48 protein-coding genes are annotated in these 47,786 nt (G+C 42.5%); 30 read left to right on the top strand and 18 right to left on the bottom strand.

Annotated elements, in window-relative coordinates; all coding sequences use genetic code 11:
• The first annotated feature begins 439 nt into the window (after window positions 1–439).
• The 15 genes from DFP77_RS16430 (at window position 440) to DFP77_RS16360 (ending at window position 12,826) form a co-directional block, all read left to right on the top strand.
• On the top strand, window positions 440–823 hold the full coding sequence (locus DFP77_RS16430; RefSeq protein ID WP_114413308.1) for a hypothetical protein: 384 nt from the start codon (window positions 440–442) through the stop codon (window positions 821–823).
• 125 nt (window positions 824–948) lie between these two features.
• Window positions 949–1,179: a hypothetical protein gene (locus DFP77_RS16425; protein WP_114413307.1), complete on the top strand. Its 231-nt coding sequence runs from the start codon at window positions 949–951 to the stop codon at window positions 1,177–1,179.
• A gap of 19 nt (window positions 1,180–1,198) precedes the next feature.
• Window positions 1,199–1,456 (top strand): hypothetical protein, encoded by a 258-nt coding sequence (locus tag DFP77_RS16420; RefSeq protein WP_239544172.1) that lies wholly within the window; start codon window positions 1,199–1,201, stop codon window positions 1,454–1,456.
• A 127-nt stretch (window positions 1,457–1,583) separates the two neighbouring features.
• The gene (locus DFP77_RS16415; protein ID WP_147270566.1) at window positions 1,584–2,375 is read left to right on the top strand and encodes a hypothetical protein; all 792 of its coding nucleotides are present in this window, start codon (window positions 1,584–1,586) and stop codon (window positions 2,373–2,375) included.
• A gap of 35 nt (window positions 2,376–2,410) precedes the next feature.
• Entirely contained in the window at window positions 2,411–2,779 is a 369-nt protein-coding gene (locus DFP77_RS16410) for an HNH endonuclease (protein ID WP_181858583.1), read from the top strand.
• 112 nt (window positions 2,780–2,891) lie between these two features.
• The gene (locus DFP77_RS16405; RefSeq protein ID WP_114413304.1) at window positions 2,892–3,881 is read left to right on the top strand and encodes a hypothetical protein; all 990 of its coding nucleotides are present in this window, start codon (window positions 2,892–2,894) and stop codon (window positions 3,879–3,881) included.
• Window positions 3,882–4,057: 176 nt separating this feature from the next.
• Complete coding sequence (locus DFP77_RS16400) at window positions 4,058–4,393, top strand: hypothetical protein (protein WP_114413303.1); 336 nt, start codon at window positions 4,058–4,060, stop codon at window positions 4,391–4,393.
• A gap of 250 nt (window positions 4,394–4,643) precedes the next feature.
• On the top strand, window positions 4,644–5,213 hold the full coding sequence (locus DFP77_RS16395) for a DJ-1/PfpI family protein (RefSeq protein ID WP_114413302.1): 570 nt from the start codon (window positions 4,644–4,646) through the stop codon (window positions 5,211–5,213).
• A 160-nt stretch (window positions 5,214–5,373) separates the two neighbouring features.
• On the top strand, window positions 5,374–5,733 hold the full coding sequence (locus tag DFP77_RS16390; RefSeq protein ID WP_114413301.1) for a ribbon-helix-helix domain-containing protein: 360 nt from the start codon (window positions 5,374–5,376) through the stop codon (window positions 5,731–5,733).
• Between the two features lie 232 nt (window positions 5,734–5,965).
• Window positions 5,966–7,021: a 23S rRNA pseudouridine(2604) synthase RluF gene (gene rluF / locus DFP77_RS16385; protein WP_114413300.1), complete on the top strand. Its 1,056-nt coding sequence runs from the start codon at window positions 5,966–5,968 to the stop codon at window positions 7,019–7,021.
• Window positions 7,022–7,577: 556 nt separating this feature from the next.
• Complete coding sequence (locus DFP77_RS16380) at window positions 7,578–8,579, top strand: hypothetical protein (RefSeq protein WP_114413299.1); 1,002 nt, start codon at window positions 7,578–7,580, stop codon at window positions 8,577–8,579.
• 2 nt (window positions 8,580–8,581) lie between these two features.
• On the top strand, window positions 8,582–9,064 hold the full coding sequence (locus DFP77_RS16375; protein WP_114413298.1) for an LEA/WHy family protein: 483 nt from the start codon (window positions 8,582–8,584) through the stop codon (window positions 9,062–9,064).
• 220 nt (window positions 9,065–9,284) lie between these two features.
• Window positions 9,285–10,562, top strand: coding sequence for a paraquat-inducible protein A (locus DFP77_RS16370; protein ID WP_114413297.1), 1,278 nt, complete (start codon window positions 9,285–9,287; stop codon window positions 10,560–10,562).
• Complete coding sequence (gene pqiB, locus DFP77_RS16365; RefSeq protein WP_114413296.1) at window positions 10,559–12,205, top strand: intermembrane transport protein PqiB; 1,647 nt, start codon at window positions 10,559–10,561, stop codon at window positions 12,203–12,205. Before DFP77_RS16370 ends, pqiB begins: the two co-directional genes overlap by 4 nt.
• 15 nt (window positions 12,206–12,220) lie before the next feature.
• Window positions 12,221–12,826 carry a PqiC family protein gene (locus DFP77_RS16360; protein ID WP_114413295.1) on the top strand — a complete coding sequence of 202 codons (606 nt, stop codon included), beginning with the start codon at window positions 12,221–12,223 and terminating at the stop codon, window positions 12,824–12,826.
• Here DFP77_RS16360 and DFP77_RS16355 read toward each other — a convergent pair.
• Together DFP77_RS16355 and DFP77_RS16350 are read right to left on the bottom strand one after the other, a co-directional pair.
• The gene (locus DFP77_RS16355) at window positions 12,802–13,665 is read right to left on the bottom strand and encodes an alpha/beta fold hydrolase (RefSeq protein WP_114413294.1); all 864 of its coding nucleotides are present in this window, start codon (window positions 13,663–13,665) and stop codon (window positions 12,802–12,804) included. The two genes, DFP77_RS16360 and DFP77_RS16355, sit on opposite strands and share 25 nt — an antisense overlap.
• 192 nt (window positions 13,666–13,857) lie before the next feature.
• Window positions 13,858–15,144, bottom strand: a complete 1,287-nt coding sequence (locus DFP77_RS16350; RefSeq protein WP_114413293.1) for a cation:proton antiporter — start codon at window positions 15,142–15,144, stop codon at window positions 13,858–13,860.
• A 344-nt stretch (window positions 15,145–15,488) separates the two neighbouring features.
• Between DFP77_RS16350 and DFP77_RS16345 the strand changes: the two genes are divergently transcribed.
• The 3 genes from DFP77_RS16345 (at window position 15,489) to DFP77_RS16335 (ending at window position 17,468) form a co-directional block, all read left to right on the top strand.
• On the top strand, window positions 15,489–15,794 hold the full coding sequence (locus DFP77_RS16345) for a hypothetical protein (RefSeq protein WP_114413292.1): 306 nt from the start codon (window positions 15,489–15,491) through the stop codon (window positions 15,792–15,794).
• A 333-nt stretch (window positions 15,795–16,127) separates the two neighbouring features.
• A complete protein-coding gene (locus DFP77_RS16340) occupies window positions 16,128–16,991 on the top strand; it encodes an oxaloacetate decarboxylase (RefSeq protein ID WP_114413291.1) in 864 nt (287 codons plus the stop codon).
• Between the two features lie 48 nt (window positions 16,992–17,039).
• Complete coding sequence (locus DFP77_RS16335) at window positions 17,040–17,468, top strand: GNAT family N-acetyltransferase (RefSeq protein WP_258861198.1); 429 nt, start codon at window positions 17,040–17,042, stop codon at window positions 17,466–17,468.
• A gap of 92 nt (window positions 17,469–17,560) precedes the next feature.
• Here the strand turns inward: DFP77_RS16335 and DFP77_RS16330 are convergent, their stop codons facing one another.
• Entirely contained in the window at window positions 17,561–18,244 is a 684-nt protein-coding gene (locus tag DFP77_RS16330; RefSeq protein WP_114413289.1) for a P-loop NTPase family protein, read from the bottom strand.
• Between the two features lie 235 nt (window positions 18,245–18,479).
• Here DFP77_RS16330 and DFP77_RS16325 point away from each other — a divergent pair, with 235 nt between their 5' ends.
• Entirely contained in the window at window positions 18,480–18,719 is a 240-nt protein-coding gene (locus DFP77_RS16325; RefSeq protein WP_114413288.1) for a GlsB/YeaQ/YmgE family stress response membrane protein, read from the top strand.
• Window positions 18,720–18,795: 76 nt separating this feature from the next.
• Here DFP77_RS16325 and dapA read toward each other — a convergent pair whose 3' ends face one another.
• The 7 genes from dapA to leuS all read right to left on the bottom strand — a co-directional run bounded on the left by dapA (window position 18,796) and on the right by leuS (window position 28,177).
• Complete coding sequence (gene dapA, locus DFP77_RS16320; RefSeq protein WP_114413287.1) at window positions 18,796–19,668, bottom strand: 4-hydroxy-tetrahydrodipicolinate synthase; 873 nt, start codon at window positions 19,666–19,668, stop codon at window positions 18,796–18,798.
• Between the two features lie 393 nt (window positions 19,669–20,061).
• Window positions 20,062–22,677 carry a cyclic nucleotide-binding domain-containing protein gene (locus DFP77_RS16315; RefSeq protein ID WP_114413286.1) on the bottom strand — a complete coding sequence of 872 codons (2,616 nt, stop codon included), beginning with the start codon at window positions 22,675–22,677 and terminating at the stop codon, window positions 20,062–20,064.
• 27 nt (window positions 22,678–22,704) lie between these two features.
• Window positions 22,705–23,313 carry a flavin reductase family protein gene (locus DFP77_RS16310; protein ID WP_114413285.1) on the bottom strand — a complete coding sequence of 203 codons (609 nt, stop codon included), beginning with the start codon at window positions 23,311–23,313 and terminating at the stop codon, window positions 22,705–22,707.
• A gap of 93 nt (window positions 23,314–23,406) precedes the next feature.
• Window positions 23,407–24,063, bottom strand: a complete 657-nt coding sequence (locus DFP77_RS16305; RefSeq protein ID WP_114413284.1) for a putative 2OG-Fe(II) oxygenase — start codon at window positions 24,061–24,063, stop codon at window positions 23,407–23,409.
• A 45-nt stretch (window positions 24,064–24,108) separates the two neighbouring features.
• Window positions 24,109–25,140, bottom strand: coding sequence for a DNA polymerase III subunit delta (holA, locus tag DFP77_RS16300; protein WP_114413283.1), 1,032 nt, complete (start codon window positions 25,138–25,140; stop codon window positions 24,109–24,111).
• Between the two features lie 8 nt (window positions 25,141–25,148).
• The gene (locus DFP77_RS16295) at window positions 25,149–25,664 is read right to left on the bottom strand and encodes an LPS-assembly lipoprotein LptE (RefSeq protein WP_114413282.1); all 516 of its coding nucleotides are present in this window, start codon (window positions 25,662–25,664) and stop codon (window positions 25,149–25,151) included.
• Between the two features lie 65 nt (window positions 25,665–25,729).
• Window positions 25,730–28,177, bottom strand: a complete 2,448-nt coding sequence (gene leuS / locus DFP77_RS16290) for a leucine--tRNA ligase (protein ID WP_114413281.1) — start codon at window positions 28,175–28,177, stop codon at window positions 25,730–25,732.
• Window positions 28,178–28,353: 176 nt separating this feature from the next.
• Here leuS and DFP77_RS16285 point away from each other — a divergent pair, with 176 nt between their 5' ends.
• Window positions 28,354–28,800, top strand: a complete 447-nt coding sequence (locus DFP77_RS16285) for a hypothetical protein (protein ID WP_114413280.1) — start codon at window positions 28,354–28,356, stop codon at window positions 28,798–28,800.
• A gap of 116 nt (window positions 28,801–28,916) precedes the next feature.
• Here the strand turns inward: DFP77_RS16285 and lnt are convergent, their stop codons facing one another.
• From lnt to miaB, 5 genes are read right to left on the bottom strand one after another with little or no spacing between them, the layout of a single operon-like run.
• Window positions 28,917–30,431, bottom strand: coding sequence for an apolipoprotein N-acyltransferase (gene lnt / locus DFP77_RS16280; RefSeq protein WP_258861197.1), 1,515 nt, complete (start codon window positions 30,429–30,431; stop codon window positions 28,917–28,919).
• Between the two features lie 58 nt (window positions 30,432–30,489).
• Window positions 30,490–31,356, bottom strand: a complete 867-nt coding sequence (locus DFP77_RS16275; RefSeq protein WP_114413278.1) for a CorC family transporter — start codon at window positions 31,354–31,356, stop codon at window positions 30,490–30,492.
• Between the two features lie 12 nt (window positions 31,357–31,368).
• The gene (gene ybeY, locus DFP77_RS16270) at window positions 31,369–31,833 is read right to left on the bottom strand and encodes an rRNA maturation RNase YbeY (RefSeq protein ID WP_114413312.1); all 465 of its coding nucleotides are present in this window, start codon (window positions 31,831–31,833) and stop codon (window positions 31,369–31,371) included.
• Window positions 31,833–32,879 carry a PhoH family protein gene (locus DFP77_RS16265; protein WP_114413277.1) on the bottom strand — a complete coding sequence of 349 codons (1,047 nt, stop codon included), beginning with the start codon at window positions 32,877–32,879 and terminating at the stop codon, window positions 31,833–31,835. Before DFP77_RS16265 ends, ybeY begins: the two co-directional genes overlap by 1 nt.
• Window positions 32,880–32,892: 13 nt before the next feature.
• Window positions 32,893–34,248, bottom strand: a complete 1,356-nt coding sequence (gene miaB / locus DFP77_RS16260; protein WP_114413276.1) for a tRNA (N6-isopentenyl adenosine(37)-C2)-methylthiotransferase MiaB — start codon at window positions 34,246–34,248, stop codon at window positions 32,893–32,895.
• A gap of 220 nt (window positions 34,249–34,468) precedes the next feature.
• On the opposite strand from miaB, the gene DFP77_RS16255 reads away from it, so the two are divergent.
• Window positions 34,469–35,131 carry a hypothetical protein gene (locus tag DFP77_RS16255; RefSeq protein ID WP_239544161.1) on the top strand — a complete coding sequence of 221 codons (663 nt, stop codon included), beginning with the start codon at window positions 34,469–34,471 and terminating at the stop codon, window positions 35,129–35,131.
• A gap of 19 nt (window positions 35,132–35,150) precedes the next feature.
• Here the strand turns inward: DFP77_RS16255 and DFP77_RS16250 are convergent, their stop codons facing one another.
• Both DFP77_RS16250 and DFP77_RS16245 read right to left on the bottom strand, forming a co-directional pair.
• Entirely contained in the window at window positions 35,151–36,158 is a 1,008-nt protein-coding gene (locus DFP77_RS16250) for an OmpA family protein (RefSeq protein WP_114413275.1), read from the bottom strand.
• A 97-nt stretch (window positions 36,159–36,255) separates the two neighbouring features.
• Entirely contained in the window at window positions 36,256–36,714 is a 459-nt protein-coding gene (locus DFP77_RS16245; protein ID WP_114413310.1) for an EVE domain-containing protein, read from the bottom strand.
• A gap of 150 nt (window positions 36,715–36,864) precedes the next feature.
• On the opposite strand from DFP77_RS16245, the gene DFP77_RS16240 reads away from it, so the two are divergent.
• The 8 genes from DFP77_RS16240 to DFP77_RS16205 all read left to right on the top strand — a co-directional run bounded on the left by DFP77_RS16240 (window position 36,865) and on the right by DFP77_RS16205 (window position 46,423).
• Window positions 36,865–37,962, top strand: a complete 1,098-nt coding sequence (locus DFP77_RS16240) for an HD domain-containing phosphohydrolase (protein ID WP_114413274.1) — start codon at window positions 36,865–36,867, stop codon at window positions 37,960–37,962.
• Window positions 37,963–38,021: 59 nt separating this feature from the next.
• A complete protein-coding gene (locus tag DFP77_RS16235) occupies window positions 38,022–38,936 on the top strand; it encodes a histone deacetylase family protein (protein ID WP_258861196.1) in 915 nt (304 codons plus the stop codon).
• Window positions 38,937–39,183: 247 nt separating this feature from the next.
• Complete coding sequence (locus DFP77_RS16230) at window positions 39,184–40,437, top strand: sarcosine oxidase subunit beta family protein (RefSeq protein ID WP_114413272.1); 1,254 nt, start codon at window positions 39,184–39,186, stop codon at window positions 40,435–40,437.
• 15 nt (window positions 40,438–40,452) lie between these two features.
• Window positions 40,453–40,737 (top strand): sarcosine oxidase subunit delta, encoded by a 285-nt coding sequence (locus DFP77_RS16225; RefSeq protein WP_114413271.1) that lies wholly within the window; start codon window positions 40,453–40,455, stop codon window positions 40,735–40,737.
• 11 nt (window positions 40,738–40,748) lie between these two features.
• Window positions 40,749–43,772, top strand: a complete 3,024-nt coding sequence (locus DFP77_RS16220) for a sarcosine oxidase subunit alpha (protein WP_114413270.1) — start codon at window positions 40,749–40,751, stop codon at window positions 43,770–43,772.
• Window positions 43,765–44,418: a sarcosine oxidase subunit gamma gene (locus DFP77_RS16215; protein WP_114413269.1), complete on the top strand. Its 654-nt coding sequence runs from the start codon at window positions 43,765–43,767 to the stop codon at window positions 44,416–44,418. The genes DFP77_RS16220 and DFP77_RS16215 overlap by 8 nt, the downstream gene beginning before the upstream one ends.
• Window positions 44,419–44,518: 100 nt before the next feature.
• On the top strand, window positions 44,519–45,385 hold the full coding sequence (purU, locus tag DFP77_RS16210) for a formyltetrahydrofolate deformylase (protein ID WP_114413268.1): 867 nt from the start codon (window positions 44,519–44,521) through the stop codon (window positions 45,383–45,385).
• 159 nt (window positions 45,386–45,544) lie between these two features.
• Complete coding sequence (locus DFP77_RS16205) at window positions 45,545–46,423, top strand: alpha/beta hydrolase (RefSeq protein ID WP_258861195.1); 879 nt, start codon at window positions 45,545–45,547, stop codon at window positions 46,421–46,423.
• On the opposite strand, the gene DFP77_RS16200 is transcribed toward DFP77_RS16205, so the two are convergent.
• Window positions 46,420–47,166 carry a helix-turn-helix transcriptional regulator gene (locus DFP77_RS16200; protein ID WP_114413267.1) on the bottom strand — a complete coding sequence of 249 codons (747 nt, stop codon included), beginning with the start codon at window positions 47,164–47,166 and terminating at the stop codon, window positions 46,420–46,422. The genes DFP77_RS16205 and DFP77_RS16200 overlap by 4 nt on opposite strands.
• A gap of 79 nt (window positions 47,167–47,245) precedes the next feature.
• Between DFP77_RS16200 and DFP77_RS16195 the strand changes: the two genes are divergently transcribed.
• Window positions 47,246–47,710: a GyrI-like domain-containing protein gene (locus DFP77_RS16195; protein ID WP_181858581.1), complete on the top strand. Its 465-nt coding sequence runs from the start codon at window positions 47,246–47,248 to the stop codon at window positions 47,708–47,710.
• Window positions 47,711–47,786: the final 76 nt, after the last annotated feature.

The following is a 47,786-nucleotide window of genomic DNA, read 5'->3' as shown; positions in this document are numbered from 1 at the left end:
AACAGCATCTTTGTGCTCAGGTCGCGCACGAGCTCACCGATTTCCCGATGCGATAAGTGCTAGCTAAACACCCATCAAGAAGAGATACAAGGTCGCGCCTTTAGGCCGACAATCAGCTGATTATGACTGTATATACAGTCTATTTTTGAAATAAAAGCATCTTTGCGCGTTTAGCCATTTTAAATAAATCAATAGTGCGCGCTTTGTACTAGCAGGAATAAAGAAAGTCTCCTAATATCAATGAATAAGGATTCACAGAGCAGAAATAACGCGCTGTGGATAAATGGAATAACGCGCATGCTCGTTTTTCCTCTTTTGATTTTTGTGGATACCAATTAAAAAGTATTATTCTTCAGAAAGTTAAAAGGATTTTTGAGTGAAATTAAAAAGGTGTAAACGCGCATGCGCACTATTAAAATGTTAACATTCAGGAGATATCATGGAACTGGTCGAAGAAATATTGAAGTGGCCTGTAATTATTCAGGGGGCTCTAGGCTCTTTTCTATTCTGGTTTATATTGTGGGCTGGGCAAAAGAGTGTCAATTTCGCATCAACTAAAGTAAGCGAAGAGAAAGAAACTGCAATTTATTTTGCAAAAACATTTGCCGAGTCCGAGATTGGTAGCGATATTCAAGATAGGAGCTTTCAAAATAGTATGTATGGCGCGCTACACTATTTTGTGAAATCAATTTTGGTAATAGTTATGTCGATGTTGTTAGGTTACTTATTGCCAGTTTTTAAACTGGTTGGTTTTTTGATTGCTGCATATTTCCTATTTCGCTCGCTTTCTTATGTTCCGCATTTTGATAGCTTTGAAAAATAGCAGTGCTTTCGCACAAACAGAATGTTAACAAGGCGCTCAAGCGAGGACCCAGCAAGCTGCGCCGCTTAGCTTGGCGTTAAGCAGAGTTTGGAGTCAGATGAAAAATAGCAAAAAAAGAGTATCTCATGAACATTCAAGATGAATTTAAATTTCTTGTTTCAGAGTTGTTGGCTGTTCCAGATGAGGTAAGAGAAACGGAAATTTTGGAAAGACTTGATTATCTATCTCCTGACCCAGAATACACCGACTACATATATCATTCAGATGAATTTGTTAATGAGGATGGTAACTTTGATTTGGAGCGATATACCATCAAAGTTTTCAGTTACAAACCAACAGAATTTGGGGGCAGATGAAAATGGCACTTAATCTTTATTGATCCCAAAAAACTACGCCAACCCAACCACCGCCCAACAAGCCTGCCAAGACGACCTCATCAAAAGCCAACGCCAAGGCTCCAGCGTCACACTCGACTTACCAGGCAACCCCAAACTCGTCGCAGAAGGCATCCTCACCCTAAACGACACCTTCCCACCGGAAATGAAAGGCAACTGGAGCATAGACAAAGTCACCGTACGAGGCGACAACAAAGTAGAGTATCGGTGTATGGCTGTTGCAACTGAAGTGGTTTGAGATTAATTTAACTCTGACCCTAATTATTTTTTAAACTGATTTTAAACAGTTGGCTGTTTTCACTTCGTTCAACATTATAGCCAACAATTTAAAACCGCTTAATGCGGCGTTAGCACTCGGATAGAGCATGGAATATATGTCTACTTTATTTATATCTATTTTAAGCGGTCTTATAGGCGCATCAATAGCTGCTTACTTTAATTATCGGATCAGGTTGTCGCTAATAGAAAAGGATAAGAAAGATCAGGAGCAGAAGCTGGCCTACGTTTATGTGGTTCAACTTAGCCAGTACCCTGCAATTCAAATATGGATACGTAGCTTTTTAGAAAAAGCTCTGGAACAACTAGATGAGCCGCTGCCAGAGGGTGAATTTGAAATCGAGCATGCTGCATCAGTATATTTAGAGGATGCACTCAAAAATATTGACGAAGAGTTTTTTGAGCATGTCGAATCTATTGAAAAACTAATTGATCAAATGATGGATGGTTTTTCAAACACGTATCTGTCTAATGAAGATCAGGCAAAATTACCCAAAAATACTGTAATGCACTATCAGCGCTACGAGCATTATCTTAAATCAACAGTCGCCTCCTTTAAGATGTTCAAGGTTGCGCTGGCTAATAAAAAGCTTTTCAAACTTATTGATGCCAAGCAAATTAACTCTTTAATTGAAAACGTTAAGTCTCTATTTGATTCTGCTGGCTTACTAAGAGCGGCCATGGCAGAGTACGGAGGTGTTGGTAGTAATATGTCCCAATATCTTCTTGAGCAACAATATGAGTTTTTTAGGGTAAGTGTTGGTAAAAGTTTTGAGCATGACCAAAAACTGGCAAAGGCACGAGCTCACCTTGAAGAACATGGGGAGTTAAGTGCTAACAAATCAAGCAAGAAGGACACCGTTACCGGTGCCTCTTCTTGAGGCGTTAGCTTACAAAACGAGTTTGGATGAACAATATGATTGAAGCATTAGTTAATACTGGTCAATGGGGGGAGAATGATGTGATCCTCGGAATTAGAGCCGGATTTAAATGTGAGTATTGCGATAAAGATTTATTGGCTTCTGTGGATAATTACAAGGAGTGGCAAAGAGATCATATTATTCCTTTGTCTAAGGGTGGTGAGGATATTAATGAGAATATTGCCATATCTTGTAAAACTTGTAATGTGAACATCAAAGGGCGCTGGAATCCTGTTAGTGAATCAACTTCTGAGAACCCTACAAGACAAGAGTTAATTAGTATAGTTCGAGAATATGGTATTAAACGCAGAACCAAAATGTTAAGTGATATATGTTTATTCAGACAAATTGTGTTCGCAAAGTAAGCTAACAAAACACTCAATTAGGACAAATAGAAGCTGGCTGTTGCTCCTGCGTCGCTATTTTAGCCAACTTTTATTTGCCTCTTAGTGAGACGTTCAAACTCTAAGGGTTATCGTGCGTAATTTAAAATATTTATGGCTAATCGCAATTATTAGCTATTCCGGCCTGAGTCACAGTCAGACTAATCTTCAGTTTTTATCTCAAAAGGAAGCCAAGGAAATTCTGACAGCTGAAGATGATTTTATATCTAGACTTAGCATTTTTGATATGTCTTCAAGAATGAAAACGGATCAAGATGTAAGTAAGGAAGAATTCCTAAAATTTGTCTCAGATAGCGCGCTTAATTGGCGCGACAATGAAACCCTAAGAGTTACACAAGCATTCAGAGGTATCACTAATCAACTTGAAAGGCTGAATGTTGAATTGCCCGCTGTAATTCAAGTAATACTTACCTCTGGAAAGGAAGAAGGAAATGCTGCTTATACTCGAGGAAACGCAATAATATTACAGCGTGAAAAGCTGTGGTCAGAAATAGAGCTGACAAGGCTCATGGCACATGAGATATTTCACATATATACTCGTAATAATCCCTCTCAAAAAGATGCTCTTTATAGGGTGATTGGATTTTATTCAATACCAGAGGTTGAATTTCCTCTTGGCTTAAAAGATCGTAAGATTACGAATCCTGATGCTCCATTAAATAACTACGCAATAAAGGTTACCATCCACAATTCTCAAATGTGGGTTGCTCCAATTTTATTCTCTTCAACACCTCGATACATGACAGATAAGGGAGGTGAATTCTTTAACTACCTCGTATTGAAATTGCTAGTTTTGAAAGATGATAAAGGCATCGATGTCTACTCCCCTAACAACCCAAGGATTGTAGGCCTTTTAGAGGTCAAAGGGTATTTCGAGCAAGTCGGGAAGAACACAAATTACATTATCCATCCCGAGGAAATACTGGCAGACAATTTTGCATTAATGGTTTTAGATACACCAGATATTCCATCACCTGAAATAATCAATCAAATCCGCAAAGTTTTGGAGCGATCGAATTTGAACAAGTCAATGCAATCGACCGCTAAAGCGGCGCTTGATTGAAGCGTTGACCCTCTCATTGAGTGCTGATGTTAAGAACAATAGTTCAATTATTATCGTTAGCGGCTCATGGAAATGAATATCTATTGGATCGCCTTGATTAGAGCTATTACCCAGATAGCTCAACCTTTAAGTATAGCCTCAGTTCTGGCTACTCAACTTAGCATTAGGCGTTTTTAATGTTGAATCTTACTAAAGGAAGTAAAGCTGTCGTTGTATTAGCAGTACTTTCTATAGTGTTGTTTTTATACATGCTTTATTTTCGTGCTTTTATATACGCAGACATGTATATCGCGCCAGGCGAACCGTACGGGATATCAGACATCATTGAGCTTTTGCTTGGCGCTGTGTTTATTCTGCTATCACTTGTTTCGGTGGTTGTCTCTTTGGTGTTATTTATTCGTGGCGCAACACAATCCAAAGTTTGGGCAGTCGGTCTAGTTGTCACTCATGCAATTATGTATTTATCGTTTGTTTCAATGCATGCTCTGGCAGCAAGTTATGGTTCAGCGTAAGAAGATTAGCCAGCCTTACCTCAACAAAAAATGAGCGTCTCGCTTCGTTCTGTGTCGGCCTAAAGGCGCGACTTACAAAATGAAAGCTTCGCTTTCAGCGTCAGATCACGCCTCGTTCCTCGTCTCATCAGACCTAGGTTTTTTTGGTTCCAAAAGCGGAAGGAACTTAATGTAATAACCCTTTAATACCTTTTTTCTTTCTCTAGCTGTTACAACATAGGACGTTTTAAACAAAACAGGAGAAGGTGTCATGTCGAATAAAAAAATCTTAATGATCACGGGTGATTTCACGGAAGATTACGAAACTATGGTGCCGTTTCAGGCGTTGATGAGTGTCGGTCATACGGTGCATGCTGTGTGTCCAGATAAGAAGTCTGGCGACACGGTGGCGACGGCGATTCATGATTTTGAAGGTGATCAAACGTACACGGAAAAACCGGGGCACCGATTTGCGTTGAATGCGACTTTTGCCGATATCAAGGTAGAAGATTACGATGCTTTGGTGATTCCTGGTGGCCGAGCGCCTGAGTATCTTCGTTTGAATAAAGCTGTGGTTGCTATGGTTAAGCATTTCTTTGATAGCAATAAGCCGGTGGCGGCGGTGTGTCATGGTGCGCAGTTGTTGGCTGCGGCGGGTGTGTTGGAAGGCAGGAAGTGTTCTGCTTATCCTGCGTGTCAGCCTGAGGTGGAGCTTGCGAAAGGGGAGTTTATGGATATCCCCGTGGATCAAGCGATGACCGATGGTAATTTGGTAACAGCACCAGCGTGGCCTGCCCATCCTGCTTGGCTTGCTCAGTTTTATGTTTTGCTAGATAAATAACAAGCTGAGAGTTGATGAGTACATTGGGACGGATTTTATTTTGTCATGAGGCAGTAAAAGTTAAATTCGTCCGACTATTTTTCCTTTTCATCAGCTAGACTGTTTGCATTGAGTTATTTCATTCCAATAATAAAAAACGTCATTCAATAGGAAAAATACAATGTGTAAGCTCTTCGTGAATTCAGATCCTAGTCTATGGGAAAATGTCACTCGTTCTTTGCGTATTGATGGCATGGTCACCAGTATTCGATTGGAAAGTTTCTTTTGGTTTACGCTGGAAGAGATTGCCCAGCGCGATAAGTTGTCTTTGTCGCAGATGATCGCCAAGCTGAATCATGAAGCCTTGGATGCAGGCCATAATTTGGATAATTTCACGTCTTTTCTCCGAGTGTGTGCGATGCGTTATCTGCATTTGCAGACCATCGGTATGTTGCCTCATTCCCATGAAGTGAGCATCGCGTCTCTTAATACAGATCGTATTCTTGAGCAGGAAAAGTATTATTTAGAAACGCATCATTAGTCCTCGCTGTTGCGTGACTTTGGTTTTCTCCTGGAGTTTCAGCGCTGTGACAAATTCCGTTTCTAGTAAACGCCCAAAATTCATTCATTCCTTATAATATAAGGCGTTTGTATGCAGCACTAAAATGCCTGTCGTATTTCCTATATAATGTGCGCCATCTCGTTGTTGACGATTCATTCAGTTTAGGCTTTTCATTGTTAGGAAGGCTTTTTATTAGGTAATACGGCACTTTATGTTTAATGCTTCTTCTACTCGTTTAAATAAATACATCAGCGAAAGTGGTATCTGCTCTCGAAGGGACGCTGACCGCTTTATTGAACAAGGTAATGTGTTCATCAATGGCAAGCGTGCTTCGGTGGGCGATCAAGTGGTTGCTGGCGATACGGTGCGAGTGAATGGGCAAATTATCGAGCCGCAAGATGCGGATGATTTTGTTTTTATTGTGCTGAATAAGCCTGTCGGCATTGTGAGCACCACGGAAAGCGCCGAGAAAAATAACATTGTCGATTTTGTTAGCCATGGGGTGCGTATTTTCCCTATCGGTCGTTTGGATAAAGATTCTCAGGGGTTGATCTTTTTGACCAATAATGGCGATCTGGTCAACAAGGTATTGCGTGCCGGGAATAACCACGAGAAAGAATATCTAGTGACGGTGAATAAGCCGATTACAGATGACTTTATTGCGGGGTTGGCAGGTGGTGTGCCGATATTAGGGACGATGACGAAGAAGTGTCCGGTAAAAAAGGTCACGGCGAATGTGTTTAACATCACTCTAGTACAAGGCTTGAACCGTCAAATTCGTCGTATGTGTGAGTATTTTGGCTATGAAGTCATGAAGCTTGAACGCACGCGAATTATGAATGTCAGTCTAAAAGGTGTTCCAGTTGGTGAGTGGCGAGATTTAACACAGAAAGAATTGTCTGTGTTGCTTAAGTCTATTGAAGATTCTTCTTCCGAAGCCAGTGCCCCAGCGAAGAAGTCTCGCAATGCGCCGCGTAAAAATACGCGTTCTAATGGTGCGTCAAAACCGAAAGCTTCAACAAAACCAGGCGCGGCGACGAAAGGTAATACTAAGCACCCTAAAGATGATTCTAGAAAGCCGGCGGGTTCGAAAGGAAAAGATCGTCGTCCTTTTGGTGATGGTAAGAAGCCCGCGGGTAATGGTGCTGGTGGAGGTAAACGTCCGACAGGTAAACCAACTGGGGCACCAAAAGGTAACGGTAAACCTGCACCTAAAGGTAAGCGTCCTGCAAACGGTCGTGGCCCTCAGAAATCGTCGCGTCCATAGATAACAATAAAAAGCCCTAATGATGAGTTAGGGCTTAGATGGCTCGAATGTGGTACCACCATGAGATTTAGTGGCTAGCAGGCGAGGTTATTTTCCTAATATAGTGTTGGTTGTCGACTTTTTAGACACCTTCGCTGCTTTCTTTTCTTTGGCTGTTAAAAGCGGTTTCTTTTTTGAATCTTTCTTACTGTTTTGACCCTTACTCATGATATTCACCATTAGTCATAACTGTATAACCTTCGTAGGCTCTTGCCTAGGTTAGGGCTGTTGCCACGCACGGTTGGTATAGACGCCGTGAAAGAGATTACGTAGCTTGCTGAGTATGTTCCTATTGTTGGGCAAGTAAAGCGCTATTTTCATTAGGTCAGTAAGATTATGCTTTTAGGTAAACTTTGTGGAAGGCGTTGTCTAAAGCTGCTTAATCGATGCAAAGTAGTGTGCTGGGCTTGAATCTTGATTCATAATGGTGCCTTTATATGGGATTAGGTTGTTTAAAAGCCAACCAGTCGTGATGGCCTGATTTCAATGTCATAGTGAATACGAATTAAGGATAGTAATGTACACAGACGAAGATTTAAATTTAGCCGTGAAGAAGGGCGTCTTTTCAGCACATTCAGTAGAGGAGTTCCGTCAGCTTGTATCGTCTTCACATGGCTCATCGTCGGTAGATGAAGAGAACTTCCACTTGGTAGGTGGATTTAACGATATTTTTATCGTGATTGCTTGTGCTTTGCTGTTGTTTTCATCGCTTTGGGTGTTGATGTCCATTAATGAAAGCTTGGCGTATTTTGTGTTTGCTGCCTTGTCTTGGGGGCTAGCTGAAGTCTTTGTGAAGCGTCGAAAAATGGCGCTACCTGCGATTGTGTTGCTACTGACTTTTGTTGGTGGAGCGTTTAATTTTGCAGGGCCTTTATTAGGTGATCAGTCTAGCTATGCGGTGATTTTTTCGACCGCAGTGTCTACGTTGGCAGCTTATCTTCATTGGCGTCGTTTTAAGGTGCCTATTACAGTCGCTGTTGGTACAGGAACGGCCTTGGCGTTATTGGGTTCCAGTGTGATGAGCTTTTTCCCTCAAAGCGCAGGGTTTCTGCTGGCAACTTTGTTTTTGTGTGGGTGTGTGGCGTTTGCTTTAGCTATGTATTGGGATGCTGGAGATACCAGCCGAACTACACGTAAGTCGGATGTGGCTTTTTGGTTGCATTTACTAGCGGCCCCATTAATTATTCATCCTATTTTTTCAAATTTGGGCATCTTAGATGGCAATGAAAGTTTGAGCAATATGCTGCTGATTGTTCTTTTGTACTTGTTGATGACGGTGGTGTCTATCTCGATTGACCGTCGCGCTTTTATGGTATCGTCGCTGGTCTATGTGATTTACGCTTTGGTTAGCTTGTTTGATCATTATGGTGGTGTGGGTTATAGCTTTGCAGTGACAGGAGTTGTGGTAGGAGCATCTTTACTGCTGTTGTCTTTTTATTGGCATACTGTTCGATCTGTTTTTGTGCAAAGACTGCCTGAACGTATACAAGTCTACCTTCCAGTGATTAAGAAGGCATAGATATGTTTTTTCGTTTTATAGGTATTGCGCTGATTGTATTGTTGTCTGGCTGTAGCGCCTTAAAGGATACGATGGATGTTCGTAAACCAACAGCATCGGTAACGGGTGTTTCGGTGAAAAGTGTGTCGACAAAATCCATGACATTGCTGGTGGAGGTTAAAGTAAATAACCCTAATTCTTTTGACCTTAAAACGGCGGATGTCGATTTGGATTTATTGCTAAATGAACACAAAGTCGTGAAGATAAATCAGCCTGATGTGAATTTATCTTTGCCTGCCGAAGGCAGCAATAGTATGCGCCTTCCTGTGACATTGATGTTTGATCAAATTCTCGAAAGTGTTGGGGGATTGCCTGATAAAAATGGCCTGAAATATGTTGTGAAAGGGGCTGTGGTGATCAATTTGCCTGTGCTGGGGGACTTTGATGTACCTGTTGATTATTCCGGTGCTCTATCGATGCCTAAAAAGCTAGATATGTTTTTTTAGCTTTGTTTCTAATAAGGAATGTTGCGAACTCGCACTTTGCTTTATAACGAACGTTAACTTATGAAGTTAAGCCGATCATATTCACAATATGCAGTAATGGTAAGTGTAGCGGTTTACTATTTGCTAAAAATATCTTAGATAGCTTGATTATTGTCATAGACCTCGTGTTAGATAGGTCTGTGGCTTTCAGTTAAAGAGGTGTTTAGATCGTGGTTTTATTATGAGTAATTTGCTATTTGATGAAACTATCACGATTTGTGATGAATGCGATTTTGTTAATCGTATCCCGCCACTACAAGCTGGTGAACGCTACCGCTGTCAGCATTGTAACCATGTTTTAGTCAGTGCCCATAAACTTGTACCAGCAAGAATTATGGGGGCTGGTTTATCTTCTTTATTGATGCTTGCGTTAGCTATGAGCTTTCCCTTTTTAGGTTTCTCTACTAATGGCATCGAACGAAGTGTTTCTTTATTTACTACTCTCCATTTGTTGCTGAGTCAGGGTTACTTAGTGCTAGGTGCAATTATCAGTCTCACCTTGTTTGTATTTCCAATTATTTATTTGTTGTCAGTATTATTTTTAGTTTGGTCTTTTCGTCACCCGCAGGAGCATAAATTGCGAGTTATTCAACGTCATAGCCTACGTTGGGTGACGGTGATTCAGCCTTGGTTGATGGTCGATGTCTTTCTTGTTGGTGTGTTAGTGGCGTTGGTGAAAATGAGCAGCTTGGCCGATATTTCTTTTGAACTGTCGTTTTGGGCTTTTTGTGGCTACGTAGTATTGTTGCTTAAAACAGTCGTTTTAGTCGATAAGCGTTGGCTTTGGAATCAAATTTCTAGCAAGTCAGCCAATTTTACTGTGCTTGAGGTAACGGCTAAGCGGCAGGGATTGCTTGGTTGTCATTTTTGTGGCGCAACCCAAGCTATTCATACCAAGCACTGTGATCGTTGTGGCCATTCTGTTTATAGCCGACGACCAAGAAGTATAAGCACTACGGCCGCGTTACTCGTTGCTTCTTTGGTTATGTATATTCCTGCTAATGTGTTTCCTATCATGCAAACTACATTTTTGGGTACTACGGACCCTTCCACCATTATGGGAGGTGTATTATTGCTTTGGTCGTTAGGTTCCTATCCTGTCGCGCTGATTATCTTGATCGCGAGTGTGGTGATACCGCTTGCAAAAGTATTGGCTTTGACTTGGTTATGCTGGCAGGCTTATTTTCCGAGCAATCAACAGACAGGACAAAAAATTAAACTATATCGTATTACTGAGTTTGTTGGACGTTGGTCGATGATTGATGTGTTTGTTGTGGCTATTTTGACCAGTTTAGTACAAATGGGAAATTTTATGTCAATTTTACCTGGGCCTGCAGTCTTGTCATTTACCGCTGTTATTGTATTGACCATGCTGGCAGCCATGACCTTTGATCCAAGGTTGTTATGGGACAAAGAGGGTGGATCTAGTGTTTCTGCTTTGGAAAGGGGTAAAGAGTGAGTGATCCGAACAAGCAAGTCGAAAATATGCGACAAGTCCGATTCAATTCAATATGGCTAGTACCTTTGATCGCCTTAATAGTAGCTGGCTGGATGTTGTATGAAAATTGGGCTAGCCAAGGCCCTGTTATTACTTTGATAGCTTCTAATGCAGACGGACTTGAGGTGGGTAAAACCAAACTTAAATCGCGTAATGTAGATGTGGGAAGGGTTATTGGTATTCGTCTTAGTGATGATTTTGAAAAAGCAATTATTAAGGTACGAATGCAGCATGGTACAGAGCAGATGCTTCGCGACGATGCTAGGTTTTGGGTGGTTAAACCTAGAATTGGTAAAGAAGGAGTGAGTGGCTTAGGAACGTTATTATCAGGTGCCTATATTGACATGACACCAGGCGCTAAGGGCCGATTACAGACAGATTTTACACTGCTAAGTCAGCCACCTCTTTCAACTGAAAATGAAGGGGTTCGTCTTGTTTTGTCCAGTATGGATGGTGCCAAACTTGATGTTGGTGCCTCTGTGCATTTTCGAGGCTACGAAGTTGGCTATGTTGAGAAAGTTGGCTTCGATACCGACAAAGGCGCTATTACTTATCATGTGGTGATCCGCTCACCTTATGATGCTTTGGTGAATAGTGAATCGCAGTTTTGGTTGACTCCTGGCCTGTCATTTAAAAGTTCTGCGAGCGGTTTTGAAGTGCGTCTTGATTCTCTAGAAACGTTTTTTGCTGGTGGTATTTCGTTTGGTCTCCCTACAGGGCGTACGGCAGGTCTGCCTGTATCGGATATGACTTCTTTTCGCTTGTACTCGTCGAGAGATAGTGCCACAAACAACATGTACAGCGAATTTATAAATTACGTGTTTATGTTTGATAGCAACGTGAGTGGGCTCACGCCAGGCGCTGCTGTGGAATTTCGAGGAGTAAGAATTGGTACTGTTTTAGAGGTGCCGTTTAGTGGTATTCCAATGCAAACTCTAACAGGACTAGATACGCCTTTGATTCCTGTTCGGGCTCGTATTGAACCACAACGTTTAAATTCTTTGAATCCTGAAGATGGCATGTCCTTAGCTGAATGGCATGCTTATATAGAAGAAAGGATTGATAATGGTTTGAGAGCATCGCTGAAAATTGGCAACTATTTAAACGCTGCCAAAGTGATTAATATCGATTATGTTGGTAGCCCTCCTCCTGTGAAGTGGAAAGAGTTTGCTGGGTTTAAAGTCTTTCCAACAGCTCCTGATGCCTTTGCTAATATAGAAAGCAAGGTGGGTAGTATTTTAGATAACTTGTCTCAAGTGCCTTTAAATAGTACGTTGGAGCAGGTTTCTGAAACAATGAATGAGGCAAGTGAAACCTTACGTCAGTTGCAACTTGTTAGTAAAAGCGTAACGCAGTTGCTCAATTCGCCAGATACTCAGCAGCTACCCGCCGAGTTGGCAGCGACGATAAATGAGTTGAATTTGACATTAGAAACGTATCAAGCGAATGGCCAAATAGGACGTCCGTTAAGAGAAAATATGGTGTCTTTGGGGCGTGCATTAAATGAATTACAGCCTTTACTTCGTCAACTGAGGGAAAAACCAAGTACCCTAATTTTTGACAGTAAGCCACGTAGTGATGTGCAGCCTAAAGCCGCGAAATAGTACAAGGAAAGAACAATGGTAAAGGTAGGTTTTCGGGTAATCTTGTTGTTGATAGTGAGTTGGGCTGCTGTTGGTTGCTCAACAACGGCAGTGCAAAGCAGTGAATATTTATTAATGGACACAGGGTTGAAAGATGTACAGGCCCTTTCGACAAACAGTACTTCGGTACAGTTAATGCCGGTGGTTGTGGCGAATTATTTAGCAAGTAACGAAATAGTACTAGTGACGAATAATGGGGCTGTACATCGTTCTCAAAGCAATTTATGGGCAGAGACGTTATCACCACAGCTCACTCGTTTAACACAGCAGCGTTTAGAAAAGACGTTGCCAGATATTACTTGGTTTGGTGGTCAGAGATTACCTTCTTATGCTATTGCATTGCTGAATATCGAAGTGGATGATTTTTACGCGGATTTAGATGGTATTGTGCATATTTCTGGGCGTTGGCAGATTATCTCGGCGACAGGTGAGCTCTCTGCATCTAATACTTTTTATGTAAAAAGAGAGTTAAAAGCAGATGGCTACTCGACCATGGTGCGAACCTTATCCGCTAGTTGGTTTAATCAAGTGATTGATCCTATGGCAAAAGAGATTGCTCAGTCGTTTGCTATAAAAGATTGAATGTTATTAAAAACATGCATAGGGTGAGTCATATGAAGGCAATGGCCATTTGCTTCGATTATTTTTAGCTCTGAACTTTGTAATTTTTGTTGTGTGTATTTTCCCACAGAGACGTCAACTAATGAATCATTTGAACTTTGTAATAATAAACAGGGATGGGTTATTTGAGGCAATAACTCTCGGTAGTCAGAGAGAAATGTCGCTTGGGCAAATGGCTTAGAGTAGATGACATCAGTCGAGCAGAAACTAGTCAGTAGCTCATTTATTAAACTGTCGTTTTCATCTGCGTTTGCTTCAATCTGCGATAAATCATTTCCGACTACCATGGGGGCTAAATAATTTCCCCAACCAATATAATCTTTGTCCATTAGCTGAATTAAACCGTCAAGATCACTTCGCTCAAAGCCACCTTGATATTCTTGATCACAATTTATAAAGCAGGGCGAAGGGCAGACGGAGATCATATGGGAGAATAGTTCGGGGCGCTGATCTGCGACAATCCAGCCAATAGTGCTGCTGATTGAGTGACCAACAAAGACGATATCTTGCATATTTAAGTCATCACAAATTTCGATAATGTCTAAGGCATAGCCTTCTAAATGTTGATAGCGACTTTCTTGATAGGCTGAAAAGTCGGAGTTTCCGCAGCCGACATAGTCAAACATAACAACCTGAAAATGCTTTTCAAGCTGTGGCATCATAAAGCGCCACATATTTTGGTTACAGCCGAAACCGTGAGCAAGCAGAATGGTTTGAGTGCCTTTGCCTGATATATTTACATTATTGCGCTTGGTGATATCTGTTGATTGATTAGGTTTGCTTTGCAGCGTTTGTGTCACGGTTGCGCTCTCTCGTGCTAAGTGAATTCTGGGCGTCTGTTCCTATAAAAGTATTTTATGATGTTAGCGTTATTATTTTACTGATCTATGGCAAGTTTTGTGAAGTGAGTGAAAAATGAAGCTGATTAATCTTGTCACAAAAAAGGCCAACTTGCTGTTGGCCCTTTTTATGATTTAAATCTAGCGTTGAATTTATTTCGATTTTTCTTTCGCAGCTTGGATGCTTTTCTGAATCAACGGGGATATGGTCAAACCTTGTATGATAATGGAAAAAATAACCACTACATAGGTGATAATAACCATGATGTCGTGTAGGTCTAAACCTTCAATCATCATTTGATTTTTAGGAATGGCTGCCGCCATAGCCAACGCCAACCCACCGCGTAAGCCACCCCATGTAAGGATTTTTACCGAGTGCTTGTCGTACTCACGGAATCTTTTGAATAATAAGTAAGGGCTGCCAACACTAATAAAACGCGCCAACAACACAATAGGTACCATAACTAAGCCAAGACCGATGATCTGCCATGTTAGAGGGATGGTAACAATCAGCATGCCGATAATTAGGAAGAGTAAGGCGTTTAAGAAGCTGTCTGTCGCATGCCAAAAATCTTTTACATAACGTGTTCCATCAGGCCCGCGTCTTTTTGATGCCGTTGCTCGCGTAATGTTACCTAGAAGTATACCGCTGGTAACCATCGCGAGCGCACCTGAGATTTCCCAGATATTTGCTAGTGCAAAACCAGCGGAAGGGATGGTCAACGTCACTAGTAAGCGAGTATTGATGTCTTTACAGTTGATGATGACAAAGTGACCAACTAGAGCAATAACAAGACCAAATACGATTCCACCAATAGCGTCGACTAAAAAGAGCTCTGCTACTTCGGCAAAATTCGCTTCTGTACCATAAAATGCGACAGCAAAAATGGTCGTAAAAATAACCAAGCCTACACCATCATTAAACAAGGATTCACCTTCGACTTGGATCGAAATACCTTGTGGTGCGCTCATTTGCTTTATGATTGCTAGTACTGCAATCGGGTCAGTAGGACTGATTAAGGCGCCAAATAATAAGCAATAAATGAAAGGGATAGGGAAGCTGAATAGTGAAAATGCAAAGTAGCTTAAGTAACCAACGATAAAGGTAGAAACTAAGGTAGAAAAAAGCACCAGTATGGTGATTTCCCAGCGTTGCCTTTTTAATGCATTTAGGTCAATTTCTAATGCGCCAGCAAATAATAAAAAACCTAACATGCCTTTTAACAAAAGCTGATTAAAGTCTATACCGGAAACAACTTGTGTAATGAAAAGTGCGGTTTCGTCGCCAAGCATTTTAACAGCAAGAATCAGAAGTAATGAAATTACGACAGATCCAGTTGTGATGGCGATCGTAGTTTGCATTTTTAGTATGTATTGATTGGTAAAAGCGATGAAAACCGCTAATGCCGAAAGAAAACAGATGAGATACCAAGCGTTCATTCGAGAACCTTAACATTTATCAGTAAGAGTGAGAGTTATAAAAGGGTGCATGGGGGATGCTGGGACAGTATGTTATCCCTAGAATTTGCCTCTGTCACTGCTTCACTGTACAAAAAACAGCCCTTAAGTGCAGTTTTTTTTAAAAAACAAGAAAGTTTCTTTCATAAGAGGGTCTTTTTTCGCTCTTTTGGTTTTTTATGTAGGAAAATTACAACCATTTAGCGTATTGCTGTGCATTTTTCGAATAGGCTGAGCGAAAAAATTATTCACCTTTTTTGTTTATCTCTTTTATTCTGTTGTGATGGATAACAGTTATAAATAAAAACAAAATAAGGAAGTCGATAATGCGCCAATTTTTATACAAACCTAGTTTACTTGCCTTCACCATTGGTAGTTGTGTTGCTTATAGTGGTCTAGCGAATGCTGCTACTGCAGTGTCAATTCCACAATTGAGTGAGGCAAAACCTTCTGCCTTAGCCAAGAGTTGTGAGGGATTTACATCTCTATTAACGGCAAACAATACCGTGATTGACTCAGTTGAAACCGTGGCTAAAGGAATGCTTAAACTGGGTGTTAATGAGGTTGAAGAGCATTGTTTAGTAAGGTATGAGCGAATTGACGTCGAACCTATGATGGCAAAGGTGATGTAGAAAGTGCGAAGAGCTTTGCTTGTGAGGTTCCTCAAAGCATGTAATGTTTTGATTGCTATAGAGAGGCTTGCCTATGAAAGTGAGTAAGCCTTTTTACTGCCTCCAATTTTTAATAGCTAATGTGCCGTTTGAAATTGACCTGAACAATATCCCCGATTTTTTCATAGTTTGTAAATCCCTTTTATTTCGCTAAGACTCAAGCTTTTTTGAGTGTCATTTACTTACAAAACTTAACCAGTTGGTTTGAATTAGATGAAGCAAAGGCGTAAGCGGAGTATAATCCGCGGCATTTACACTATATGAAATTTAGTGACGTCTTTTAGGAGTATATTCATGGCAACACCTTCCCAGCACGATTTGCGTAATGATTTTCGAGCATTATTAGCAAGCGGTAAATGTTATTACACTGCTTCTACATTCGATCCTATGTCGGCTCGTATTGCTGCAGATCTTGGTTTTGAAGTCGGGATTTTAGGTGGCTCTGTTGCGTCTTTGCAGGTATTGGCAGCTCCAGATTTTGCTTTGATTACGTTAAGTGAATTTACTGAGCAAGCGACTCGAATTGGTCGTGTAGCGCGTTTGCCTATAATTGCCGATGCCGACCACGGTTACGGTAATGCATTGAATGTGATGCGTACCATTGTTGAGCTTGAACGAGCTGGTGTTGCAGCGTTAACGATAGAAGATACTTTATTGCCAGCAAAGTACGGTCATAAATCTACTGATTTGATTCCAGTAGAAGAGGCTGTAGGTAAATTAAAAGCGGCTTTAGAAGCACGTATCGACCCTATTATGAGTATTATTGCTCGTACCAATGCGGGTCAATTATCGACCGAAGAAACCATTTCCCGAGTTAAGGCTTACCAAGCTGTTGGGGTTGATGGTATTTGCATGGTTGGTATTCGTGACTTTGCTCATCTAGAAGAGATAAGTCAGCATATTACTATTCCAATCATGCTTGTGGCTTACGATAATCCAGAATTGCGTGATCGTGAACGCCTTGCTGCGAATGGTGTGCGTATTGTTGTTAATGGGCACGCAGCCTACTTTGCTGCGATCAAAGCGACATACGATTGTTTGCGTGAGCAACGAGGTATTGCTGAAGGCACTTTGAACGCTTCTGAGTTATCTACGCGTTATTCCACTTTGGAAGAAAACCGCGTTTGGGCAAACAAGTATATGGATGTTCAGGAATAATTCAGAAATCTGTTCAATGTACAGAATGCTAAGGCGAAGGAGTTGTTAGTGCTGCGTAAGATGCTAATTTCCGATTATGATCAAGTGACGGCTTTGTGGGGAAATACTGAGTCCATGAGCTTGCGTGGTGCCGATTCTGAAGAAAACATCACTCTTTATTTAAAGAAAAATCCAGGACTAAGCTTTGTAGTAGAAAAGCAAGGTTTGCTGGTCGGAGCGGTATTGGCGGGCACTGATGGACGTCGAGGTTATTTGCAACATTTGGCTGTTAATGCATCTTCTCGTGGAGAAGGGCTAGGGAAACAATTGGTCAACGCAGTAATTGATGGACTTGCGAAGCAAGGTATCGCCAAAACACATTTGTTTGTTCATGCAGACAATAAGGCAGCCCAAACTTTTTATGAGTCAATGGGGTGGTTTGCAAGAGACGAAGTGCGAATGTTTTCGTTCAACTCTTCCTCTGAGTTAAATGTATAAATCGTAAAGTGCCTGTTCTTCTATCGCATTATTAAAACGTAAAGGGCCAATATCATATTGGCCCTTTTTAATTTTTGCATTTGAACGAACTCTTATCCCAGCTGAGCAAGTTGTGCGTAAGTGTTGCGTAGCCAGACTTTCATGCGTTGGCGCTCAGCAATGTTCATAATGCCCTTATCATTCGCCACAGCCCAAAAACTACTGTTGTTGAAGTCAATTTTTTGTGTCAGTTTGCTTTGTAGTTTAGGTAACTCGATAATTAGAGCATCTCGCTCAAGTGCTTTTTTCATGGTGTCCGATTTTTTGAATCGAGTAAAGTCGCTACCACGACCTAAATTTTGAACAATAACGAAGTCGACTGAAGGTTGCTGATAGCGTTCTAGTAGCGCATCCAATAATGAGACTGAATCAGCGCCATCATCCATCACATGCCAAAGACAAACTTGGTAACCCATTTCATCTAAAAGGCCAAAGACGTCGGTTTCTTCAATCCATTTTCCTAGCGGCTGAGCGGCTTGAGCGGCAAGGTCGATAATTAAATCTCGATCTGGGTATTCTTCAATAGCGGCGAGCATGCCATCTAGACTGTCTTCTTCACCTATTAAAACAGGCGATGAAAACTCGCTGTAAAAACGTGAAAAAGTACTGTGTGAGGCATCACAATCAAACCCTAAAAATGGCTGATTGTTATCTATGTAATATTGAGCTAAAACACGTGCCGTCATAGATTTTCCGACGCCACCTTTTTCTCCACCGACAAAATGAACTTTACCCATTTAGATTTCCTTATAAGGCCTAACTTAGCCTTGTTGAGGGGGTTGTTAGAAAATACATTTTTGCAAAACAGAACGGATCAATATTTATTAAAAAAGCTTGGCACTTTCATGACAAAGTAACAGAAAAAGAATAAATGGGTTAGTAATAACGGGGATTTGGTGACTTTTATAGGCGCTTTAAAGAATAGGTGCTAGTCTACCAAGCTACACACTAAACATCATAAGGATCGTTTGTATGGAACTATTAGCTTTTTTGTTTATCGGGGCATTAGCCGGTTGGTTGGCTGGTCAGCTAGTGAAAGGTGGTGGCTTTGGTTTAGTTGGTAATATCGTTATTGGTGTTGTGGGTTCTTTTGTCGGTGGTTTTACATTCCAACTCCTTGGTCTATATTCAGGAAGTTTTTTAGGGTCACTGGTTACTGCAACAGTGGGTGCTATTATTCTGCTTTATGTTGTGCGGCTTGCCAAATCTTAGTTTTATGAAGGTTTCTCATAAATCAGCCCGCTTTTAGATGCGGGCTTTTTTATGAGCAATAGTATGATGATCAAGCTTAGATAAGTTCCAGTTCTTCCATGATGCGGCGAATGGTGGCTTTGGTGCTGTCTTGCAGTGGCACCATAGGCAAACGACATTCTTCAGTGCATAGACCAAGTAAGGACATTGCGTATTTTGGGCCAGCTGGGTTTGGTTCGATAAACAAGGCACTATGTAGGGCAAATAACTTGTCCTGTAATTGTGCTGCTTCAACATAATTCCCTTCACGACATAAGCGCTGTAACTCGACAACGTGTTTTGGTGCAACGTTTGATGTAACAGAAATACAGCCATTACCACCGCCAACGTTATATGCAACTGTTGTTACGTCGTCACCGCTCAGAAAACTAAATGGTTTGTTTATTAGCGCTCGTTCCCGCACAGGTCGAGTTAGGTCTCCAGTTGCGTCTTTTACGCCAATGATTCTTGGTAATTCAGCAAGACGGGATAAGGTGGCCACTTCTAGACCAACAACGGCGCGTGGTGGAATGTTGTAAAGAATGATAGGGAGTTTGCTGTTGTCGTGTACATATTTGAAGTGTTCATACAAACCTGTTTGATTTGGACGATTGTAATAACCTGCTACATGTAAGGTCGCATCAGCACCAGCTTGATAAGCGAATTCAGAATAGTTTACTGCTTCAACGGGGTTGTTTGAACCTGCACCTGCAAGTACAGGGACGGCTTTATTGGCTTCTTGTACGGTAATCTCAATAACACGCTTATGTTCATGTTCGCTTAAGGTTGGCGACTCTCCTGTTGTTCCGACAGGAACCAAGCCATTAACACCTTGATCTATTTGCCAGCGAACGATTTTACGTAGAGCGTCTTCATCTAATTGGCCATTACGAAAAGGAGTGATTAGTGCTGTGATTGCGCCGTAGAACATACTTTTGCCTCTGTTAGGCCGGTATACATTCTGCTGAGAAGAGTATTAAACCGTCAGCGAGAATGCTGCCGGTGAGTTGTTATAAATCTTACTTCCACACGTCAGCGCCGCAAAGCTTCTTAGCCTTACGTTTATCGCCGTTGTGTTTATTTAAGATCTGGTTATTCATAAAGTTATAGAACTCTTTGTTCTGTTACATAATTTGTAGTTGTATGCTGGCCTTTTTTTTAAAAAAGGTCAATACAGGCAAGCATTTTTTATTTTCTCAGCTTTTTAGTGTCGCCCTCCAGGTATTCATTTTCACAAAGAAAGAGTGCATGGATTGGAGCGCTAGGCTGTCTGGATTTAAATACAATCCCCTAACATAGTGAAAATGTTAGGGGATGTTTTTAGCTATTTCTGAAAGATAAAGCTTTCTTTTTCAAGCAGTTTCTTGGTCCATAGCTCATATGCTTTTTCATTTAGATGAAGCCTATCACCTTCAAAAAAGGTGTCTTTTATTTCTCCGTCTTTATCTAACAGGGTAGAGAATAAATCTATGTATTGTGTATTGGGCCGAGTTTTAGCCAAGCGCGCTAACTGTTGGTTGGCTTTTTCGATGGTGTTACGCATCTTCAAGCGCGCAGGGCTACACTTAATGCTAACTAAGGTCACCGGAATACCTGGTAAGTGTCGGTCAATTTTTTGCAATAGTTCGATATATAGCTCAACTACTTTGTTGCTGTCGCAATGGTTGCCTATGTCATTGTCGCCAGCATAGATCACCATGGAGCGCGGGTTATGAGGGAGAATAATGCGTTCAAAGTAATAAACGCAAGCCTCTAGGGTTGCGCCGCCAAACCCTAGGTTAATCCCATCTTTATCACGGAAATTATGCGCAAAATCACTCCATAAGCGCATAGTTGAAGAGCCGTAAAAAGCAACAGGTCGATCTTTGTAAACCTGATAAGCCAAGTGAAATTCAAGTTCTCGGACATCCGACTCAAATTCGACGTCAATCTGGTTTAGGCTCATGACATTGGAGCGATAGCCGTTTTTTCCACTAAAAATGGGGTATTGTCGAATTTCTCTTGATAGTTCTACGGCTTCATCCACGTAACCTTTGTATTCTTCTTGGTACGATAACAAAAATTTGTTTAATGCTTTTTTGTCTTTGTAATCGACTTTACTCGAGAGTTTAAATGCTGGTTTAATGATAACGGTATATAGATTGTGGTCAGCACGTTTGTCAAAGTTTGCCACTACGATAGGTACAATCCATGGCTCATCACTGTCCATCGATCCAGCGAGTTCAAAAGCATGGGGCAATAGGGTGCCAGGTGATTGATGAGTGCTGAAACTTTGCCCTTCTGGCGAAATCATTAATGGGAAATTTTGGCGTAACGTTTCTTGGGATTGTTTAATAAAAGCATCGTATTCTGGCGTGTCTTTAGACAGATCTTCCCAACTATGAATAAACACATTACCAAATCGACCGTAAAAATCATCACGCCAGAATTCACTTTCTTTACTACGGCGAACCACTCGCTGCCCAGATATACCATACTCATTATCAATAACCATGGCACTAATAAACTGCGCGTCCATAGAGAATCGAAAGCCATTAGGTAGGCGGTTGGTTGGGGAGCCTAACAAGTGATTATAAATAAACAATGAACCGGCTTTTTTAGGCAGATTTTCCAAGCCTTTGATGACATAGGGGACTTGCTGAAAGGCTTGTTTGAATAGTTCTGTGCCTAGGCGTCTTGCGTCAAGCGCAGGCGTGTCTTTGGGTAAGCTATTAATGGTGTCATAAACATTTTGTAGATGGCGATAAAACGCATTTTCTCGCTGTAGATCTTTTAAAATATCTAAGCACATGCCAGAAATAGTGCGCTCTAATACGCAGCCAAAATGCAGGCATTTATAAAGTACACCAAATGCTTCATCTGTTGTGACGGCGCTTTTGAGAAGCTCACTGACTTTATAGAGTGGAGAGCTGACAGGCAGTAAGGCGGCATTTTGCTCAATAACGTTGCTAACCGCGAGCACTTCGTCGTTTGCTATTTGAGATAAGTAGCGCATTCGAGCCGCTAACAAATGAGCTCCAATTAACCATATTAAACGGTATAAATATTTCACCGAAAATTTAGGATTGGCTTCGAATATTTCTAGTAAATCGTCCCTCGCGATAAACAGAACGCTACTGTCTCTGGATGAGATGATGGATGCTCGGTTTTTCATTTCAGCATCTTGTGTTGACCACGCAAGTACGGTACCCGGACGAGAAATGGTACGGGTCGTAATAATGTCTCCCGACTCAGTTTGATAACTCACAACGACTTTGCCTTTTATTAGAAGGTATAAGCCATCTGCAGGTTGGTCTTGTTGGCTTAATATGTCACCTTGATGAGCTAATAAAATAGAGGATTTTTTAGCGAGTGCGTGTATCTCTACTTGAGTGAAGGTTTCACAAAATGGCGCATAATTGAGCAGACTAATAGCATCTTTTAACGCATGAACTTGTGTTTCAGAGTCGAGCAGCGGACGTGTTTCTTCAAACGCTAATGTTTCATTGGAAAAGAATGGTCGTGTTTGGTTTTGGACATTGGTCAGAACAGGTAAAGATTCTTGGTAGACAAATTGCAAAAAACGCGATGCAAATACTAAGTTTGAATCGAGTATTTTCTGCAGTTCTACAAGGGGCCACACAATTAATTTAGTGGATTTTGTGGCGGTAAAGGTTGTCGCGTAACGTGACGGGTGGCGGAAGGCCGACCAACCGATGGGAGAAAGAAAATTATTGATTACTCCCACATTGTAAGACTTTCCGGTATCTTGCAATGGAACCGAAATGGATACTTCGCCTTCTAGTAAAAAATAGATGTGCTGACCTATTTCAAATTGTTTTGCTAAAACTTCACCCGCCTTTAGTGATTTTAAACTGGCCAAATCTGTGAGGGATGACATTAAGTCGCTCTCAACATCTGCCATAAAAGGGAAAGTTTTTATGTGTTTTTTTACGTCCATATTTGTTTACCTCAAATCTGTGATGCCCTAATTAGGACGTTTCATCGTCACTGTCTTGCCTACAAGGGCATAATCATCGCCACCTAATCGAGCGAGAGGGTTGAGCTTTTGGTTATCTACAATAATCCGAGAAGACTCTTGAGTGACAAGGTCCTCATCAATATAAATATCTAGTACTTCTAGAAAAACGGCAGAAAATGATGCGTTTTCTAATGAATGTACATCGTATAACTTACAGTGCATGGCGACTTTTGCCTCAGAAATCCGAGGTAGAGTTGCAGTGAATTCGGCTAACGTTACACCTGAGGCGGGGATTTCAGATTCACCATAAGCAAAACTTCCAGAGCTTTCGTTAACCGCATTCATGATCTCCTCGCTAGGAATATGCAAGACACATTCCTTTTCGCGTAGCAGATTGTATTTTGTATCTTTGGCGACACTCGCTGATTTGTTACCTATGGAAACCATCAAAATAGCAGGGTCAGAGGAGACGGGGGCAAAATAGGAAAATGGTGCAAGGTTATAACTTGCACTCTCATTTTTGGTCAAGATCCACGCAATAGGGCGTGGAGTAATAGTTTGAGTGATCAGGTGGTAGCGCTGGTTAGCGCTGAGTTGATCAAACTGGACACGCATAGACTTCCCCGTACTAATAAAACATGTCTTGTTAAATTACTACAAATACCGATCTATTGTGAATGTTTGAGTGGAAACTTATTAAATTTCTTTTTAATACGCTTCAATAATGCAGTTGAAAGCGATGACTACTCGGTCTTTATCGCCAAAGTAAGGTAAAGCAGAATGTTTTAAATAAGATGGAAAGATAATAACTTGCCCATCTGTTGGGGTGAAATCCCACACTCCGTGGCCGCCTAAATAAGCTGTTCCTGGATCTGCGTAATGTTCTGCATTGACCCTAGGATCATAAAATCGATTTAGGCCACCGTTGCCCTCAATATTGGCATCACCTGGTTCTAAATAGTAAATGCCACACCAAGAGCAATTTGGGTGTGAGTGTGCATCATGGTAGCCACCCTTTTGGGTCACATGGTACCAAGACTCAATGATGTGAGCATCGGCTTCCATGTCTTCTGGCCAGAATGCTTGGTTCACAGAGCCTGCAATCTCTAAGACTAATTCTTCTATTGTGCGTTTTGCTTCCATCACATTGGCATCTGCCAGATCTAAAAAATCCAAATTACTTTCATGTAAAGCGTGTTTTGCTTTAGGGGCTATTTGGCTTTCAATGGCTGTTGTTTGGGAGGCTTTCTGTTGATAAACAGCCGCTAACAATGCTTCTTTTAAGAAGTCATGATCTGGCATTTGAGTAACAAATAACGGCGTGGTCCAAGTATTAATTTCTTCGATGATTGACGAGTCCGTCATATTCTATACCTACATAAAAGGTGAGCTGGAATGTTTTTGTTATCTCTATGCTGGAATGTCTAATTCAGTAGTGACGGGCTTGTAGCCGCAAAACATCATGACTAGGTTACGAAATCCAGTAGCGTTATCTGGCCCTTCGAGGCCTTTAATGCTTTTGTCCATTAATGCCAAATAGTTCTGCATGTAAGGCAAAGTCACTTTATTGTGGCGTGACATAGCGCTTTCGTAAAAAGGAACTCGCTTATCCCATATTTTTTCGCTTTGGCAGGCTTGTCTAAAGCTTGAAGATTGCATGGACTGCAGTAAATTCGTCAATGTTTGGATTTCACGATTAAACAGCCAAAGAATAATGCTGGGTTCAACACCTTCGCCAAGCAATTGATTGAGGCAATGCATGGCTTCTTTGGCTTTGCCCATTAGAATTCGATCGCTAAGGTCATAAATAGAGTAGCGGCTGCTGTCTGCAACCGACTCTATAATTTTCTCAGCATCAATTTGAGCGCCTTGTCCATGGAGCAATGCTAGCTTCTCCAGTTCTTGGGACAGAGCCAAAAGGTTTCCCTCACCGCGCTCACAAATGATGCTAGCCGCGTCACGGCTGAGAGACAGATCTAACGATTGTGCTCTTTGTTGAACCCATGCGGGCAACCTGTTTGCGTCAATGGGCCAGATTTGGACAAACACGCCTTGGGATTCCAATTGAGTGAACCACTTGGCTTTTTGAGTTCGCGCATCGATTTTAGGAAGCGTGAGTAAGATGGTGTTGTCTTCACTTAGTGATTGGCTTAATTGAGCGAGGGCTTTGCTGTGTTTTTCGCCCATCTTGTCTATTTGAATATCAAACAGTCGACGCGTTGAGAAGAGTGACAAACTCTGATTTTCATTAATAACATCTTGCCAATCAAACTGTGCATCGGCGACATATCGTAAGCGCTCATCAATTTGGTGTTTTTGGGCTGCTTTACGAATGCTGTCCGCCGCTTCTTGGCAGAGCAAAACATCGTCCCCAGAAATAATATAAAGGGGAGCGAAGTTTTTTTTCAGCTGCTGTTCTAGTTGATCCGCACGGACTTTCATTCTATTTCCTAAAGAGGAGCGTAATTTAAGTCGTAAACGAGTTGATCGGCTAGATCTTCACTCATGCTTTGCATTTGGCTTTGGTTATAGGAAAGCTTCGCGCTTTCTTCTGCGTCTTGATTGGTTAATGTTCTGGTTGTACTGATGGTTCTTGGTCCATAGACAGCTTTACCATTGGCCTGACGAATAAAGTAGTGGCTGGTCAAACGGCGCTGAACTTGTGATACATCGTTTGAAGCATTGCGCGCCAACTCAGTATTTGATGAGCTGATTGCGCTTACTTTTAAGTTGTATGTTGCTTCAGTCGCATCAGCTTCATTAATGATGGTGACTCCGGCTCTTGCTAAAGCAATGCGTAGTGATCGGTCAAAGTCTTCAGAACCACTCTCGGATGTTAACGTTAAAACTGTTAATTTAGCTGGAATATCAACTTGTCCGCGTAAATGGAAGCCACAGGCGACAAGACTCATAGTAAGTAGTGCCAATATAAGTAGGCGAGTTGTTTGTGTAAATGCGGCTATCATATCCGTGATTCCTGTCTTTTGGTTAAGGAAAAGGGATGGCTTAGCCACCCCTTAGAACGCCTCAATTAGTTAGCGACGATGTTTACCAAGCGGCCTGGAACGACAATAACTTTACGGACTGTTTTGCCTTCAAGGAACTTCGCAACACTTGGGTGTGCTAACGCTTCTGCTTCAATTGTTTTAGCATCTGCACTAGCAGAAACGGTCAATTCAGCACGCTTTTTACCCAATACTTGAACAACAATCGTTAGCTCGTCTTTTACCAAAGCGTCTTCGTCCAAAGTTGGCCAAGGTGTGTTAACGATGTTGTCATTATGGCCAAGTTCAGCCCATAGTTGATGAGCTATGTGAGGCACGATAGGAGACAGCAATAGCGTTGCCGCTTCTAGTGCTTCCTGAACGACGGCAAGACCTAATTCAGATGTGTCTTCGAATTTGCTTATCTCGTTGCAAAGCTCCATTACGGCCGCAATGGCGGTGTTGAACGTTTGACGGCGTTCGATGTCATCCGATACTTTCTGAATGGTTTCATGAGCTTTACGGCGTAAGGCTTTTTGAGCGCCATTCAATTCAGCAATCTTAAGTTCGCCCACTTTTCCAGCGTTGGTATGACGGTAGGACAACGCCCATAAACGACGTAAGAAGCGAGATGCACCATCGACACCAGCATCGTTCCATTCTAGAGATTGCTCTGGTGGCGCACTGAACATCATAAACAAACGAACTGTGTCGGCACCGTATTTCTCAATCATTTCTTGAGGGTCGACGGTATTGCCTTTGGACTTAGACATTTTAGTGCCATCTTTGTTTACCATTCCTTGCGTCAAAAGACGTTTGAATGGTTCATCAGAGTTCACAAGACCGGCATCGCGAAGCAACTTATGGAAGAAGCGTGAGTACAATAGGTGAAGGATAGCGTGTTCTACGCCGCCTACGTATTGGTCAACAGGAAGCCAGTAGTTCGCTTCTTCTGTCAGCATGGCATCAGTAGAATCTGGGCAGCAGTAGCGTGCAAAGTACCAAGACGATTCCATGAAGGTATCGAAGGTATCTGTTTCGCGTTCCGCTTCTTCACCATTAAACATAATGGAAGAAAAATCAGGATTGTTTTTGATTGGTGAATTGACACCATCCATGATCACGTCTGTTGGCAATTCAACAGGAAGTTGATCCGCTGGAACTGGAGCAACAGAACCGTCTTTTAGGTTAATAGTTGGGATCGGTGTGCCCCAGTAGCGTTGACGGCTAACGCCCCAATCACGTAGACGGTAGTTAACTTTTACTTCGCCTAATTCGTGTTTTACCATCCACGCAGCAATCGCATCGAATGCTTCTTTGAATGCCAATCCGTCGAATTCGTCAGAGTTACAAAGTACGCCTTTTTCAGTGAAAGCGGCTTTTTCTAAATTAACGACTTCATCGCCAGCAGGCTGAACAACTTGTTTGATGGCTAGGTCATATTTTTTCGCGAATTCAAAATCGCGTTGATCGTGAGCAGGCACTGACATTACCGCACCTGAGCCGTATTCCATTAAGACAAAGTTCGCCGCGAAGACGGGAACAATATCGCCTGTGATTGGGTGAACAGCCTTGAAACCAGTGTCCATGCCTTTTTTCTCAACTGTTGCCATATCGGCTTCAGTTGTCGACATTAGTTTACTTTCAGCAATAAAGTTAGCTAGATCAGCATTTTTCTCTGCGGCTTCCAAAGAAAGCGGGTGCTGAGTCGCCACAGCAACGTAAGTTACACCCATGATAGTGTCTGGACGCGTTGTGTAAACCGATAGGCGTTCGTCTTTGCCTTCTACAGCAAAGCTGAACTCTAGACCTTCTGAACGACCGATCCAGTTACGTTGCATGGCTTTTACTTTCTCTGGCCAGCCATCCAATTGATCAAGATCGTTTAATAACTCTTCTGCATAATCTGTGATGCGGATAAACCATTGTGAGATTTCTTTTTTCTCTACGGTTGTACCACAGCGCCAGCAGCAGCCTTCTTCAACTTGCTCATTGGCTAATACAGTTTGGTCTTCTGGGCACCAGTTAACCGCAGCGGTTTTTTTGTAGGCCAAGCCTTTTTCAACCAATTGAGTGAAGAACCATTGTTCCCACTTGTAGTACTCTGGCGTACAAGTAGCGATTTCACGATCCCAGTCGTAACCGAAACCAAGTTCTTTAAGTTGGCCTTTCATGTAGGCAATGTTTTCAGTTGTCCATTTTGCCGGAGCGGTTTTGTGTTTGATTGCTGCGTTTTCGGCAGGCAGACCAAAAGCATCCCAACCCATTGGCTGTAGTACGTTTTTGCCTTGCATGCGCTGGTAGCGAGAAATAACATCGCCGATTGTGTAGTTACGAACGTGGCCCATGTGCAGTCGGCCACTTGGGTAAGGAAACATCGAAAGACAGTAGAACTTCTCTTTGTTGGAATCAGCGACGGCTTTGAAGACTTTGTTTTCGTCCCAAAAAGATTGAGCAGCTTGTTCAATTTGCTGCGGATTGTATTGTTCTTGCATGATGTATTCTTATCCCGTGATCGACGAAAGGTTGGTAGACCTGTATTCTCTTTAATGAAAAGAGGCCATTATAGCGGCATAGCTCAAGATAATGATGCAATAGCCAACAGAGTCTGAAAATATCCGCTATTTTATAGAGATGGAGCCCTAATTAGAAGGTGCATAGAGGAGGAGTTATGAATTCTATGAAAAAAGATTCACCAAAAGAGGCTGACGATTCCAATTTGGTCGAAGAAGCTCGTAAAACATTGATTGGAGCAAAGGATTGGTTTCTCGAAGATGTGGCCTTAATGACAGCTTATTGGCATGACAAAATGGGCTATACCGAAGCATGGGTCGATGCAAATTGGCATTATGTTCTTGATGAAGGCCATGAGTTAGTTGATGAGCTTGATGAAAAAGAAGATGTCGCATTGTTATGGTTGATTAATCATGCCAACAATAACCCTGTGCCGCTTGAAGAGTGTCATGTGGTTGGTGCTGAGGTCGAACCGGGGAGTTACCGCTGCATGTCATGCGGTCATGATAATGTGATCGAAACCAAGCAAGCGTTGGCGCCCTGTGAAATTTGTCATTATGGTTTGATGTCAACTCATGATGAGCAGATTAACAAGACTGAGTGATTGGTCATTCGCTTTTGATTGATAGATGCTTGGTCAATATGCATTGGTTTATATCAAAATGCGGCGTAACAATGTATTTGTTGAGCCGCATTTTTGTTAGAAAGGTAGTCTATTGGTTAAGTGTTTTTACGATTGAGCACTAAACCATTCAAGTAAGAAAAGACTATACAAATTCCCAGCAGCAGAAAGGTTGGCCAATAGCCCCATTGAACGTAAGGTGTGATGCCGCTGAACGCTTTTGCTTCAGCGGTTAGCGTGGTCTTTTCAAACTGAGGGGCCTGAGCAACAACTTTACCTTTCTCATTGATGAATGCTGTAACGCCTGTGTTGGTGGCGCGAATCACGTAACGACCTGCTTCTTTTGCTCTAAACTGCGCTATTTGTAAGTGCTGCCAAGGGCCAATAGAAGTGCCAAACCAGCCGTCGTTGCTAATGGTGATAAGGAAGTCGCTGTCTCTCACCATGCGTCTTACTTGTTCTGCGTAAACAATCTCGTAGCAAATGAATGGAGCGACACCCCATTCGCCCACTTGCAGAACAGGTTGGTTATCATCGCCAGATTTAAAGTTAGACATGGGCATGCCAAATACATCTAGGATTGGGCCTATATATTCAGCAAACGGAATGTATTCCCCAAAAGGAACCAGTCTCTGTTTGTAATAGAGACCAAAGCCGTTGCCAGTTGCCCAAATGGCATTGAAGTAATCGCGATTGTTTTCACTGACATCCGGGATGCCTGTTATTAGGGTCGTATTATTGTCCGCTAGTTCTTTTGCAAAAGACTCAAAATAAGGTTTGATTCTTGGGTAAGTGTAGGTGATGGCTGTTTCAGGCCAAACAACGAGATCACTGTCTAAGTGTTTAATCGTCTCTTGCTGGTAATATGCTAAGGATTTTACGGCTGTGTCGCCTAGCCATTTTACATCCTGCTTAACATTTCCTTGTACTAGTGTTGTTTTCAAGGTGCCTGTTTGCTGGACCCATGAGACAGGGGAGTAGTTTAAATAAGCAGCACCTAACCAAACAGCTAATAAGCCAAAAATAGGCCCAAGTTGATTGGTCTCTTGTAGTAGGAGACAAGCTATAACGCTAGCGGTAAGTACGACACAGGCACTTGTTAACCAAATGCCACCAATGGGTAATAGCTCGAATAGCCATGTGTTTTCGATGGCGTAACCGGGAAGTAGCCAAGGAAATCCAGTGAATAGAGTGCTGCGTAAGAACTCTCCCAATAAGACGCTCAAGGTAATCCAAAGACTGGCGGGGATTTGTGTAAAGCGTTGGATCAATCGCCATGCTAGCCATGCGGAGAATGACCAAAAAGCGCAGAGAACAGAGATAAATAGCAAGGTGATCAGTGCGGCGATAATAACGCCAACTTGTCCGTACTCTGCGATGCTGACATATACCCAAGATACACCAGCGCCAAAAAAGCCTAATCCAACGGATGAGCCTCTCCAGCATGCAGATTTTGCCGTAGTACTGGTAATGACCAGAATGCTAAAGACGATAAGAGTAATGAAATAGCTAGGCCAAAAATAAAATGGCGAGAAGCTGGTTGCACCAATGGCGCCAGCCACAATTCCGATAAGAGTAAGTAAAATAGGATGAAGTTTGGAAATGTTTGACACTAAACGAGGAACCCACCCCGCTTGTGTTGTTGTCAAGTCAGGGTGGGGTCTAGTCATATTAGTCTAATGTATTAGCCGCTGGTTTGGACACTTGGATCGTTTTTATTCTACGTCCATCGGATTTTACGATTTTAAAGTGGAAATCACTAAAAAATAGCTCTTCGTCGCGTAAAGGAACGTGACCGAATTGTTGCACCAGAATCCCGCCAATAGTATCGAATTCTTCTTCGTTAAGTTCTACTTTAAAGAACTCGTTGAAGTCTTCTACCGTACATAAGGCTGGAACAAGGTAAACGCCAGGCTCTGTTGTAACCTGAATGCCTTCATCGTCAAGCTTGTCGGTTTCATCTTCGATTTCACCAACAATTTGCTCAAGAACGTCTTCAATCGTAACTAAGCCTGACACGCTGCCATATTCATCGAGAACCAGTGCCATGTGGTAGCGTTTGGTACGAAAGTCATTCAGTAATACGTTGAGGCGTTTACTTTCAGGGATGAAATTCGCGGGACGTAAGCGGGCTAAAATATCTTCTATTGTTATGTCACCATCTTTGAACAGTAAAGGAAGTAGGTCTTTGGCTAAAAGTACGCCAAGGATTTCATCCGAATCTTCGCCTACAACAGGGAAGCGAGAATGGGAAGAATCGATGACTTTACGGAGTGATGTTTTTGGGTCGTCTTCAGACTTAATAACCACCATTTGTGAGGGTGGAATCATAATATCTCGTGCTTGTACCTCAGACACTTCTAGAGCACCTTCAACGATAGTGAAAGCATCGCGATCAATAATGTCGGATTTCACTGCGGCTTCTAGAAGTTTAACAATATCACCACGGCTTCGTGGCTCATCGTTGAAGGCTTGCGTTAAACGCTCAAACCAGGATTTTTGTTGATCGTTGGATAAACTCGATCGGTCGTCACTCATTAGGGTGTTAACTCACTCTTTAATCAAATAAGGGTCGGAAATAGATAGGGAGGCAAGAAGCTCTGTTTCTATCGATTCCATTTCATCTGCTTCGTCATCATTTATATGATCATAACCGCATAAATGCAAGATGCCATGAATAGTCATATGAGCCCAATGATGAAACAATTCTTTATTTTGCTCTTGGGCTTCTTTCGTCACGACTTGAGCGCAAATAACTAAATCGCCTAATAAAGGGAGTTCCAAACCAGGTGGAGACTCGAATGGGAACGATAGTACATTTGTTGGCTTGTCTTTGCCACGATACTCATGATTGAGGGCGTGGCTTTCTTCTTCATCAACAATGCGAATAGTGACTTCGAATTCTTCGTCTGACTTTTCAAGGGCTTTTTCAACCCAAACTCGAAAGTCAGCTTCGCTTGGAAGATTGGTTGTTTCTTCGGTTGCAATTTGTAAGTCAAGCTCTAATATTGCCATCATTTGGTGCTCGCAGATTGTTCGGATTGCGCAGCTAGACGAGCTTCAGTACGAGCTTTCTTTTCTTCTTCGACTTCAATGTCAAACTTGTCATAGGCTTCAACAATGCGCTGCACTAGCGGATGGCGAACAACGTCAGCTGAGCTGAAGTGTGTCATACTGATACCATTGACATCATTTAATACATGCATCGCTTGAGCTAAGCCAGAGCTAGTGCCACGAGGAAGATCGACCTGAGTGGTGTCGCCTGTGATTACGGCCGTTGAACCAAAGCCGATGCGAGTTAAAAACATCTTCATCTGTTCTTTTGTCGTATTTTGGCTTTCGTCAAGAATGATAAAGGCGTTATTCAAAGTACGACCACGCATAAACGCAAGCGGCGCTATTTCAATAACATTTTTCTCAATCAATTTATCGACCAGCTCGAATCCAAGCATTTCGTACAGCGCATCATAAAGAGGGCGTAGGTATGGGTCGATTTTCTGCGATAGGTCACCCGGCAAAAATCCTAGCTTTTCACCAGCTTCAACCGCAGGGCGAACCAGCATGATGCGCTCAACACGGTCAGCTTCAAGTGCTTCAACCGCACACGCGACGGCTAAGTAGGTTTTACCTGTACCAGCAGGCCCGATACCAAAGTTGATATCGTGTTTGCGAATTTGCTTTACGTAGCCTTGTTGGTTCTTACCTTTTGGCTTAATAAATGCCTTACGCGTTTTAATCACCAGCTGATCATTTTTTTCTCTTTTGCTGCTGGTGAGCGATTCAATCGCAGACTCTTGCAGGTAAAGGTGGATCGTTTCTGGGGTGATGTTTGTATTTGCCAAAGCTTCGCGATAAAGGTTCTCTAGTAGCGTTTTAGTGGCTGCTACATGTTCAGAATCTTCACCGGAAATGTCGAATAGTTCTCCGCGGTATTTAATAGACACATCAAGTCTTTTTTCAATTAGCTTGATGTTCTCGTCGAGTTGACCGCATAGCCTAGCCAAAGCGTCGGCTTCGGCAGGTGCTAAACGGATTTGTTGAGTAGTCTGTGTGGTTTCCAAGAGTTACCTTTGATTATTGAAGTACAAAGTCAGTGTCGAGCTCAGAACCTACCAATTCACCCAGTAGGGAATTTGGATAAGCATCTGTAATTACAACATCTGCGAATTTACCAATTAGTTGTGGGTCGAATGCACGGAAATTTACAATCCGGTTGTTTTCTGTTCGACCTTGAAGTTGACCAGGATCGCGTGGCGAATAGCCACTGACCAAGATACGCTTAACCTCACCCACCATGGATAAACTAATGTCGTAGGCTTGTTGGCTTATACGACGTTGTAGAATCGCAAGGCGCTCTTTTTTAACGTCTTCTGGCGTATCATCTTCTAAATTAGAAGCGGGCGTGCCAGGTCTTTGACTGTATACAAAACTGAAAGAGTGATCAAAGCCGATTTCTTGAATAAGATTCATAGTGTCGACAAAATCATCATCGGTTTCACCTGGGAAGCCGATGATAAAGTCAGAAGATAAGCTAATGCCCGGGCGCGCTTCTTTAATTCTATTGATTTTATCAATGTAATATTGACGGTCGTGGCCGCGCTTCATCGCACTTAGAATATTATCTGCGCCGCTTTGTACTGGCAGGTGCAAATGACTGACAAGCTTAGGCTCATGGCGGAAGGCTTCGATTAAGCTATCGGTAAATTCAACTGGGTGCGATGTTGTGAAGCGAATACGTTCAACACCATCTATTTGCGCGACTGCATGGATGATGTCAGCAAGATCGGCTTCATCACCTTCAGCTGTATCGCCACGATATGCGTTTACGTTTTGTCCTAATAAATGGATTTCACGAACTCCTTGCTCAGCCAGTTGTACAACTTCTTTCAAAATGCTGTCAAACGGGCGGCTAACTTCTTCGCCACGAGTGTAAGGCACAACACAGAATGTACAGTATTTACTACAGCCTTCCATAATGGAAACAAAGGCTTCTGCACCTTCAACGCGAGGTGCTGGTAAATGATCGAATTTCTCGATCTCTGGGAAGGTGACGTCCGTGATTGGAATGTGTTTTCCTGCCGCGTTCACCATATCAGGTAATTTATGTAGCGTCTGAGGCCCGAAAATCATATCGACATGTTTGGCGCGTTTGCGTATTGCATCGCCTTCTTGGCTTGCCACGCAACCGCCTACACCAATAACAAGGTTGGGGTTCTTTTGCTTAAGCTTTTTCCAACGGCCTAATTGATGATAGACCTTGTCTTGAGCTTTTTCGCGTATAGAACAAGTATTTAGAAGCAAAACATCTGCTTCGTCTGCGTTGTCTGTGAGTTCCATTTCATGACTTTCGCCAAGTAAATCTGCCATACGAGAGGAATCGTATTCGTTCATTTGACAGCCATGAGTTTGGATAAAAAGTTTTTTTGCCATGTAACGTATAAACCTAAAATGTGTTCGTCTAATCGACTTTGGGGCTATTATATTGGGCTTTGCTTCCGAATCCCAGAGGTGTTCTGAATTCCCTTCATTTTATGTGAAAATAGTCACATTTTTTGCTACTGGAGCTTTTGTAAAAGACCAGTCACAATAGCGCTACAATTTATACTTTTTGCGCGGACATGTTTTGACTATTTTTTCTCGGATTTTTATCTTGTCAGTCGTTGTGAGCAGCAGTGTTGCCTATGCCGAAGATAAACGACCTAATTTTGCTTTCGGCTTAGGGTATGGGCTTTTAAGTGAGAAGTCTCTCATGAATATTGATTTCAAAATAAATATGCCTATTAACGATTACCTCTCTGCCCAAGTGTTATTAAATAGTAATTATTTAATAACAGGGTCATCAAAAGACAGTTTCGCTCAGTCTGAATTCTCGTCTAATTGGTTTATCCGAAATGATTATGGTCGCTTAGGGCTTGGTCTTGGCGTTTCTGAATTACAGCCAATGGATGAAGAGCTAAAGAGTGAACGTGACATTATTGGGCAGTTTATTGGTGAGTTATTTTTGGGAGACTTTTCATTAACCACTAATTATATCTCTACGGATACAACCTTGAGTAATGTGACAAGTTCGCGTTTCGGTGTTAGTTATTATTTTAACGAAGATCTAAGAACTTCCTTATTTAGGGAGAACTATAATGTAGATGAAGTGGGCTGGCGCCTAGAAACCTACTTTCAGCCTAAAAAATATCGACAGGTGGGCAGTGTGGGGATTATCGCTAGGACGAGTGATAATTATGACTATGTTGGCGCTGTCGTGCAGTATTACTTTGATTACGCAGTTCCATTAAAGCAACGCGAATTTGAATTCCATTAGGCTGTTCTGCCTAGCGAATTTATTCTTTATCTAATTGATCGACACTCCATATCGTCCATTTCGGTATCACAACTTCTTGTGAAGCTTTAAACCTTTGAACTATGGTGGTGTCGACACGCCGATTCATTATTCTTCCCTCCTGTGTTTGGTTAGACGCGATAGGGAAGTCTTGTCCATAACCTATAGTTTTAATTCTGTCAGCATCGATAGGATAGAATGACCTAATGACGTTAGCCACCATATTGGCTCTTTCCAATGATAGCCTTTGATTGTATGCCTTGCTTCCTGTGCTGTCGGTGTAACCTTCGACAATGACAAGCGTATCGGGGTGATCTTGCAGTATCTTGTTGATAGCCTCCAGTTCTGATCGATACGAGGCTTTTATGCTGTATTTATTTCTGCCGAACGAAAGGGTTAATTTATGCGGCACTTGTAGTTTCTGACTGGCGTTTTGGTTTAAGCCATCAGGAGTGCGAAAAGGAACGACAATGTCCCCGCTTACTCTTCTGTTAAGTCGTTTTCCTTGTTCTGTGTCATTCGACGCAACAGGGCGTTCCTGTCCATAACCAAATGTTTTGATGCGATTTTTATTAATACCAAAATTTGATGTTAAAGCGCTAGAAACCGCAATTGCACGTTGTTTGGAAAGTAATAGATTGATCCTAGGTGTGCCTGTGTTGTCGGTATGTCCTTCAATTAGCAGGTTGGTTATCGGCTTTTGTTGTAAAAATAAAGCTAGATCATCCAGCTCTGCGTAGGCGCCTTCTTTTAGTTTATAGCTGGCTATGTCAAATTGAACGTCAAAGTTAAAGCGATAATATTCCAGTTTTGTGAGAGGGCAGCCAGTATTATCAACATCGACGCCTACAGGTGTATTGGCGCATAAGTCCCTAGCGTCAATAACACCGTCTTGGTCGGAATCTTTTAATGAATCCATAAGGCTAGTAGGGTACAAGGTCTGACTGATAGACATTGTGCTATATAAGGCAGACAGTATAATAGCCATCCGGGCTACTTCGATACTCATTATTAAATACTCAGTCTACTGATTTCGACTTCAAGAATGCTCTAGAAAGTGTATTTTGAAGTTTTCTTATTATCAAAATTACAATGATTAGTGATATTTATTTCCTTGCTATTAGGTTGATGTACTGCCATTCACCCATTGTAATAGGCATTACAGATAAGCGATTTCCTTTCTTGGTTAATAACATATCGGCCAGTTCTGGGTGTAGCTTTAATTCTGCTAATGTTAAAATCGAAGGCCACTTCTCAGTAAACTCTACATCGACCATGAACCATCTAGGTTTATCTGGTGATGATTTCGGGTCAAAATAAGCGCTGTTTGGGTCCCAGCTGGTATGGTCTGGATAGGCTTCTTTACTGACAGTCGCAATGCCAACAATACCCGCTGGGGAGCAGCTTGAATGATAGAAAAAGACAAGATCTCCTTCTTTCATCGTTTGCATAAAGTTTCTGGCTTGATAGTTTCTGACTCCGTCCCATGGCGAACGTTGCATTTTTTTTAGATCATCAATGGAAAACGCATCTGGTTCTGACTTCATGAGCCAATAATTTGGCATATGCACCTCAGTTTCATAATGAAACATACTATATGTTCACGCTTACAAATATTCTATCTACAATTAGAAGGGTAATCAGTGAGACTACCGAATGACTTGATAGGCCTCAATGCTTTTTTGAGTTATAGCTCCTTGTAATGGAAGAACAGAATGAGTCACTTTGCGTGTAAAGCGTTTTCAGCATTGGATAAAGAGCTCAAGGACGATTTGCTAGAGTGTTATGTTGAAGCTCAGCAAGAAATAGAAGAGATTATTAACAGTATTGAAACTGACGGTTTTTCATTTGATAAGCTGGATAAACTCTTTCGTTCGCTCCACAGCATGAAGGGGAACTGCTCTGTCTGCTTTTTAGATCCTTTGGTTGGTGTTCTGCATAAGCTAGAAGAGATAGTGGATGGTATGCGTGGAGGATACATTCAATACCATCATTACTTGGGTGAACTGATCATTGTCGTGATCGAAAAAGTGTATGACTTGATAAAGCAGATTTATCAGTCCCATGTGGCAGAAAGTGCTGTTCGTGATCAGCTACAGTATGGCCTTGATGCTATTTATGCAGAAGAAATAGATACAAAACGTCCTGAAATGGCGGCTGATTTATTGCGGCAATGTAATCAGATTATTGAGGAAAAAGATGCTCCACCACCTACCTCCGTTATTATCAAAGTGGAGTTCACTGCAGAGCAGCAGGCGGATATCGATTTATTTATTGGTTTTAGTCAGAAATTAAATCGCCTTTTGGGCTATTCGTCAGAACGTAGTGAGCGCATCTTAAAACTGTGTCAGTTGATTAATGCCGAATGTTCTAGTTCGGTTGATCCCGCCCAGCTCAGTGCAGCAGCCTATATGCACAATATGGGTATGGCTCCTATTCTAAGTTGTAAGGATGATGAAGGGCGAAAACAGCAGGCCGAGAAGAATCACACACTCGTAGGCGCTAAATTGCTGGCAAAACATGAAGGCTGGGAAGAAGCGGTTGCTATGGTTCAAGCGCATAAAGAACGCTTTGATGGTACTGGTATGCCGGAAGGCTTAATTGGTTCTCTTATACCGCAAGGTGCCTTTATTCTTGCGATGGCTGTCATGTTTATTGATGCTGTTTGGGGGAAGTCAGGCAGCGAATATAGAAAAAGTGCTATTAGAGCTGTGCAAATGGTGAACTTTGAAAGCGGTAAAGGCTTTCCCCCGCAATTGATTGAGTCTTTCAATACAGCTATTCGTAAAGTTTTGGTCGCAAAAAGCCAGTAGAGCTTGTTAGCATAGTGTTCATCTTATTCACTTGTATTTAGCTATCCATGGATGTCACTTTGCTCCCCCTTGTTTTTCACTCCCATTACAGTATTCCGTTTCCAGCAGGGCACCGCTTTCCAATGCGTAAGTTTGGTTTATTAGCAGAAACCTTGAGGGAGTTGGGTATTCTGACCGATGATAACCAATACACGCCATCGCCTTTGTCTCTTAAAGTATTGATGTCTGCTCATGATAAAGACTATGTGCAGCGTTTTATTCGAGGAGAGCTTAGTAAACGGGAAGAAAAGGAAATTGGTCTGCCTTGGTCGGAATGGCTGGTAGAGCGTACGTTGCGGGCCGTTTCTGGTACCATCCTTACTAGTGAATTAGCGCTTCAACACGGTTTGGCATGCCATCTGGCTGGTGGTACGCATCATGCGCATCCTTCCCATGGATCTGGCTTTTGTATATTTAATGATTTGGCTGTTGCGGCGTTGGCGATTATTGAGTCAGGCAAAGCCAAGAAGGTTCTCATTCTAGACTGTGACGTGCATCAAGGTGATGGCACTATTGCCTTCTTTAAAGATAGAAGTGACATCCTGCCAGTGTCCTGGCACTGTGAAGAAAACTACCCACAGGTAAAGCAGACATCTGGCGTTAATATTGCCATCCCAAAGGGCGCAAATGACCAAGAATACTTATCAATTTTAAAAGAAACTTTGCCGTCATTATTGGCAGAGCATCAGCCAGACTTTGTGTTTTATGATGCGGGTGTGGATGTCCATAAAGACGACAGGCTTGGTTATGTTAACTTAACTGACCACGGTATTTTTGAGCGAGATAAATACATTATTAGTGCCTGCGTATCACTTAATCTGCCAGTCGCTTGTGTCATTGGAGGAGGGTATGACAGAAATGAAGAAAAAGTTGCCAAACGCCATAGTCTACTTCACCAGGCCGCTAATCAGATCTGGAGTGACTCGTTTCTTTAATAGCGCCTGTTGTAAGCTTGTTTTGCTCCGCTACACGTGTGTTTTTTAACCTATCTAAAATCGACATTTACGCTCTGTCGTAAATTGTCATCCGCTAGACGCTTCCAAGCATTAGATCGTAAATCTTTCTCTCTATTATCACTATGAATACTTGGTTTATAGCGCCTTGGCTTGCTGAAGCGTTACTTCCCTTTTAACCACACCACGATAATCGTTGAAGCGATTATTTATGTAAGGAGCTGATCTGATGCAGCATTATTCAGGCTTTGGGTTGTTAAAGCACAGTTTTAGCCATCACGAAAATTGGCAGCGGGTGTGGCGTAATCCAACCCCTAAAAAGAAATACGATGTGATCATCGTAGGTGGCGGCGGACACGGTTTAGCAACGGCTTACTATTTAGCAAAGCAGTTTGGTGTTACGAATGTAGCAGTCATTGAGAAAGGCTTTCTAGGTGGCGGTAATACGGCACGTAATACTACGATCGTTCGTTCAAACTACTTATGGGATGAGTCTGCGCACTTGTATGAGCATGCGATGAAATTATGGGAAGGTCTATCTCAAGATCTTAACTACAATGTCATGTTCTCTCAACGCGGCTGTTTAAACCTAGGTCATACATTGCAAGACATGCGTGATATCGAGCGTCGTGTAAATGCTAACCGTTTAAACGGTATTGATGGCGAAGTTCTGGATGCGAAGCAAGTGAACGAAATCGTTCCAATTCTAGATTGCTCTGGTAATGCTCGTTACCCTGTAATGGGGGCTTCTTGGCAGCCACGTGCAGGTGTTGCTCGTCACGATGCGGTAGCTTGGGGTTTTGCTCGTGGTGCGGATATGCACGGTGTTGATCTAATTCAACAAACTGAAGTTGTTGATTTTATCATTGAAGACGGCACAGTAACTGGCGTAAAAACGGATCGTTACGGCGATATTATGGCAGATAAAGTAGGTTGTGTTGTTGCAGGACATTCAGGCTATATGGCTGCAAAAGCAGGTTTTGAATTACCGCTTGAGTCGCATCCTCTACAGGCATTGGTATCTGAACCGATCAAGCCAATCTTAGATACAGTAGTAATGTCTAACCATGTACATGGTTATGCATCTCAGTCTGATAAAGGTGATTTGGTAATCGGTGCAGGTATCGACAGCTATGTAGGTTATGGGCAGCGTGGTTCTTACCCAACTATTGAACATACTATACAGGCGATTGTGGAAATGTTCCCGATCTTCAGCCGTGTACGTATGAACCGTCAATGGGGCGGTATCGTTGATACATGCCCTGATGCATGTCCTATTATCTCTAAAACACCAGTGAAGAATTTGTTTTTCAACTGTGGTTGGGGTACGGGTGGCTTTAAAGCAACACCGGGTTCTGGTCACGTATTTGCTGCTTCTTTGGCAAAAGGTGAGATGCATGAGATGGCTGAGCCATTCTCAATGTTCCGATTCCACAATGGCGCGCTTATCGACGAGCACGGCGCAGCTGGTGTAGCACACTAACGGGAGATTCAGTTCATGTTTTATATTTATTGCCCTTACTGTGGTGAACACCGCGAAGAAGAAGAGTTCCATAACCAAGGCCAGGCTCATATTGAGCGCCCAGCAGATCCTGATTCTTGCTCGGATGAAGAGTGGGGGAACTACATGTTCTTCCGTAAGAACCCTCGTGGCTTACATCATGAAATTTGGGTTCACGCGGCAGGCTGTCGTAAGTTCTTCAACGTTACTCGACACACAGTAACGTATGAAATTAAAGAAGTTTACAAAATGGGTGAGCAACCTAAAGTAGTTGCAGAGTAAGGGAGCGGATCATGTCTCAGAAAAATCGTCTACAAAACGGTGGCCGTATTGACCGTTCTCAGCCACTTACTTTTACATATAATGGTAAGAAATTCGAAGGTTTCGCCGGTGATACTCTGGCGTCAGCTTTGTTAGCTAACGGTGTTGATATTATTGGCCGTAGTTTTAAATACAGCCGTCCTCGCGGTATCGTTGCAGCAGGCGCAGAAGAGCCAAATGCCATCATGCAGCTTGGTGCAACTGAAGCGACACAAGTTCCAAACGTAAGAGCGACACAGCAAGAGTTGTTCTCTGGTCTTGTATCAGGATCAACAAATGGCTGGCCAAGTGTTGATAACGATGTGATGGGCTTAGTTGGTAAATTTGGCGGCAAAATGATGCCTCCAGGTTTTTACTACAAAACCTTTATGTACCCTCAATCAATGTGGGAAACATACGAAAAAGTTATCCGTAAAGCCGCGGGTCTAGGTCGTTCACCTAATGAATACGATCCAGATATTTATGATAAAGTGAATCAACACGCTGATGTGGTTGTCGTTGGTGCCGGACCTTCAGGTCTGATCGCTGCATTGACTGCTGCGCGTGGTGGTGCTCGTGTCATTATCGCTGATGAGCAAAACGAATTTGGTGGAAGTCTTTTAAGTAGCAAAGAAAGTATTGACGGCAAAGCTGCTCATGCTTGGATTGCGGATGTTGTTAAAGAGCTTGAAGCGAACGACAATGTCATGGTGCTTCCTCGCTCTACTGTTAATGGTTACCACGACCATAACTTCCTAACGATTCATGAACGTTTGACGGATCATATTGCTGATCGTGCACCAAATGGCCAAGTACGTCAGCGCTACCATCGTGTACGTACTAAATGGGTTATTCTGGCAACAGGAGCGCATGAACGTCCTCTAGTATTTGGTAACAATGATGTTCCTGGTTGTATGGTAGCGAATGCTATCTCTACCTACATTAATCGCTACGGTGTTGTGCCAGGTAAAGAACTTGTTCTAATGACAACCAATGACAACGCTTATCATACTGCTATCGATTGGCATGATGCTGGACGTAAAGTTCAAGCCATTGTTGATACTCGTCAAAACCCAGAAGGTGAGCTAGTTAAAGCAGCGCGTGATCGCGGCATTACAGTGATCGCTGGCTCTGCGGTTATTGATGTTCATGGCGGCAAGCGCGTTAACGGTGTTTCTGTTGCATCCATCAACGAAGACGGTTCTAAAATCACAGGTTCTGTTAAGAAACTGAGTGCGGATACTGTTGCTTCTTCTGGTGGTTGGAGTCCAGTTATTCACCTATCGTGTCATACTGGTTCTAAACCTGTCTGGAACGAAGATGTGCTTGGCTTCCTACCTGGTAAAACGGTACAGAAGCAACTTACTGCAGGTGCGATCAACGGTACTTTTAATACTGCTGGTGCTTTTGAAGAAGGTAAGAAGGCAGGTCTTGAGGCATTGTCTAATCTAGATCTTAACGCGGTTGAAGTGGCTATTCCGGCTACAATTGACGTGAAAGAATCTAAAGCAATGGCGTTGTTCCATGTGCCTCATACAAAACCAACGTCTCAAGCGCCTAAGCAATTCGTTGACTATCAAAACGACGTAACGGCTGCGGGTATTGAGCTTGCTTGTCGTGAAGGTTTTGAGTCGATTGAGCACGTTAAGCGTTATACCGCAATGGGCTTTGGTACTGACCAAGGTAAATTGGGTAACATCAACGGTATGGCCGTCGCGGCGAAAATTCTGAACAAGTCTATTCCAGAAACGGGTACGACTATTTTCCGTCCAAACTATACACCAATAACTTTTGGTGCCATTGCTGGTCGTGATTGTGGTGCGTTGTTCGACCCAGAACGCTACAGTGCAATGCATAAATGGCATCTAGAGCACGGTGCGAAGTTTGAGGATGTGGGCCAATGGAAACGTCCTTGGTACTTCCCTAAAGCGGGCGAGTCAATGCAGCAGTCACTTGACCGTGAGTGTTTAGCAACTCGTGAGTCTATTGGTATTCTTGATGCATCTACACTAGGTAAAATCGACATCCAGGGTAAAGACGCCCGTGAATTCCTAGGTCGTATTTACTCTAATGCTTGGGCAAAATTGCCTGTCGGCAAGTGTCGTTATGGCTTGATGCTGAAAGAAGACGGCATGGTATTTGACGACGGTGTAACATCTTGTCTAGCTGAAAATCACTTCTTGATGACAACAACATCTGGCGGTGCGGCGACAGTACTTAACTGGCTTGAGTTATACCATCAAACAGAATGGCCAGAATTAGAAGTTTACTTCACTTCTGTTACTGACCATTGGGCAACTATGACTATCTCTGGTCCTAACAGCCGTAAGCTGCTTGAAGAATTGATCGACAGCGATGTTGATGTATCTAAAGATAGCTTCAAGTTCATGGATTGGAAACCAATGACGGTTGCTGGTGTTCCAGCACGTGTGTTCCGTATCTCGTTCACTGGTGAGTTGTCTTTCGAGATCAACGTACAAGCCAACTACGGTATGCATGTATGGAAGAAACTATTTGAACATGGTGAAAAGTACAATCTAACACCATACGGCACTGAAACAATGCACATTCTACGTGCTGAAAAAGGCTTTATTATCGCGGGTCAGGATACAGATGGTTCTGTACATCCATACGATCTAGGTATGGGCTGGGCTGTTTCTATGAATAAACCGTTTAGCTTTATCGGAAAGCGCGGTATGCAGCGTGAAGACTGTGTACGTGCAGAACGTAAGCAAATGGTTGGCATTAAAACAATCGATCCAAACGTAGTATTACCAGAAGGTGCTCAGGGTGTTTTTGACCCAACTGCGCCAATCCCAATGCCAATGGTTGGTCACGTATCATCCAGCTACTGGAGTGCGTGCTTAGGTCGATCTGTTGCTCTAGGCTTTGTGAAAGGTGGTTTAGATAAGATGGGTGAGAAAGTGTACTACCCACTTGTTGATGGTCGTATAGTTGAAGCTGAAATTTGCAGCCCAATTTTCCTAGATCCAAAAGGGGAACGTCAAAATGTCTGAAGTAAATAACGAAGCGGTAACGGTATCAGTAATGAATCAGTTACCTGATGCTTCAATTCAAGGCGAGTCACCACTATTTCACGCCGACTTAGCAAGTGTTGCTAAAAAGGGGCCAAAAACGGGTGGTGTTACGTTCAAAGAAGAAGCCTTGATGGGGCAGATTACGCTACGCTTAAATGCTGAAAATGCGGATCAATTAAGCGCAGCAGAAAAGGCCTTGGGTGTGGCGTTGCCAACTCAACCGCTAACGTCTGTCGTTGAAGGTGATGTGTCTGTTCGTTGGATTTCACCTGATGAGTGGTTGGTTGTTGTACCGGGTCTAAAGGCGTTTGAAGTAGAAACCGCGCTGCATGCAGAACTCAGCGGCCACTACCAAGTTGTCAATATCAGTGGCGGTTGGACAATCTATAAGCTATCTGGTGCGAATGTTGTCGATGTGTTGAAAAAATCGACTATTGTAGACGTGCATCCTAGCAAGTTCCCAGTTGGGAAAGTTGTGACAACAACGTTTGCTAAGAGTGGCGCTATTATTCGCCGTAGTGGTGAAAGTGAATTCGAATTAGTGGTTCGTCGTAGTTTTGCTGATTACTTATGGTTATGGATTCAAGATGCGAGTCGAGAATACGGCCTAGTCGTTCAAGCGTAACTTTTCTCATCCACTTGTTTTATTTCAATAGCTCGGTTGGCCACTCTTTGTGGCCAACCTTATTTTGAAGTAAAAGCTTAAGATAATAAGAGACTATTTTATGAAATCAAAAACCGCTCCTTGGATTTTTACCGCAAATTGCCCAAGTATCATCGGAACCGTTGATGTTGTTACTCGATACATGGCGGAAGCTGGTAACTATGTAGATGAAATTCATTCCTTTGATGATAGAGAATCGGGTCGATTTTTCATTCGCATCGAGTTTTTGCCACAAGATACTGATTTCAATGAAGACGTGTTTAAAGCTGAGTTTGCTGAGCGCGCTGCTGAGTTTTCGATGGATTGGTCGCTAACCGCGCCAAACCATAAGCCCAAAGTGGCGATCATGGTGTCTAAATACGATCATTGCTTGAATGATTTGTTATATCGTTTTCGCACAGGTCAGTTGAACATTGACGTGACGGTTATTATTTCAAATCACCCAGATTTGGAAGAGCTTGCGAAATGGCACGGTATTCCATATTACCACTTACCAATTACCGCTGAGACGAAACTAGAACAAGAAGCGCAAGTTCGTGACTTAATCGAAAAATACGACACCGAATTAGTGGTTTTAGCTCGTTATATGCAAGTGCTTTCTCCGAGCATGTGCGAATACCTCGATGGCCGAGCAATTAATATTCATCACTCTTTATTGCCAGGCTTTAAAGGCGCTCGCCCTTATCACCAAGCGTGGGAGAAAGGCGTGAAAATGGTCGGCGCGACGGCGCATTATGTGAACAATGACCTCGATGAAGGTCCGATTATCTCTCAAGGTATTCAAGTTGTTAACCATGCACACTATGCAGAAGACCTGATCGCGAAAGGGCAAGACATCGAACGTGTTACCTTGTTTAACGCTGTGAAATGTCATGTTGAAAAGCGTGTTTTCTTAAATGGTAAACGCACCGTTGTGTTTGGCGGCTAGTTAAGCTGGTATATACATAAGAAAACTGACAATGGGGAGATCATAAATGGTCTCCCCATTTTTGCTTTTAAAGAACGGTCCATCAAAAACTGGTCTATTTTTCTCTCTGCTGCGTATCACTATAATTGAGTTCATTTTAAGAGAAGCAAGAGGTCAATTTTGAGGATAGCAAAAGTGTGTGTGGCGCTGAGTTCTTTATTGCTCGTTGCCTGTACTAAGGTTGGGTTAGGCGTTGCCAATTTACCTAATGCATTCAGTGATACTGAAACGACAAAAGATATCGCTTATGGTACTGAGCCTTGGCAGAAGTTAGATGTTTATGTCCCGCCTCATTCTTCGGGTCAATCTCTTCCTGTTGTTGTCTTCTTCTATGGTGGCAGCTGGAAGGATGGGTCAAAAGATATGTATCCCTTTGTTGGCGAAGCCTTTGCAAAACAGGGCTATATCACAGTCATTGCCGATTACAGCAAATACCCGCAGGTAAAGTTTCCTACCTTTGTTGAAGACGGTGCCAAAGCTGTCGCTTGGGCGTATCGACATATTGCTGAATACCAAGGCGACCCTAAACGTCTATTCATCGCAGGCCATTCTGCTGGCGCGCATATTGGCGCCATGGTGACAGCGGATAAGCAATATTTGCAAGCAGAAGGCTTAACGCCGTCCATTATTAATGCCTTTGCAGGCTTATCTGGACCGTATGATTTTGTGCCTTACGAAGACGACTATAAGGATATGTTTGGCCCGCCAGAAAACTATTCAAACATGCAAGTAACCACTTTTATTGATGGAAAAGAGCCGCCAATGTTACTGCTTTGGGGCGCTGACGATACGATCGTAGGCAAAAGCAATATGGATAAGTTAATCGCAAAAATTCATGCTGAGCAGGGCACCGTGGAAAGTAAAATCTATGAAGGTGTTGGCCATGCCGATATGGTTTCTAGTCTTGTGTGGTTTTTGAAAAGCAAAGCTCCAATTTTAGATGACGTGACGGATTTCTTTCAGCGCTACGGTGCGAATGCGGAAAAAATGGAAGATTAAAGAGTACTGACATTTTGCTTGGTCAGGATAGCGTTGAAATCTTTCAACGGTCTTAGTGTAAACTCTTGTGGCAAAATGTCTGCTTTCTTGATGCGATCATAGCGAAAAATACGTACGTCGTTACGAAGGTGGTCCCATGCCAACAGATACCATACGGGAAACCCAAGGTACAAATAATGGGCTTCAATCTCGCGCTGCGTTTCTTGGTCATGAAAGTCTTGATAAACAATAGACAGGCGTTGATTAAATAGAAAGGCTGTATGCAGGGTTTCAATGGTCGCGTTTGTTTCATGCTTTTTCATACTGAAAGACTGTAAAACGTCTGGTGATGCTTGTTCGCCAATGTGAATTCTCTGGCGTAGCTGGTGGATTTTTTCTTTTTGCTTAGGCGAAAAAGAAGCCATCAGCTTATGACGAACGATATTAATATTCCCCATAAACAAGGTCGGTCCCATGCTTTCTGCAATGGCAAGGCTGATTAGTAAATCGATCATTTCTTGGTTTTCTAGCGATAGTCGCCCAACGCCCCAATTACGGTGAAGCTTGATACCACCGCCACGACCCTTGTCCGCTTCAATTGGCAATCCTCGTTCCCGTAAAACTCCAATGTCACGAAATAAGGTACGCTCGCTAATATTCAGTTCCGCCGCGACAATTTTGGTCGTGAGGGCGTCTTCTGATTTAAGAATGGCGGTTAATTGCTCTAATCTATCTAGGCGATCTTTGGCGTTGGCTCTATTCATGATTTTAATGTGACATAAAGTGTCATATATGTCGATATAGTGAATCTATTCTAAACGAGTCGATTTTATGGAGATTAAAATGAAGCAAATAACATTGGATGAAAAACATATAGCGGGTTTAAGCGTGCGAACGAATAATATTAGTGAAATGCAACCAGAAACCGCAAAGATAGGCGCCTTACATCAAACCTTTGCACAGCAAGCCAAAGTGAATTATGAAAAGGGCGCTTGTTTATATGGCGTATATTATCAGTATGAGTCTGACTACACAGGTGACTTCAACGTCTTAGTCGGCGCTGAACCGGATCATGTTTCATCAATGGCAGAGTTAGAACATGTTGACCTTCCTGCCGGCGAGTATCTGGTTTTTTCTGGCGAAGGGGAAATGCCGCAAGTGGTGATCGATGTATGGGGAGAGATTTGGCGTTATTTTAGTAATGCTGATTGTGTACATTACCGCGCTTACACGGCAGATTTTGAATGTTATACCAGTGAAAAAAGCGTCGACGTGTATATTGCTGTTAAGGAACATACGAACAAGTAAGACAATTTTTAGCTGACTTTCAGCTTGTGACAGTATTTCCTCAGAAGCGACATTTAATCACCACTTAACCCACTTG

The sequence above is a fragment of the Marinomonas foliarum genome (genome assembly GCF_003337275.1).
In the GTDB taxonomy this organism is placed as follows: Bacteria; Pseudomonadota; Gammaproteobacteria; order Pseudomonadales; family Marinomonadaceae; genus Marinomonas; species Marinomonas foliarum.
The sequence above is the reverse complement of the archived record's forward strand: the minus strand, read 5'-3'. Positions and strand labels throughout refer to the sequence as shown.

Excerpts from the sequence above, each read along its gene's own strand:
- DFP77_RS16430 (WP_114413308.1), top strand. The coding sequence starts at position 440 with ATGGAACTGGTCGAAGAAATATTGAAGTGGCCTGTAATTATTCAGGGG.
- DFP77_RS16425 (WP_114413307.1), top strand. The coding sequence starts at position 949 with ATGAACATTCAAGATGAATTTAAATTTCTTGTTTCAGAGTTGTTGGCT.
- DFP77_RS16415 (WP_147270566.1), top strand. The coding sequence starts at position 1,584 with ATGGAATATATGTCTACTTTATTTATATCTATTTTAAGCGGTCTTATA.
- DFP77_RS16410 (WP_181858583.1), top strand. The coding sequence starts at position 2,411 with ATGATTGAAGCATTAGTTAATACTGGTCAATGGGGGGAGAATGATGTG.
- DFP77_RS16400 (WP_114413303.1), top strand. The coding sequence starts at position 4,058 with ATGTTGAATCTTACTAAAGGAAGTAAAGCTGTCGTTGTATTAGCAGTA.
- DFP77_RS16395 (WP_114413302.1), top strand. The coding sequence starts at position 4,644 with ATGTCGAATAAAAAAATCTTAATGATCACGGGTGATTTCACGGAAGAT.
- DFP77_RS16390 (WP_114413301.1), top strand. The coding sequence starts at position 5,374 with ATGTGTAAGCTCTTCGTGAATTCAGATCCTAGTCTATGGGAAAATGTC.
- rluF (WP_114413300.1), top strand. The coding sequence starts at position 5,966 with ATGTTTAATGCTTCTTCTACTCGTTTAAATAAATACATCAGCGAAAGT.
- DFP77_RS16380 (WP_114413299.1), top strand. The coding sequence starts at position 7,578 with ATGTACACAGACGAAGATTTAAATTTAGCCGTGAAGAAGGGCGTCTTT.
- DFP77_RS16375 (WP_114413298.1), top strand. The coding sequence starts at position 8,582 with ATGTTTTTTCGTTTTATAGGTATTGCGCTGATTGTATTGTTGTCTGGC.
- DFP77_RS16370 (WP_114413297.1), top strand. The coding sequence starts at position 9,285 with ATGAGTAATTTGCTATTTGATGAAACTATCACGATTTGTGATGAATGC.
- DFP77_RS16360 (WP_114413295.1), top strand. The coding sequence starts at position 12,221 with ATGGTAAAGGTAGGTTTTCGGGTAATCTTGTTGTTGATAGTGAGTTGG.
- DFP77_RS16350 (WP_114413293.1), bottom strand. The coding sequence starts at position 15,144 with ATGAACGCTTGGTATCTCATCTGTTTTCTTTCGGCATTAGCGGTTTTC.
- DFP77_RS16345 (WP_114413292.1), top strand. The coding sequence starts at position 15,489 with ATGCGCCAATTTTTATACAAACCTAGTTTACTTGCCTTCACCATTGGT.
- DFP77_RS16340 (WP_114413291.1), top strand. The coding sequence starts at position 16,128 with ATGGCAACACCTTCCCAGCACGATTTGCGTAATGATTTTCGAGCATTA.
- DFP77_RS16330 (WP_114413289.1), bottom strand. The coding sequence starts at position 18,244 with ATGGGTAAAGTTCATTTTGTCGGTGGAGAAAAAGGTGGCGTCGGAAAA.
- DFP77_RS16325 (WP_114413288.1), top strand. The coding sequence starts at position 18,480 with ATGGAACTATTAGCTTTTTTGTTTATCGGGGCATTAGCCGGTTGGTTG.
- dapA (WP_114413287.1), bottom strand. The coding sequence starts at position 19,668 with ATGTTCTACGGCGCAATCACAGCACTAATCACTCCTTTTCGTAATGGC.
- DFP77_RS16315 (WP_114413286.1), bottom strand. The coding sequence starts at position 22,677 with ATGGACGTAAAAAAACACATAAAAACTTTCCCTTTTATGGCAGATGTT.
- DFP77_RS16310 (WP_114413285.1), bottom strand. The coding sequence starts at position 23,313 with ATGCGTGTCCAGTTTGATCAACTCAGCGCTAACCAGCGCTACCACCTG.
- DFP77_RS16305 (WP_114413284.1), bottom strand. The coding sequence starts at position 24,063 with ATGACGGACTCGTCAATCATCGAAGAAATTAATACTTGGACCACGCCG.
- holA (WP_114413283.1), bottom strand. The coding sequence starts at position 25,140 with ATGAAAGTCCGTGCGGATCAACTAGAACAGCAGCTGAAAAAAAACTTC.
- DFP77_RS16295 (WP_114413282.1), bottom strand. The coding sequence starts at position 25,664 with ATGATAGCCGCATTTACACAAACAACTCGCCTACTTATATTGGCACTA.
- leuS (WP_114413281.1), bottom strand. The coding sequence starts at position 28,177 with ATGCAAGAACAATACAATCCGCAGCAAATTGAACAAGCTGCTCAATCT.
- DFP77_RS16285 (WP_114413280.1), top strand. The coding sequence starts at position 28,354 with ATGAATTCTATGAAAAAAGATTCACCAAAAGAGGCTGACGATTCCAAT.
- DFP77_RS16275 (WP_114413278.1), bottom strand. The coding sequence starts at position 31,356 with ATGAGTGACGACCGATCGAGTTTATCCAACGATCAACAAAAATCCTGG.
- ybeY (WP_114413312.1), bottom strand. The coding sequence starts at position 31,833 with ATGGCAATATTAGAGCTTGACTTACAAATTGCAACCGAAGAAACAACC.
- miaB (WP_114413276.1), bottom strand. The coding sequence starts at position 34,248 with ATGGCAAAAAAACTTTTTATCCAAACTCATGGCTGTCAAATGAACGAA.
- DFP77_RS16250 (WP_114413275.1), bottom strand. The coding sequence starts at position 36,158 with ATGAGTATCGAAGTAGCCCGGATGGCTATTATACTGTCTGCCTTATAT.
- DFP77_RS16245 (WP_114413310.1), bottom strand. The coding sequence starts at position 36,714 with ATGCCAAATTATTGGCTCATGAAGTCAGAACCAGATGCGTTTTCCATT.
- DFP77_RS16240 (WP_114413274.1), top strand. The coding sequence starts at position 36,865 with ATGAGTCACTTTGCGTGTAAAGCGTTTTCAGCATTGGATAAAGAGCTC.
- DFP77_RS16230 (WP_114413272.1), top strand. The coding sequence starts at position 39,184 with ATGCAGCATTATTCAGGCTTTGGGTTGTTAAAGCACAGTTTTAGCCAT.
- DFP77_RS16225 (WP_114413271.1), top strand. The coding sequence starts at position 40,453 with ATGTTTTATATTTATTGCCCTTACTGTGGTGAACACCGCGAAGAAGAA.
- DFP77_RS16220 (WP_114413270.1), top strand. The coding sequence starts at position 40,749 with ATGTCTCAGAAAAATCGTCTACAAAACGGTGGCCGTATTGACCGTTCT.
- DFP77_RS16215 (WP_114413269.1), top strand. The coding sequence starts at position 43,765 with ATGTCTGAAGTAAATAACGAAGCGGTAACGGTATCAGTAATGAATCAG.
- purU (WP_114413268.1), top strand. The coding sequence starts at position 44,519 with ATGAAATCAAAAACCGCTCCTTGGATTTTTACCGCAAATTGCCCAAGT.
- DFP77_RS16200 (WP_114413267.1), bottom strand. The coding sequence starts at position 47,166 with ATGAATAGAGCCAACGCCAAAGATCGCCTAGATAGATTAGAGCAATTA.
- DFP77_RS16195 (WP_181858581.1), top strand. The coding sequence starts at position 47,246 with ATGAAGCAAATAACATTGGATGAAAAACATATAGCGGGTTTAAGCGTG.